The sequence below is a fragment of the Ruegeria sp. CDSA033 genome (assembly GCF_059612305.1).
Genome location: NZ_JBXWQI010000011.1, coordinates 57,672 through 115,342, shown reverse-complemented (window position 1 = coordinate 115,342; position 57,671 = coordinate 57,672). Strand labels below are relative to the sequence as shown.

Below are 57,671 nucleotides of genomic sequence, written 5' to 3'. Positions count from 1 at the left end.
CGGACGGTAAATTCAAATCGAACCGCCCATTGCTGTCTGCACGAGCACTGATTGTGGCTCCGCCATTTGGGGTGAAGCTGATTTCAGCGTCACTGAGGCTGGGGTTGGCGGTTTCTGAATTGATTGAGACATCCCCTAAAACCCCATCGGAACTGCCCGGCTCAAGCCCCCCGAAATCGCCGAAATCGACGGGAATGTGATCGGGGCCGCCAAAACCCGCGCCAAATACCTGAGCACTGGTCAGCGGACCACCAGTGGCGGAATTCACGTTTATCGTCTCGTTGAAGTATTCAATCCGAGCGCCTTGTGCCGTCACGGTAAAAGTCAACTGTCCGGGCGTTCTGAGCAGCGGATAGTCGAATGTGTCCAACCGGTCGATACCGGCCTGAAAGTCCGTGATTGTGGTGGTTTCCGCTCCGTATTGCATGACAAAGATGTCGGCACCGGACCCGCCCGTCATTGTGGTCGCGGCCGAACCCGCAATCAATATGTCATCCCCGGCCCCACCAATAAGGGTCGTCGGAAGGATATTGCCGCTGAGTATATCGTTACCGACGGTCCCGTTAACGGTTTCCAGGCCACTACGCACGACGCCCAGATCCGCGACATCCACCGTAAGTTGGGTCAGCCCCGCATCCTGTTGCGACGCGACCAGAATCTGCAACTCATCACCGACCTGCGCGACGCTGAACGACTCCACATTCTGCAAACCGCTTTGGAGCGTATCGGCAAAACTGTCCAAATGCACCAATTGTCCGCCGGGCGTCATGGCGAACAAGGTTATTCCATCATCGCCACCGCCCGCGACAACAAACACATGCCCATTGACCTCAACCACTGAAAGACCCTGAACCGACTCGAACCGTGTGTGCAGCGAATCCAGGACATGATCGGTTGGGATTAGACGGCCATCGGCGGCCAATTCCATCACACTGAGAGAGTTGCTTTCAGCCCCCGCGACCACCACCCAGGACTTGCCATATGCCTGTATCACTTCGACCGCCGTGGGCGCAGCAATTCCCAAAGTCGTCAGGACCTCTCTGTTGTCTACCACTGCTATGGCTGCAGTTCCCCCATCAACCCTGTAGGTCGAGACAGTGTTGCTGGCCCCGTCGGCCGCAATAACAAAGTTGTCTGCGCCAAGGCTCAATGACTGCATCGAATCAGATCGTGCCACGATCACGCCCGAGGACGTCAACGTGCCGTCCCCGTTCACGGTATAGGTGACAATCCGCCCGGTATCTTCATGCGCCATCATCAGCAGATCGCCGGACCCGGTCGACAGTTTCACCAGGGCCGAAATGTCACCGCCGCCAGTCAATGTCCCGGTTTCCCGCAAGGATCCAACGGTCCCATCCGCGTTCAAATCATATCCCACAAGCCCATTTGCAGTGTCGATATCCAAAACGAGCTGATTACCACCACCAAATGAGACCGGTGTTCCGATGCTGCCCACCTGAAACGTGATCGAACCACTGAAATACTCGGTATCGACCAGTTGCGGCACAGCGCCATCAACAAGCTTCCAGACCGCAACACCGCCTCCGGGGCCGGTCAAACTGTACAGATACGTGGCCCCGTTAAGCGTTTTTAAAGCCGTATCACGGATACCTGAATCGAGCGCTGCGCTCCCTGTTGCAACCACGCTTTCGAACTGAAGCATCATACCAAATCACCCCACGCCAAACTTGGCAATGACTGCAGGATGATCCGATGCCCAGCCCGATACCAAAGCGGAATTGTGGTGAAAACGAGGAGTTCGGTTTCAGTTTAACACAATTTTTCCTGGTCCGACCGCATGAGTCACAAACGCGAAAGACTGATGAACAAAACCTGGCCCACCCAGGCGGACGCAGACATCACATGTGAGGGTAAGATGACCAAAGAACATGATCCCAAAGCCAAAACTGCAGAACCCGGATCAGACAATGGTCGCAAGGACCACATTCGCCGGTGGATTGATGGCAAAATGCGACGCTGGGTTGGGCGCGGTATTGCCGGCGGGCTTGGTTCGACGCTCATGGCGCTACCCGCCTTGGCGCAGGCGACTATAGAAGAGCTTTACGCCTATCAGTTTGCAGAAACGATTCCCGGCGTTCAGTCAGTGAAGCTGCTGAAAAACGGGGATGTTCTGCTGAAGATGATTGATGGCAGTTCGATGATTGTCGCCGCGGAAAACGTTCAGGTTCTGGACAGTGGCGCAATCATGATCGCCGAAAATGTCGTGAGTGAAATTGCGCAATTCAGCCTGGCTGCCGAAGCAGGTGGTGCCGCCGCGGCGGGCGGCGGCATTAGTGGCGTCGGGGCTGCATTGGGCGGATTGGGACTGGCTGGCGCCGCCGCGGCGGGGGCCGGCGGTGGCGGCGGTGGAGACGATGGTGATTTTCAACCCGCGCCGCCTGCACCGCCTCAGGTTTTGAACCTCGCGCAGGCACAATCCACGGCGCTCAGCAGCACAGAGGCTAATATCAGGGTCCCGGATGGAACCGAAACAGTGGAACTTACGATCGGGTCTTTGGTCAAGTCCGTGCCACTCAATCCCGATGGAAGTTGGAGTATTTCACTGACAGCCGTCGAAGCGGCCAGTCTGCCACAAGGTGTTCAAAACGTCACGGTTCGCCACCTGGACGGCGGCGGGCAAGAACTTTCGGCCGAGACCGTGTCCTACAGCATCGACACAATCCCCCCTACTTTGACAATTTCCGGTTTGTCGGACGGTGCGGTCATAAATGCGGCAGAGAGTGCAACGGATCTGACCATCTCCGGGACGACAAACGCGGAAAACGGTCAGACCGTGACGGTTACTTTGAACGGCGGAACATACTCTAGTACTGTGACCGACGGTCAATGGGCCGTCACTGTTCCTGCCAGCGATCTTGCCGCGTTGCCGGATGGCGAAACCATCGTGTTGAACGCAGATGTTTCAGATATGGCGGGGAACCCGGCAGCACAGATCAGTGACAGCATTGAGACAGACTTTACGGCGCCGACTGTTACCTTGGATCCTCTCCCCGTCGACAAAATCGAATTGGTTGACGTTCAGAACGATATGGCGCTGAGCGGATCGACAACCGCAGCTGATGGCCGGACAGTTATGGTCGAATTCGGCGGGCAGACCTATTTGACAACCGTCTCCGACGGTAGTTGGAGCGTCACTGTTCCATCCGCTGATCTTGCAAATCTGCCCTCAGGTACTCCGGTGTCGGTAACGGTCGTTGTCAGCGATGAAGCAGGAAACACTTCGGTTCCGGCAACAGCCTCGGTTCCGGTGGATCTGACTGGCCCCGCAATTTCCATATCGCCGCTATCGGTTGGGTCCGCTGTGAACGCGGCAGATGTCGGTTCGGATTTGATGGTTTCGGGAATTGCCGGGAACGTGGAAGACGGGCAGCAAGTAACAGTCATGCTGGACGGCCAGAGTTACACCGGCGCAGTATCCGGCAACAGCTGGTCAGTGACCATCCCAGCGGCCGACCTAGGAGCATTGGCAGATGGGGGCGCGTTCACCATCACCGCAGATGTATCCAATGCGGACGGCTTCACAGCCAGTCAGGCGAGTGCACCCGTATCCAAGGACGTCACTGCCCCGACCCTGACCATCGACGGATTCTCTGATGGTGCCGTCCTGAATGCCGCTGAGCGTGATACGGACCTGACAATCACCGGGTCAACTAATGCAGAGGACGGGCAGACCGTAACCGTATCGTTAAACAGTCAGGACTATACGGGCACCGTCTCTGGCGGAGTCTGGAGCGCGACTGTGCCCGCAGCAGATTTGGCGGCACTGTCCGATGGCGCAACAATCCCGGTAACTGCAGACGTGATAGATGCAGCCGGAAACCCGGCGCTGCAGGCAACCGGCAGCTTTGACACTGACTTCTCACCTCATGCCATCACCATCACCAATTTGTCCGACGGCCCGGTCATGAACTTGGCGGAACGCGGCACGGATCTGACGGTCTCAGGCACATCGGATGCCCCGGACGGCACCACCATCACCGTGGAAATCGTCAGGGCAGATGGCACTGTAGACCTGAGCAATACCACTACGGTCAGTGGCGGCACCTGGACGTTGGTTTCGCCGGCGGCCGGCTTAAATGCCCTGCAAGACGACGAAATTTACAGTGTGAATGCGACGGTTTCAGACACGGCTGGTAACAACGCGAGCGCGAGTGATGGATTTAGAACAGACTTCACAGCACCAACCGTGACGATCAACCCTCTGGCTGTCGGATCGGTTCTGGACGTCTCCGAAAGGGGTAGCGATCTGTCCATTTCCGGGGCGACATCGGCGGAAGAAGGGCAAATAGTCACCGTCATGCTGGATGGTCAACCATATACCGGTGTCGCCACTGGTGGCACTTGGTCGGTCACTGTACCTGCAGCGGATCTTTCCGGGTTGGCGGACAGTACAAATTTCCCCGTTTCGGCAACGGTCAGTGACCAGGCCGGCAACAGCGCCAGCCCGGCGACCACAACGCTCGCTACGGATTTCCGACCGCTGTTAGATCTGAATTCTGTAGGGACGAACAGCTCAGTTTCACTCGGCGACGCGCAGAATTCCGGTGTTGTTGTGTCTGGAACATCCGTTGGCCTCACCGCTGGCCAAGCGGTGAACGTAACACTCAACAGTAACTCGGTCGGCACCGCCACTGTCGCAGCCGATGGCACCTGGTCGCTTACGGTTCCAGCGTCGGATTTTACAGGGATTTCAGCAGGTGATGATCTGAACTTTCAGGCTCAGGCCACGGTTTCAGGCGGTCCTGATCCGTTACCGGCAACTGGTGAGGCAACGGCGCATGTACCTGGCGCATATGTCATTGCAGAAGCGGGTCGGAGCGGTTCGACGGTCACGTACCAAATCTTCGCAGACGCTGACCGCGACGTTTCCAGCGGGCTAGCGATGACGATTGAGTTGGGATTTGATCCGTCAGTTGTGACATTCGACGCAGGATCCGATGTTGGGAATGGGGCTTTCGGTCTGTATCTGTCCAACCCAGTTGGGGGCTCTGTGGTCAACTTTGCGGGTGTCGCGACCAGCTTTACGGATCTGAACCAACCTCTGGTGACATTCACCATGACCGTTCAGGACCCCAGCAAACAGGTTGAATTTTCGCTTACCACCCCGGATGGGGGTCCGACGACCGTCATAATTGGCACTGATGGAAATGACACTCTGGTTGCCAGCGATGTGGACAGCTTTGTTCGTGGTCAGGACGGCGACGACGCCATCAATGTCTCGGACGCGGGTCGAGACGTAGTTGTGTTCGAAGCCGCCCCAGCGGCCAACGGTGTGGACACGATCACCGGCTTCTCACTCGGCGCGGCAGCGGATGTGGCAGATGCGTTGATGTTCAGTGGCCTCGATCACTCTACTTTGCGCGGCGATGGCACGGACGTTGAGACATTAAATGTAGGCAGCGCGGTTGGTGCAAACACAGGCGTCATCGGCTTGACCACAGTTCTGGCCGACCTGTCGACCAATACAATTGAAACTGCCGTCGAAAGTTTGACGGGGCTTCAGGCGGGTGACGAAATCTACGTACTCGCGACAGATGGAGACGACAGCGTTCTTGTCAAAGTGGACTATTCAGCACCGACTGCAGCCACTGTTGAAACCATGGCGCATTTCTCAGGGTTAGACGATCTGAGCGGTCTGAGCGCGGACAATATCCTGATCGCCGACCCGACCGGAGCAACGGCCTGATCAAAACACGGACTGCCGGTTTTTCGACCGGCAGCCACTCCATACACCAAAGGATCAAACATGGCAGAGAACGGCCTGTTTCCAGTCACATATGAGCGGCACGGTGACAAATACTGGAAGCGTTTTTCATCTTACCACTTTGCGGAAACCCAGCAGGCTTGCTCGATTGTCGAGAAAGAGATCCTCCTCGTCGCGGCCTCGTATCCGATAATGTTTCGCGAAACCAAGGGGAAAATTGTACCTGTAGCACTGCTGTCATTGAACGCCGACGCGCCAACCCCCTTTGTGTCCGACGATGGCCGATGGTTGGCCGCCTACATTCCGTCCGCGTTGCGGTGCCCGCCCTTTGAAGCGGGTTTGTCGAGTAATACGGATTGTGAGCCGCAACTTCTGGTCGATGAATCTTCTGGTCTGGTCACCGACACTCCGGAGGACGAACCGTTCTTTACCGATGCTGGTGAGTTGACCGATGAACTTTCAAACATCCTCGGATTTATCCAAGCACGAGAGGCATCGGCCAAGGACATTCGGTCCGTGTGTAACGTCATTCAGGGGATGGGTCTTTTCGAACAAATGACAAGCTACGAAAACGTCGCGCTGCCGAAGGGGTATCTGGTCCTGGATGTCCGACGCCTGAAGGCTCTTTCGCAGACAGAGAAACTTGCATTGTTCGATGTCGGTGCAATTCAAGTGCTGCACGCCCATCAGGTGTCACTTTCACACATTTCTTGGCTGTCGCAGGCACAAGAGCAGCTGGCGAAGCCAAAACTTCAAAACCAATATACCGAAAATTCAGACATTTCGCGTTTCCTTACCGCCATGGCACACGCGCATAATGACGAACTTTTAGTGACCGGTGAGGTGTGAATATGCCTCTGATCTGCTGCAACTCTGGCCTGAAGTACCTTGCCTGTCTGTGTATTCCATTAATGGTGGCTTGCGCACCTCCGCCTGACCTTACGGGCGTAGAAGTTTCACTGTCAGCAGGTTCTGTTGGGGCTGGCGCGCAGCCCCCCATTCCACGCCTGACGCAAAGCGAATTTGGTCAACGGGTGCGTGCAGCTGTCGAAACCAACCCAAACCTCGCGCAAAGCGCGACACGACTGGAAATCGCAGGCGCCAACGAAAATGCGGCCAAAGGTGCTTTCCTTCCTCGCGTATCAATGGGCATCAATGCGCGATCCCAGCGTGTGAATTCCGATATTGCAGATTTCACCCCGTATCTGCGCGTTTCGCAACTCGTCTATGACGGAGGTGCTGCGTCGGGCGAACTGGCTGCGGCTCAGGCTCGCGTCCTCGAAAGCCGGGGCGGTCAGTTGCAAACCGCAGCGGCGCTGGCCCTTGCCGCGATCGAAGCGTATGTTGTGGTCCTTGATCGGCGAAAGATCCTGGAAATCTCGGCCCAGAACGTTGAGGTACACGCCGAGATCTTGCGCCAGATCACTGAACGCAGCGCACAGGGCGTGGGGTCAAGTGCCGACGTTTTGACTGCTCGCTCGCGTATGGCAGACGCGCGTACGCAGCTTGCCGATGCAGAAGCTCGGACAGACAGGGCAGAGGCACAGTACCAGGAAGTCTTCGGACGCCCACCGGGGGCACTTACCGCTCCAGTCGCGGCACCCAAGCTGACCAGAACGGATTCGGAAATCGTTTTGGACAGCCCACAAGTACGACGCGCGAATGCCGCCTTGGTCGTCGCAAAGGCCGAGCAAACCGCAGCCATTGCGCGACGGCAGCCAGGTGTAGAGATCGCGGCTTTTGCAGATCGCGATGACAGCAATGACGCCAATTTCGGTGTCGACCTGTCCGTTAACTATGAACTGGACAGCACCGGTCAACGTAGGGCCGCCATTGCTGCTGCCCAAGCTCAGGTAAAAGAGGCCGAATTCGCCCGCGAGACGTTAATTCGAGAAATCCGCCGCGAGTTAGAGTTCATCCGATCAGATCAGGACGCAGGTGCGGTTCGCCTGCAAGCGGCTCGTTTGGCTGCCCAGGCCAACGCCGAAAGCGTGGAAGCTGCACGGGCCCAATTCACCATCGGTCGACGCAGCCTGGTCGAGATACTGGATGCCCAGCGAGATTATGTGAACGCACAGCAAAGGCTGATTTTGGCGGAACAAAGCTTCTTCCTCACAAACTACGCAGCCCTCAGTTTGACCGGGGACATCCTGGATTATCTCGGTATTTCAATTGCAAACACAGGTGAAGATTCATGGCCGCGTTGAAACCTTTGACACCTAAGCAAGAGCTTTCTCCGTTGGAAACCTGCCTGCTGCACGTCGCCGCGCATCTTGATCGCTCACTCACGGTCGGGGCATTTCACGCTGCGCAATCCGGTACAACAGGCCATTTGACCCAGCGCGATGCAATTGAAGTGGCCCGCCATGCCGGGTTGCAGGCAGGGTTTGGGTCGCGAAGAGTTGTGGATTTCGATGACTCACTGGTCCCAGCAATTTTTCTGTTGGAGGACGAAAAAGCAGTTGTGTTTCATGGTCGTACCAAGAGTGGCCTTCTTCTGATTTTTGACCCTGAGATGGGTGAAGGCATCGGAGAGGTTGAAGAAACAGTTATAGGGAATCGCTACACCGGTTACGCACTATTGTTTCGGCGCAGCCACAATGAGGAAACGCAGGGTCGAAACAAGTCCGCTTCCGGGCATTGGTTTTGGTCGGCCATGTTGGCAAACCGCTGGTCCTATGCGCAAGTGGTGCTTGCCGCGGCGGTAGCAAATTTCCTGGGCCTTTCCACATCCGTTTTCATCATGGTCGTCTATGACAGGGTCCTTCCGAATGAAGCGACGGAATCCCTTATCGCACTAACCGCAGGGGTTGGTCTTGCCCTTTCTTTCGATTTCGCCCTCAAACTCTTACGCGCCGGCTTTATTGATCGGGCCGGGCAAAAGGCCGACATGTTTATGGGGCGGCGCGTTTTTGACCAGGTTTTGAACATCAAAATGAAATCGCGGACCGGATCGACCGGTGCAATGGCCAGCACGATCCGAGAATTTGAAACTCTGCGCGAGTTTTTTACGTCGGCAACTCTGGTCGCCCTCGTGGACCTGCCCTTCATCGCCCTCTTTATATTGGTCATTCACCTCGTTGGTGGACCCCTGGCGCTGATACCTGCCCTCGCCGTTCCGATTGTTTTGATTGCGGGCCTGGCAGTGCAACCAATGTTATCGCGTTTGGCCGAAAAAAGTTTTGCGGACGGTCAGTCAAAACAATCCGTTCTAGTCGAGACGGTTTCTGGCCTTGAGACCATCAAAACAACTGCAGCGGCAAAACAAATGCGGGCGCGATGGGAAGATGCTATCGAGCGGCAGTCCTCGCATGGAGTCCGCAGCCGAACAGTTACCCAGTTCGCATTGAATCTGACGGGCTTCACGCAACAGGCGGCGCAAGTCCTGATTGTTTTCTTCGGCGTTTTCCTGATCACTGAAGGGCAGGCAAGTATGGGTGCGTTAATCGCGTCGGTAATGCTGACTGGACGCGCGCTGGCGCCATTGGGGCAGCTTGCCCAGACACTCACACGTGTGAACCAGGCGCGCAGCGCGTATCGAAATCTGAACGCATTGATGCAGGCAGAAAATGAGCGGCCCGAAGGGCGCAACTGGATCAGTCGACCGCATGTTAGAGGCCGCATTTCATTCAAAGATGTGCATTTTGCCTATCCCGAACAAGCCGATGATGCCCTTTCAGGTGTCTCTTTCGACATAAACCCGGGTGAAAAAGTTGCCATTCTGGGCGCGATCGGATCTGGGAAAAGCACCATCGCGCGTTTGATGCTCGGTTTATTCGAACCGAGAACCGGTTCGGTAATGCTGGATGGGGTCGATATCCGTCAGATTGACCCTGGCGACCTACGTCACAATGTCGGTTCAGTTTTGCAGGACGTTTGGCTTTTTTCCGGCTCAATTCGCGAAAACATTGCCAGCGGCGCGATCCGGCCCAGGGATCAAGATTTGATCAGAGCGGGCCAGGTGGCCGGGGTTGAAGATTTTATCGCGCAATGCCCCAACGGCTATGACCAACAACTGGCAGAACGTGGCGAAGGAATATCGGGCGGCCAGCGTCAAGCCATCGCTCTTGCCCGCGCGTTGATTGGACGCCCACCAGTGTTGCTGTTGGATGAGCCGACCAGTGCAATGGACGTGAAGACCGAAGCCGAAGTTATCAAGCGTCTGAAGCAAGAAACCAATGACGCCACAATGGTTATCGTCACACATCGGACCAGCCTGCTTGATCTGGTCGACAGGGTCATTGTGATCGAACGCGGCCGGGTCGGCGCAGACGGCCCAAAAAGCATGCTGACCCAGCACGCGCGCGCAACAGGGAGGCATCTGAATGTCGCGGCATCCTGACCTTGCCATGATGGCAAGAGAAATGCGGGGGAAATCTCCGTTGGGGGGATCTCTCCTGTTGCTTGTTATCATTGCCTGTCTCGTCTCCGCCGGGCTTTGGGCTTATATGACGGAACTGGACGACGTGACGCGCGTGGATGGCCGGATTGTGCCGTCGGCGGACGTCCAGTTGATCGAGGCAACAGAACCCGGAGTTTTGCAATCCTTGCACGTCGCGGAAGGGTTGGTTGTCGACAAGGGAACACTGTTGATGGAGTTCGACACAACGCAAATCGACAGTCAGTTGAGCCAGGAACAACAGCGCGCGTATGGATTAATGGCTCGTGCCCAACGATTGCAGGCAGAGATTGACGGCACCCAGCTTACCTTCTCAGGAAAGCTGATTGAAGGCGCGCCAGAAGTCGTCAGATCCGAAACTGCTTTGTATCAGGGTCGTCAGGCGGAACTGGCTGCTGAAGTTGCCATTCTGGAGCGGCAGCGTCAGCAGCGCCACCGCGAGTATGAGGAAGGATTAGTAGACCAGGTAACAGCCGAAGAGACGCTTGGGATTCTGGCCGAAGAACGTGCCATCATGACCCCCTTGGTGGAAAAACGGATGGAGCCTGCGACAACGCTTTTGTCGCTGCGCCGCAGTTCTGTTGAATGGGAGGGACGCAAGGTTCGTGCAGTTGCAGTGACCAACAGGTTGAAAACCGGACTGGAAGAAATCGACGATCGTATTCAAGCCGCACATAGCAGGTTCCGGAGCGCAGCTCTGACCGACCTTGCGGTCTCGACAGCCGAACTCTCAGCACTTCGGCCGTCCTTGCCGGCCTTGCAAGACCGCGCAGATCGCGCACAGATCAGATCACCGGTGCGGGGAATCGTAAATCGCGTTCACCGGACAACAATTGGCGGTTTGGCGCGCAGCGGTGAAGAGCTGATCGAGATTGTTCCACTAGACGACAGGCTTCTGGTCGAGGCCTATGTTCGCCCAGAAAATATCGCGTTTTTGCACGCAGGCCAGCCCGTTAAGGTGAAAATTACGGCCTATGACTTTGCGCGTTACGGCGCGCTGGATGGTGAGATCACCCGCATAGGCGCGAACACGGTGACAAGGCCCGAACGTAATGATGAAGAAGTATTCGTCATCGAAATCCAGACACGTCACGCTATTCTGGACGCAAGCGGCGTTGCCGTCGAGATCATCCCCGGGATGATTGCCGAAGTGGATATCTTATCAGGCAAGAAAACGGTTATGGACTACCTTTTGCAACCCGTGATCAAGATCAAGGATCGCGCTCTGCGCGAATAATAAAGCGCAGCGTCAAACGACAGACTGGTGCCTCAAGTATTAACGCGGCAGGGCGTCGTTTTGACCCGTGCTTACCATTCAACATCACCCAAAAATATATATCCGGCGCCATAAATTGTCTTGATCAGGCGAGGGTTTTTTGGGTCTTCGCCCAATTTGGTCCGCAACCTGGAAATTCTGACATCCATCGCACGATCAAAACTGTCGCCGGCAGCGCCACCCAGGGTATCTTGCATCTGAGAGCGGCTGATCAATCGCTTGGGACTTTCCAGAAACAGCCTCAGAACTTCTCCCTCTGCATGACTGAACGGGGTCTCGGCGCCGGATCCGTCTTCTAGGATGTAGCGATCAAAATAAGCCGTCCAACCGTTGAAACGCGCCACGTCAGACTGTGCGGTCTGCGCCTTGGGGGACCGCAACCGCGCCCGAATGCGCGCCACAACTTCGGCCGGGTCGAATGGCTTGGTAATATAGTCATCCGCCCCCAGTTCCAAACCGGTGACACGATCCTGAACCTGAGCACGACCGGATATGATGATGACCGAAGCCCCCTGCTCCAGCGCCAGCCGATGGACCAGTGCCAACCCGTCCGTATCCGGCAGTGACAAATCAACCAGACATACGTCCGGCGTGACCCGCTTGAGCGACGCTTCGAATTCCCGCGCGCGCGCAAAGCTCTGGGTGCGAAAGCCTGCTTCTTCAAGCGCGTCGGTCAGAATGCGCCGTATCTCGGGCTCATCATCGACGATGGTCACCAGCGGTTGGGTCATCAGGCAGCCTCGTCACGGATCAGGGCGGACAGTTGCGCCCGGGTGAAAGGTTTCCGCAGCACCGGCGCACGTTTCAGCGCCTCGCGATACAACGGATCGGAATAAGGCAAGGATGTCATAAGGATACGGGGCAAGGCGGGCTCCAGTTTTGCCAAAAGATCCAAACCCGTCTCCTGTCCTTCAAGGCGAATATCGGACAGCACCAAAGCAATGTCTTTGACATCTTTTGCCAGGGCGATGGCTTCGTCACAAGACGTCGCCTCAATCACTGCAAACCCGATGTCGACCAACATTTCGCGGAACTGACTGCGCAGATCGTTGCTGTCTTCGACCAACAGAACCAACCCCTCCTGTACCGGCGGGGCCGCACGGTAAGGCAATCGCAAAATGACCGACGCACCAGACGGGGTGTTGCGCAGACTCAGGTCGCCCCCGGCCAGCTTGACGGTGTCGTAGACCATCGGCAGACCAAGACCCGACCCTTTGTCGCCTTTGGTTGTGAAAAACGGGTTCAACGCCTTTTCCAACGCATCTTTCGAAAACCCGGGGCCAGTGTCTGACACTGCTATTTCCGTCCATATCTCACCGATTGTGTGGGCGCTGATTGTAATCTGACCGGTTTCACCACAAGCATCGCGCGCATTCAAAACCAGGTTCAGCAAGGCGTCCTGAACCATCCCAGGATCCAGCATAAGGGCTTTGTCCGGCAACGCATTGACCACCGACAAGCCAACTCCGCGCGGCAAGGATGGAGAGGCCAGAATGCGCAAATCCTCGAGCAACCCGCGCATGTCCGTCGCTTTGGGTTGAGGTGTCCTGTTGCCCGTCATGTCGGCGATCCGGTTCAGCAATTGTCCGCCTCTGCGCGCTGTCTGCTTGGTCGCGTCGATCAGCTCACGGGCGTCTTCCGGCAAATCCATCTTTTCCAGCCGAGACTGCATGCCCAAGATAATGGTCAACAAATTCGAGAAATCATGTGCCAACCCACTCGTCATCTGTGCGGCCATCGCGCGACGGCGGGTCTGTTGCAGCGCGACACGCGCCTGCGTTTCCTCGGTGATGTCGACGGACATGATGTAAACACCACCTTCGCCATCAGGTGTGAAGGATACGCGAATGCGCCTGGAATCCTGATCTTCGGTAAATTCAAAAACAGAGGTTTCCCCGGCGTAGGCCTTTTTCAGATGCGCCTGGACGCGTGTGAAAGCGGCAGATCCCAATGCCTGAGAAATATGCATACCCAAAATCTCGGACGGGCGACCTGGCATGACCGAGTTTAGCCGCCGGTTGGAGTAATCGTAACGGCCTTCGGCATCCAGATGTGCAATATGGGCCGGCATCATCTCGGTCGTCATGCGGGTGCGCGCTTCGATCTCGGTCAATTGGCGCTTGGCTTCTTCCAGCGCCGAATTTGTTGCCGCCAGTTTTCTGTTCGCTGCTGACAGCTCCTCTGCCCGGTCAAGCAATTGACCAGACAGCTCCTCGGAACGGGCGCGCAACAGCGCCTCAGCCTGTTTGGTATTGGTGATGTCTGTGTAGACCGCCACCCATCCGCCTTTGGGCAGAGGGGCCCCTTCGACCGATATGACCTGGCCATTGGCCCGAACACGTTCGATATAGTGAGATTCGAAGGTCAGAGCTTGATTGACACGCAGATCGACAGCCGCTTCGACATCATCGACATCGCCGTATTCGCCACTGGATGCGAGGTGTCGGATTGTGTCACTGAACAACGCGCCGGGCTGGACAAGATGGTCCGGCAAATCGAACATCGTCTGAAACGGTCGATTGCTGACCACCAGCCGAAGCTGGCTGTCATAAATTGACAGGGCCTGGCCGATCAGATTCAGACCAGCCGTCGTCATGGATTTTATCTGTTGCTCGGTTATTTCCAAATCCATCCTCCCCGCGGCACATGCGTAACACTGGATCTGTTACAGGTGTAGAGGGCAACAGCGCGACAGGTTGGAAAAACGGGTCGCACAAATTTTGCGTTCAATACCTGGATTTGGTCTTGGGACCATCCGCAGTAATGGAATCTAGGGACAGTGTATGATCCATATTTTGCATGCGATGGCGCAACATTTGTCTGGATAGGCGCATCAAGACCGGCATATATTCGGGGTCATTTGCTTTGTTCCGCAATTCTCCACCATCCTGCTGATCAAACAGCATGGGCGGAAGGTCTGCGGCGAACTCGACCAGCGTGAAACGCTCATCTCTCAGGATGCCAAGGCACGAATCGCTGTTACCCGTCCCCAAAACCTGCTGCCAGATTGTTGGCTGCTCGGGTTCGGCAAAATCCAATTCGCTGAAGGAATATGTGCGCCAATCGTCGGGGATTTGCCCTTGCAACAGCGGCAGCAACGACCGGCCGTCCATGGAATTCGGAATCGGCTGGCCGACCCAATCCAAAATCGTCGGCGTTATGTCGATGGATTCCGTCGGTACCGAGACCACCGAACCGGCTTGCGGTTGATTGTCCGGCAACCTGATCATCAATGGTGTTTTGTAGGCGGCGTCAAAGACCGCCATCTTGCCCCAGCTGTGTCGGTCGCCCAGCATCTCTCCGTGATCCGCAGTGATGACAACCATGGTGTTGTCGTATTGGCCACTATCCTTCAGGAACTGGACGACACGCCCGATGTGATGGTCAACCTCGGTCGCAAGGCCCAGATAAACTGCGCGCAGCGTTTGGATGTTTTCAAGCGTCGTCTCAACCCCGTCAAAGCCCAGAACAAAATCACCGGCTGACGTATTGTCGATTGTCGGGCCAATAAACGGGTGCATCGCCCGTTCATCCAACGGATCAGAGAACCCTTCGGGTCGGGGCAAGGTCGCTGGGTCATACATATCGTTGTAGGGTGCCGGGGCGACCAAAGGCGGATGAGGTCGAATATAGGTCAGATGGGCAAACCAGTTTTTGCCAACATAAGGCGCCATGCTGTTCAGAAACACATCCGTCAGAAAGGCTGTATCACTGTCTTCAGCCCGATACATCGCCGGGTCATTCAACCGGGGATCAACCCCATCCGGCGCGACCGGCTTGTGAACATCCCAGTAGTCTTCGAACGCATAACCCTTTTGCATCAGATGTCCGCGCCAAGGATAGGATTCCTCCAACCGCATTTCGAGGACCTCATGAAACCCAGCCATTGGGTGTTCATAGGATTTCAGGATCGGATCGTTGTGGTCATGAACCCTAGGGTCGGCGGATGTATCCGTGTATCCAAACAGCATGGGCAGATAGCCGGCTTTGCGCATTTCGGTCGCGATGTTCGGGGTATCATGCCGCAACGGGGTTCCATTGCGAACAGACCGGTGGTTCATCGCATATTGCCCGGTCAGGATTGACACACGCGAAGGGCCACAGGGGTTGGTCACCGAAAAATGCCGGTCAAACGTCACCGCCTCGTCCATGAATGCACGCAGGTTTGGCAGATCGACATGGGCCGCTAAAGTGCCGTTCAGACAGTCGGCGCGCAACTGATCTATGATGATGAACAAAACATTCTTAGCGTGCCGCATTTCGCTCTCCCTGATTCCACGTCAGTGGCGCCAGAGCGAACTCTGCCGTGGTTCGCAGAGCCCGGCAACACCTGAGTCACGAGCCTTCGGACTTTCTCTCTGCACGCCCTACCACTGGAAACAAAAGAATAAATTGAAACGTCCTTGCAGCAGCAGGTCCAATTGAGAGCCACCCCGCAGACAACTGCTGTTTTAGTGCCTGCCAATGTCACCTCGACGCAATTGAACGGCAAGAAATACAAGGCAGTTCGCAAAAATCCGTTGCAGGTCAATGTCCTTTGCCATCACATACGCTCATGACGCAGCCAGTGATACAGTCGGACCGTGACGCCAACGGCGTTTACCTGCGTGTTTCGGGTGATCTGGTGACTCAATCCCTGGACACGGTCGAAAAGGCGTTTGAAGGGTTTCGCGCTGACAGTAACGAACTAACTGTCGATCTTTCGAAGGTCGGAGCACTGGATACCGGTGGCGCATGGCTGATTGCCGATGTTGCACGGCGCGCAAAGGCAAGTGGCGCGACCGTACATTATGAAGGGCTAAAGCCCGCCCATTCCGCGCTTTTGGAAACCGTGGCGGAAAACATACCGGATGACCCCGGCGTGGCGGCAGAACGCCGCAGCTTCACTGATTGGGTCGCCAGCGTCGGGGAACGCACAGCGCAAGCTGGTAAAGACATGCTTTCCCTGCTGGGCTTCCTGGGTCTGACGCTGCATCGCCTTGTCCGTACAATTCTAATGCCGCGCCGTCTGCGCAAAGCGGCCTTGGTCTCGCAAATGGAAGAGACCGGACTCAAGGCCATCCCGATCGTTGCCCTTATGGGGTTCCTGATCGGCGTCGTACTGGCCTTTCAGGGCGCGACCCAGCTAAAGCAGTTCGGCGCCGAGATTTTCGTGGTCGAACTGATTTCGATCTCAGTTTTGCGTGAGCTCGGCATTTTGCTGACAGCGATCATCGTTGCTGGGCGTTCAGGCTCGGCTTTTACCGCCTCGATTGGCTCGATGAAGGTTCAGGAAGAGATCGACGCAATGCGCACATTGGGTTTGGACCCAATCGAGGTGTTGGTGATCCCGCGTGTTGTTGCCCTGTTGATCATGCTGCCGATCCTTGGCTTCATCGCCGACCTTGCCGCCCTGATCGGCGGCGGATTGATGAGTTGGATTGATCTGGGTGTCAGCCCCGGTATGTTCGTCACACGCCTGAAAGAGAACACCGGTATTTGGCAATTCGCAATTGGCATGATCAAGGCCCCCTTCTTTGCTTTGGTCATCGGCGTAATTGCTTGTTGGCAGGCCATGCAGGTCAAGGGGTCTGCCCAATCCGTCGGGCAACGAACCACGGCTTCGGTTGTGCAATCCATCTTTCTGGTGATCGCTTTGGATGCTTTGTTCTCGATCTTCTTTTCGGTGATGGAGGTCTGAGGTGGACGGCACGATGCTTGAACAGACATCTAATACCGACGCTCAACGCGAAGCGGTTATCCGCGTTCGCAATCTTACAAACCAGTTCGGGCCTCAAGTTGTACATCAGAATCTGAATCTGGATGTGTGGCGTGGTGAAGTTCTGGGGATCGTCGGTGGATCGGGAACCGGCAAATCGGTTCTGCTGCGCACGATTGTCGGCCTGAACAGACCCGCGGCGGGCAGCATTGAGGTGCTGGGTGTCGACGTATTGAATGGCCCGGAACAGGAACGCCGCCGGATTGAGCGTCGCTGGGGCGTTGCCTTTCAGGATGGGGCATTGTTTTCCTCGCTGACGGTCTTGCAGAACGTGATGGCTCCGCTGCGCGAACATACAGGGCTGAGCGAAAGCCTGATGTGCGCACTTGGTAACCTGAAGATCAGCCTTGTCGGTTTGCCGCAACTGAGTTGCGGGAAATTGCCTTCCGAATTGTCCGGCGGGATGCGCAAACGCGCCGCCCTTGCCCGCGCCTTGGCTTTGGACCCCGAGATCGTATTTCTGGACGAGCCAACCGCCGGCCTCGACCCGATCGGCGCAGCTGCGTATGACGAGTTGATCGGTGAATTGCAGCATGCTTTAGGCTTGACCGTCTTTATGGTCACACATGACCTGGATAGTCTTTATGCCATTTGCGATAGGGTCGCAGTGCTCGCAGAAAAACGGGTTCTGGTTGAAGGTCCGATTGAAGAAATGACCAAAGTCGACCATCCTTGGGTTCAAGAGTATTTCACCGGCCCCCGGGCCCGCGCGGCGCAAGAGAAGGGGCAGGACAGGTAAAGGCTATGGAAACCCGGGCAAACTATATCCTGATTGGCGCGTTCACAATCGCGGGCATCCTTGGTGCCTTCGGGTTTTTCCTATGGCTCGCGAAATTTGAGGTGTCGCGCCAATACGCATATTACGACGTATTGTTCGAAAACGTATCGGGCCTCTCCTCCGCAGGTGGCGTAAGTTTCAATGGCTTGCCCGTTGGTCAAGTGATCTCGTTGAACCTGGACGAGGACGATCCGTCAAAGGTGCGCGTTAAGCTTGAAGTAGATGCCGACATACCCGTCACCGAAGATACCATCGCGCAGCTACAATCTCTGGGTGTCACAGGCGTAAGTTATGTTGAGCTGACGGGTGGCAAGAGCGGTGACAAACCCTTGCCGGAAAACAGCGTAATCAAAAGCAAGCGCAGCGCGATTCAATCCTTGTTCGAAGGTGCCCCGAAAGTTTTGGATGAGGCGGTTACCCTGCTTGAGAGTCTGAATTCGGTCGTTGACGACAAGAACCGCAAATCCGTCAGCGAAATATTGGACAACCTGGCTTCTGCATCCGGTAGGCTGGACAAAACGCTGACAGATTTCGAAAGCTTGTCCACCGACCTTGGCGGCGCAGCCAAGCAACTGGGCAACTTTACAACGCGGCTTGATAAATTGGCCGACACAGCCGAAACCACTCTGACGACAGGGACAGACACACTCAAAAGCGTAAAAACTGCATCCGAGTCCGCAACGGAAACACTGAACAGCGCCAAGACAACAATTGAATCGGCCGATCGCATAATACAGGACGACGTGAAACCATTTATCGATCGAGCCTCAACATTGGCAGAACGCCTGACCGGCCTGTCCGACGAAGGCAGCGTTGCCTTGGCGACCGCGACCGAGACCTTTGTGAATGCAAACAAAACACTGGGGTCGATCACGGCAGCGATGGATACAGCAAACACCACATTAGCTTCTGCAGAACGCGCTTTTGACTCGGCCAATGAGGTCATCAACAAGGACGTTGGCGCAGTCATGGATGATATCCGCAATGCGGCCAATCAGGTCGCCTCGACAGTGTCTAATGTCACAAGCAAGCTGGACGAGATTTCGGCCGATATCCTCAACGCATCGCGATCGGCGTCCGAGTTGCTGGGCACCATCGACGGTATCGTCCAGGACAATCGACGGCAATTGTCCGACTTCCTCCGCGTCGGCCTGCCGCAATTCACACGTTTCATAGAAGAGTCGCAACGACTGGTGATCAGCCTGGATCGGCTGGTGGACAAAGTCGAACGTGACCCGGCACGCTTCTTACTGGGAACCCAAGCTTCGGAGTTTCGCCAATGATCAGGCTGTTTCTTTTAGTTCTGGTGTTGACGTCGCTGGGCGCGTGCACCGGGTTGGACACGCTGAGGCAGGCATCCAAGCCAAACGACCTGTATCTTTTAACGCCGAAAAGCACCTTTTCGTCTTCGTTGCCGCGCGTCCAGAAACAAATCGTTGTACAGGAACCGACAGCAACGGCGGCGGTTAATACCGATCAGATCGCTATTCAGCCAACACCATTGCAGGTGCAATACCTACCGCGTGCCAGATGGGTCGACCGTGCACCGCTTATCGTACAGGCGCTGTTGGTCGAAAGCTATGAAAACAGCGGCAAGGTGGCCGCTGTTGGTCGCTCAACCGTGGGCCTGCGCGCCGATTATGTCATCGTTCCGGACCTGCGCGAATTTCAGGGGTTCGTCGTCAGTGATGTCGAAGGGACAAAAACCATCCGCGTCGAAGTGCGCATGAACATCAAGATCATCGATGAGTTCGAAGACAAGATCATCGCGTCCAGTTCATTTCGGGAAGTTGTTGCCTCTACCAGCGATGCGACGCCTGATCTTGTAAGAGCCTTTGATGATGCTTTGGGCAAGACCATGCGCGACGCCGTAGAGTGGAGCGTGCGCCGGATCAACACACATGCGGCCAACAACCAAAGATCGTATTGACGGGACACGGGCGCTGCCCAACGCAGCGCCCCATTGCCCGCTGTTACCGTGACAACGTTTGCGCAAGCCGCATGAGCGTGGCAGCTTCGGCCCTGTACCCAAAGGGATCTTCACCACGCGCAGCGTTTGCCAATCCGATCGCATCGTCGTAAGACCAGTTCCCCAGATACTCTGCACCGCGCAATAACTGCCCGAATCCGGCGATGGCATAGGAAAAGCGGACATCGTCTGTAGCATCGCCCTGCGTCGCCGCAATGGCCTGTTCGATCAACTGACTCTGGTCAGATCCCGGCATTTTGTAACGCAGCTTGAAAAACCCGATCTCATCCGAACCATCGCGCACCGCTTGGGCACCATAGCGCAACGGGTCGTTCAGGATGGCGTCTGAACCAACGGGCGTGACCTCGTAAATCGCCGTGACCGAGTGGCCTGCTCCAATATCACCGGCGTCAACTTTGTCATTGGTGAAATCTTCCCGACGCAACGCGCGCGTCTCGTATCCGATAAGGCGATATTCGGCGATTTGTGACGGGTTGAACTCAACCTGGATTTTGACGTCGTTTGCGATTGGGAACAATGCGCCGGTCAACTGGTCGACCAGGACTTTTTGCGCCTCGCTCAGCGTGTCGATATACGCGGCCTGTCCGTTTCCGTTCTGGGCAAGTGCCTGCATCGTGGCATCGTCCAGATTACCCCGACCAAAACCCAAAACACTCAGAAACGTACCGCTGTCACGTTTATTTGCTATAAAGTCTTTCAGCGCATCAGGATCAGAAAAGCCAACATTAAAGTCGCCATCCGTTGCCAGGATGACGCGCGTAACCTCGTCGTCGGCGCTCATGCTTTCGGCTACCTGATATGCCTGTTGCAACCCGGCCTGACCTGCGGTCGAACCGCCTGCCTCCAACTGGTCGAGCGCGCCGAGGATTTTGTCACGTTCCACGGCCGCGGTGGGTTCCAGAACCTGCCCTGCGCTACCGGCATAAGTCACGATCGAGACCTCGTCCTCATCTCGCAGCTCCGATAACATCAAACGGAACGATTGTTTTAACAGTGGTAGTTTGTTGGCATCATGCATCGATCCCGAGGTATCGATCAGAAAGACCAGATTAAGCGGCGGTCGGTCCTCAATCTGCGGCAATGCCCCTTGGATACCGACATGCACAAGCTGAGTACCCTCATTCCAAGGCGTCGGTGTTACTGTGATCGTCGGCCGGAACGGCGCGTCCCCTTCTGGTGCGGGATACGAGTAAGGAAAATAATTTACCATCTCTTCGACACGGACGGCATCCTTGGGTGGAAGCTGACCGCGCATAAGAGAGGACCGGACGATCGAATAGGAGGCCGTATCGACGTCAATTGAAAAGGTGGAAACAGGCTCTTCATTGGTGACTTTCAGAGGATTGGCTTCAGCGTTTGAAAACGCCTCGGTATCCGGGAAGGGCAGAATTCCCACCTCTGGTTCAACCATCATATGAGTGGCATCGCCCGAAGTGATGCCAAGTCGCGCAGTGTTTTCAGCAACCAAGCCCGAAACGCCTTGCTGAGGGGCGGCCGCTTTGGATCGCACGGGCGCGGCATACTCTTCAACTACGACCGGGGCCTCAACGACGAGATCTTCCAATGCGGCAGAATCTGCTTCGGGTGCGGGCGCAGGGCTTTCACTGCGCGATAGGGGCTGCACAACGATGTCGCGGGACTGCGGCACGAACATGATCAGCGCAACGGCGGCAATTGCGGTTGTGGCGGTCAGGGCGCCGCGATGAGACAAGGCATTCAACATGGATTTCGCTCCTTCTGTCATGCGGGCCATTGGGCCTCGCTTAACAGTCGGACGCACCGCAGCATGCGATCCTTGGCTGAGTGCAAATTTTTTCTGAGCCAATTTCAAGTTTTTCGCCCGCCGTTCGGCATCTGGTGCCGGCGTCGCGACATCCATCAAGGCTTTGAAGTCATCAAGATCATCGGTCATTGTGCCAATTCCTCTTGTCGCAGGGCGCGCAGACGTTTGCGAATGTCGGACATGCGCCAGGACACGGTGCCTTCGGACACGCCCAGAACTGCAGCAGCTTCGGCGTGTGTCATTTCATCCTCTAATGTCAGGGCCAGAGTGTCTTGCAATTCGGGTGGCAGAGACCGCATGGCGCGCTTCAACCAATCCAATGCTTGGGCCGTCTCGGTCGCTTCTGCCCGTCGCAATTGCTCCACATCACCCCACCCTGCGGCAGCGCGACTGTGACTTGCCTGGCGACGCCGGGCGTCCTCGGCCGCGTTGACGACAACGCGATAAAGCCAGGTCGTGAACTTGGCCTGCGCCCGGAAGCCCGCGATTTTGGTGGGCAACGCCGCACAGATGTCCTGTGTCAGATCCTCGGCCTGATCAGCCCGTCCGGTCAGACGAAAAGCCAGACGAAAGACCCGGTCGTAATGGCGCTGCAACAGGGTCGCAAACGCGTCAACGTCCCCGTCCGCAGCGGCCCTGGCCAAGTCTTCATCCGATGTTTTCATACGCATCACACTGAGTATGACGGATCGAAATCGTCAATCCTTGGCGAAATAGCCAAAAAAAATTAAAAGCGGTCCGCCGAGGCAAATTTCCAATCGGCCGCGTAGTCGGACGGTATTGCGTCTGTCAACAAAACGCCTTCGTCGATAAGGGTATATAGTTCGGCATAAGACCGTTCCCGCTCGTCTGCCGTGCGGCGGCGGATATCTATCGGGTGAAGGTCTGACACTTTGTCTTTGCCCATAGCGCCCAAAAGTTCGCGGAAGCTTTCCAATGTCGCATCGTGAAAGCGGTGCACGCGCTGGCGTTTTTGTGGAACATTGACCGCCCTGCCCCGTATCGGGTCCTGAGTGGCAACGCCGGACGGGCAGCGGTTCGTATTGCAATGCAGCGCCTGAATGCATCCTACGGCAAACATCATCGCGCGCGCCGCGTTGCACATATCTGCCCCCAGCGCGAATTTTTCGACCATATCGTAGCCGGTGGCTACCTTACCCGAACAGATGATCCGGATCTTGTCGCGTAAACCCACACCACGCAGGCAGTTGTTGACGAAAATCAGCGCCTCGTTCAGCGGCATGCCCAACCGGTTGGTGAATTCGACCGGGGCAGCACCGGTACCGCCTTCGGCACCGTCAATTGTGATGAAGTCCGGCAGGATTTCTGTTTCCAGCATCGCCTTGCAAATCGCCATAAACTCGGACGGTCTACCAATACACAGCTTGAACCCGATTGGTTTGCCGCCAGACATTTCCCGCAGATGCTGCACAAAATGGATCAGACCGTTCGGGCCTTCGAAGGCAGAGTGGATAGGCGGAGATATCACGTCCTGATGTTCGGGCACGCCACGGATTTCGGCGATCTCCTGATCCACCTTTGCGGCAGGCAACACACCGCCATGCGATGGTTTGGCCCCCTGCGACAGCTTGATTTCAATCGCTTTGACAACGTCCTTTTTTGCCTTTTCGGCAAACAGGTCCTTGTCAAAACCACCCTCGGGCGTGCGGCAGCCGAAATAGCCTGTTCCGATCTGCCAAATGATGTCGCCACCCTCGGCCAGATGGTGCGGGGACAGGCCGCCCTCACCCGTGTTATGCGCAAATCCGCCGTCCTTGGCCCCGCCGTTCAGTGCCCGGATCGCATTGGCGCTGAGCGCCCCAAAGCTCATGGCAGAGACGTTCAGCCGCGACGCACTATATGGCTGCGTGCATTGCGGCCCACCCAGCATGATCCGTTCTTCGCTTTCATCCACATGCTTGGGCGCAAGCGAGTGGTTGGCACGATGATATCCGACTGAGAGGACGTCGTATTGCGTACCAAATGCCTGCGTATCCACCTGTCCCTTGGCGCGCGAGTAGACCAGCGAGCGTACGATCCTGTTGAAAGGGCGACCGCTTTCGTTGGTTTCCACAAAATACTGCCGGATTTCCGGGCTGACGAATTCCAGCATGTACCGGAAATGCCCCAGGACCGGATAGTTGTTCAGCACGTTGTGTTTGGTCGTCAGCATGTCGTAAAGGCCGATCACGGCATATGGAATGAGCACCACCAGCAACCAATGGGCGGGCGGCCAGAAAAAACCCCACAACAGGGTCAGCGGCAGACACACATATGCAATGAAGTAATAGAGTCTGCGTACAATCATTCGTGCTCTCCCAAGGTCGCGTGCTTTCCAGCCTGCTGTAGCAGGCGAGGTGTTCGGCAAACGTGGGCCAAATCGCTGTTAGATTGCAAGCGATTGTGCCCGCCTTCACGTAATCGGGCGAAGATGTGAAATATGGCGCGGACATTGGTCACGGTTGATCCGGGCAACGTCAGCTATTATGCCCGAAGAAACGGGATAGAGGCAGGACGGCAGGCTGTGACACAGAAACGAACGCATGTTCGGACCACGGCATTGATGTTCGGAGCCGTGTTCATTGGTGGCGCAGTTGGGTCGCTGCTGCGCGAGTTGTTCTCGGTGAGCATGCCGCATGCCGGATTTCTGACGCAGACCTTTGGCATCAATATAGTGGCCTGCTTCATACTGGGGTGGCTGTATTCGGTGCGAAACCGCGTCCATGCCCATGTTCTGCATCTTGGCGCAGTCGGCTTTTGTGGTGGCCTGTCGACCTTTTCCTCGTTTGTTTCCGAATTGGAGCGGTTGGCCTTGTCTAACATCTGGGTTGCGGCTTCGGCCGCCGCGTTGGAAATCGCGGCGGGACTGGCAGCCGCCATTTTGGGTGAGGCTATCGGAAGGCGCTTTCATCCACCGAGGGCGACTGAATGAACGAATTGTTCCTGCACGCCATGTTCGGATTGGGCGGCGGTTTAGGGGCCGTTTTTCGCCACTGGATCGCACTGCGGATTGTTCATGACCTGCCGTTTTCGACCCTGATTGTAAACGTTCTGGGTAGCATGCTGCTGGGGTTGTGGATCGGCTATCTTGGCGGATCAATAGAGATGGGCGAAGAACAAAAACGCCTGGTCTTTGGTTTTTGCGGCGGCTTCACGACGTTTTCCAGCTTTGCCTATCAGTCGCTGGAACTCAGACGCGAACGAACCATCGCGCTGGCGGCGGCCAATGTATTGCTCAGCCTGGGTCTTTGCTGGATGGCGCTGGCATTTGGCTTGTTCCTGATGCGTTAATGTGCAGGCACTGACTCCTGCGTTCCAGGTTTAGGTGCTTTGCAAAAGAACAGCAGCGGAATGGTCGCCAAAGCCAAAAGCCCCAGATTGTTGAAGACGGTTAGATATGAAATCAGTTCAGCCTGCTGCGCGATCTCCTGCCCCAGAATGGCGGCCCCCTGCGCACTGTCCGGTGTCAGGTTCAGTGGCGCAAGATAGGCTTGGGCGGCGGGGTTATAAGGCGTCACGTTTTGGCTGAGAACTGCAGTGTTTGTTTGAAGGCCCCGAACGACCCAAGTTCCGACCAAGGAAATTCCGACTGATGATCCAAGCTGACGGGTCACATTGAACAGGCCGGATGCCTCGTCCTGCCGCGACTTGGAGATGCTTTCAAACGCCAATATCGACATCGGCACAAACACCAGCCCCATTCCCAGACCGCTTACCGCCCCTGGCCAGGCAAGCTCCCAAAATCCAGCATCCATGTTGAGCGCCCCCATCATGAAATTGCTGACAGCCGTCAAAAGCATACCCAGCCCGGCCAGAACACGCGGATCGAACCGCGTGACCAGAACAGCGCCGGTCAGGACCATCGACAGCCCGGCGGCGACCCCTCGCGGGATAAACAAATGGCCCGATGTGATGACTGGATAGTCCAGCAAGTTCTGAACGAAAGTCGGCAGGATCGCGATACCTCCGAACAGCGAAATGGCAAATCCGGCGATAACCAGATTGCACAGCGCGAAATTGCGATCCGCGAAAAACCGCAAATCGACAACCGGCTTTTCCGTGGTCAGCACGTGAATGATGAACCCAAACGCACCCAAAATCGACGCGATGAGGGCAACCTGAATGACACGCGATGACAACCAGTCCTTGGTCTCTCCCTGATCCAGAACAAATTGCAGGCAGCCTATGCCAATGGCCAGAAGGGCAAGACCTTTCCAATCGATGCGAACCTCTTCGGTTTCGTCGTCTGGCAACTCTCCGGCCAACAAAAGTAACGCCATCGCGGCTACCGGCAGGTTCACGAAAAATACCATCCGCCAAGAGAAATACTCGGTCAGGATCGCCCCCACTGTTGGTCCCAACACCGGGGCCACGACGACTCCCAAACCGAAGACCGCCATCGCCTGCCCACGTTTTTCACGGGGATAGGCGTCGAATAGAATGGATTGGGACAACGGGATCAGAAACGCCCCGAACATGCCTTGGGCCAGGCGAAAGGCTACAATGGTCTCAAGGCTCCAGGACAGGCCACACATGACTGACATCGTCGCGAACCCGGTCACAGCGGTCAGGATCAGACGTCGACGGCCGACACGGCGGGCGACAAAGCCCGTCAGTGGCATGACCACAACGGCCGACACAATATAGCTGGTCAGTATCCACGTGGCCTGATCGGTTGTTGCGCCGAACGCCGCCTGAATATGGGGCAGCGCGACATTGACGATTGTACTGTCGAGCACCTCAAGAATAGCGCTGAGAACGACAGCAACCACAATCACCGGATTGATGTGGCCTGCTGCCGAGGATATCATTTTTGGGCCTGCGGTGTGGTATCCACGGTCACCTTGCTACTGCCACCCACGCGCAATGGGGCATCCGTAGGATCAAGTTCAACCCGCACCGGAAAGCGCCTCGTCACCTTGACCCAATTGCCGCTGGCATTCTCGGACGGCAGAAGCGAGAACGTATCCCCCGACCCCCGTCCGATTGACGCAACTTTGCCCGTCAGGGTGACGCCCGGCATCATGTCGATCTTTACCGTGACCTGCTGACCCGGACGAATTCGTGGCAGTGATGTCTCTTTGAAATTGGCGTCTACCCACCAATCAGACGACTCGACGATGGAAAACTGCGGCGCGTTAGCTGAAACCGACGATCCAGGTCTGAGTGTCAGGTTTGCGATCCACCCATCTGCCGATGCGAAAATCTTGGTCCAATTCTGATTGGCCTGCGCAATTTCCACTTGGGCTTGCGATGACAGAATATCATCCTGTTTTGCCGCTAGACCGCTTTGCAAGGCCAATAGAGCGGATTGGCTTGTGGTAAGCTGCGCCGCGGCGCGCGCAAATTCCGAACTGGTTTGATCCAGTGACGCCTGCGCCAAATCACCATCTGAAAACAGCGCCTTAGCACGTTCCAGATTGCTCTGAGCCGTATTGTAGGCCGACTGCGTGCTGTCGACCACCGCTTGTGCAGCCGCGATCTGCGTACCGTAAGACTGCGCCTGCTGCACCGCGCTGTCGAGGTTGGCCTTAGCCTGATCGACCGAAGCTTTGAATTGCGTATCGTCGATTGTGAACAGCAAGTCCCCAGTTTTGACCGGCTGGTTCTCAATCACAAGCACTTCGGCAACCTGACCGGTGACCTGTGGCGCCACGTAGATGATGTTCGCCCCCACATAGGCGTCATCGGTCGAAGGGTATCGTTCCTGATGGCGCCAGTACAACAGCAGCCCGACGGCAATTGCGCCCAAGATGACCACCGCGCCAACGACCTTAAGAGATTTCATGAACCAGCCCCCTTTATTTGGCTTGGCCGAACGTCACATTGGAAACGTGTGCATCCGAACCGCCAGATTACCCATGATCCAAACAGTTCCAAGAATGATGATCAGCAGCACCATCGTGGAAAACAGGATAAGGTCCAGATCTTCGCGGCTGCTGCGACGTCGGTCGATGTGCAGGAAATAAACCAGCTGTACGATCAGCTGAGCCAATCCGAGCAGGCTGATTGCAAGGTAAACGCCCTTTGTCTCAATGCCGAAACGGTAAGCGATTCCAAATACTGCAAAGGTCAACAATAACGACCCACCATAACCGATTACATAGCGGCGACGCTCGCGGCGATGCATTTCGCTGCGCTTATCCATAGGTCAGCCCTCCGAAATAAACGATAGTGATGATGCCAATCCAGATCAGGTCCAGAAAATGCCAGAACAGCGCCAGCCGTACCACGCGAGACATCAGCAAATCGGTAAGGCCAAAAATTCGTAGCTGAATACCCAGCACGATCAACCAAATGCACCCGGCCGTGACGTGCAGACCGTGCAAAGGCACCAGCCCATAGAATGCTGACAAAAACCCACTGCGCTGTGGGTTACCCCCCTTTTCGGCCATCGCCATGAAGTCGCGCATTTCCAGAACCAGAAAACTGAGACCAAGAACCAGTGTCACGAAGAACCAGAATACGATCCGCCACCGCGGAAGGTTGTATTTGAGCGCAAGCATCGCCAGACCCACGGTAAGACTGCTGGTCAAAAGGATCAGCGTCTGGGCAAAGACGCTTTTCAGGTCGAACAATTCGTGCGGCCCCGGTCCGCCGGCCTGTGCGTCGATCATCGTGATGTAGATCGCGAACATCAGCCCGAAATAGACCAGATCGCTCATCAAAAAGACCCAGAACCCGAAGGTAACGACTTCGCTAGCTTTGTCGGCACTTGCATGCCGCCGCCCAAGGTTCAGACCGGGGTAACTGTGGGTGGGCGCGCGTTTCATGTCACGGCCTCCAGATCAGGGCGGGCCAACCCGCGATTTTCCGGGGCAGTTTCGTGATCACGGTCAACGGGCGTAGAATTGTGCACCAGATCCAACCAGGCTTCGTGCTGCTTACGCACGTCGTCTGCCGGAATGACCCGCTCTGTTTCGGCCTTGAACGTCCATGCGATAAAGGTCGCGAGCATAAAGATTGTCATCAGCGCCGCCAGCCACCAGATCCACCAGACCAGCGCAAACATCCAAACCCCGCTGAGCACGCAGAGACTGAAGCCTATGCCAGTGTTCAGCGGAACCGAGATATCCTCATAGGCATCAGGCGACGGGTACGCGTTGCCGCGCTCTTTCGCGGCAGCAAAATCGTCCCGATCGGTCACATGGGGGATGATGGCAAAATTGTAGGAAGGCGGCGGGGCCGGGATCGACCATTCCAACGTATGCGCATCCCACGGATCACCGACCGGAACTCGTGCCTTTTCCCGATCACGGATACTAACCCACAGTTGCACGATCACCGACAGCAAAGCCGCCAATATGATCAGCGCGCCGACGACGGCAACGATCATGTACGGGTGGAAGCTCGGGTCCTCCCAACTGAATGACCTGCGTGGCATTCCCATCAGGCCGACAAAATACAGCGGCAGGAATGTCAGCATGAACCCGACGGTCCACAACGCAACCGAGACGCGGCCCCAGAATTCGTTCAGGCGGAACCCGAAAGCTTTGGGGAACCAATAATTGTATCCGGCAAGCAATCCGAACAGCACACCCGGCAACAGGACATTGTGGAAGTGGGCGACAAGAAATAGCGTGTTGTGGACCTGATAGTCCACTGTTGGGTTTGCGAGGATCACACCGGATAGCCCGCCGATGACAAACAACATTAAGAAAGACAACCCATAGAGCATTGGCACCGAAAACCGGATTCGCCCGCGGAACAAGGTAGCCATCCAGTCATAGACTTTCACGCCGGTCGGGATAGCAATCAGCATTGTCGCGATGCCAAACACGGCGTTGATCAGCGCGCTTTGACCCATGGTGAAGAAGTGGTGCAGCCAGACGGTGAATGACAACACCGCAATCGACATCGTAGCGATAACCAGAGAGTTGTAGCCATACAGGCGCTTGGCCGAGAACGTTGCGAAGACCTCAGAGTAGATACCGTAGGCCGGCAGAACCAGCAGATAGACTTCGGGATGACCAAACAGCCAGAACATATTGGCATAGTTCATCATGTTGCCGCCAAGGTCGTTGGTGAAAAAATGAAAGTCCAGATACCGGTCCGCTGCCAGCATCAGTGCGGCAACGCCTAGAGGCGGCATGGCAAAGACGATCAGGATTGAGCTGCAGATGATTGTCCAGCAATACATCGGCAGCCGCATGAATTTCATGCCAGGCGCGCGCAGCTTATAGATCGTGACAGCAAAATTGATGCCCGTCAGTGTGGTTCCGACACCAGAGACGACGATCGCCCAGATCCAGTAGTCAGGGCCAACACCGGGATTGAACGCCGCACCGGTATATGGCGGATATGCTGTCCAGCCGCCGGTCGAAAACTCGCCCACCACCAACGATACCATCAGCATCATCCCGGCTGAGACGGTCAGACCAAGGCTGATCTGGTTCATCACAGGAAAGGCCACATCGCGCGCCCCGATCATCAGCGGGATCAGGAAATTCGCCAGCCCAAACACAAACGGAACGGCGACGAAGAAGATCATGATCGTGCCATGGGTACTAAATAGTTCGGCGAAATGCTCGGCCTTAAGAAATCCATCGCCCGGACCGGCTGCCTGCTGCGCCCGCATTACCACGCCTTCCAAAACGCCGCGCGCAAGCATGACGATTGCAAAGACGATGTACATGATGCCGATCTTCTTGTGATCCGCACTGGTTAGCCAATCGCGCCACAATGGTCCCCAAAGGCGAAACCACGTTAATGATCCAACGACGACGATGACACCGACGATCACTATCGCAGCGGCAGTGTTGGCGACAATCTCGTTCGTATTGGGATTCTGAATAAGCCCTGTAATCGGAAACGCGTCCCAATTCAGGCGGCCGAAGAAGCCAGAACCATTGGTGGTCATTGCTGCGCCTCCTGCCCGAATTCCACCGTCCCCGGCTGCTGGTCGGCGGTCAGAGCATTGTTGCCGTGATACCGATGCACAATTGAATGAAACAGGTTGCTGTCCTCCAGCGTGAAATACAACGCGTTATCTGGCATTTGCGCGGTTCCCAACGCGGCTTGCACCTCGTCCCGGTCCGTCCGCATGGCCAAAATGCGATAGGTCTCGTCATTCAGCGCAATGCCGTTACTGCGCACCTTGTCGACCCATTCGTTGAATTCCTCGACGGACATGGCAACGGTTTGGAACTTCTGTTTGGTGAACCCGCGCCCGTTATACTGGGTGTTCTCCCCCTGCATTGTTGCAGCCACATCCGACACAACATGCAATTCCGTAGTCATACCGGGCATTGCATAAATTTGGCCTGCCAAAGCAGGGATCATGAAGGACTGCATCACAGTATCGGTCGTCAGTGTCATTGCGACCTGCTGTTTGACGGGGATGCCAAGCTCTCCGACGCTGGCGATGCCAAGATCGGGGTAGATGAACAGCCATTTCCAATCCAATCCGACGACCTGAACGTTCAGCGCGGGCATTTCGCCAAAGCGATCCGAATATGGGTCCAATCGGTGGGTCGCCTTCCACAGATAGAAAGATAGCAGCACGACAATCAGAACCGGCACGCCCCACATAACGAACTCCAACGGACCGGAGAAATCCCACTTGGGCCGGTATATGGCTCCGCCTTCTTTGCGCCGCCGATACCGAAAGGCAATCAGCGGCACCAGAACAAGAACCGGAACAACCGCCAACAGGATCAGGACAGTTGCGCGGAAAAGATGCACTTTTTGGACAGCGGCAATCGGACCTTGTGGGTCCATGAAACTGTCACTTGCACAGGCAGCTTGCGCCGTAGCAGAGAGAGCCGCGGCGACAATCACAACCTGCATCGCCTTTGGTGACATTCGGAATAGGGCCACGCCTGATTGTCCTCCTAAAGCAATCTCTCGCGCCAACTATCGGCAGACAAATGAAATTTCTCAAGGCTTTTTCCCAAATAGGTCGGTGCTCGGCCGCCGACCCTGATCAACGGTGGGAATAGGCGCAGACAAAACCACGGGAAAACCGCTGTTGACTTGCGGCTTTGACCAAGCCAGACCTTAAGCGATGCGATGGATCATGTTCGTCCTGGGTCTTTGGTGCCTGTCCACAAGTGCAACCGCGCAAGATCGTGCTGCGGTTGAAAGACAATTCCAGTCTTGGCTGCAAGACACCATCTGGCCAAAGGCCAAAGCCAAGGGCGTTTCCAGACGCACAATGCAACAGGCCTTTGACGGTGTGACGCTGAACTGGAAATTGCCGGATCTGGTGCCGCCAGGGCAACCGATCAAAACCCCGAAACGACAAAAACAGGCGGAATTTGGCTCTCCGGGGCGATATTTCAACGCGGGTTCCGTTCAGGGCGCAACATCTGTCGGACGACAGATGGCCCGGCGACACGCCGCAACCTTGGCGCGCGTCGAGGCCGAAACAGGCGTGCCCGCCCGCATCATTCTGGCCATCTGGGGTCGTGAGAGCGGCTATGGGCAAGTTCCCATTCGGCACAACACCTTCCAGGTGCTGGGCACCAAAGGGTTCATGAGTACCCGCGCTGACTATTTTACCAAAGAGCTGATCGCGGCGCTGCAAATCGCGGAAGCGGGCGATGCACCGCCGGGCACAATGAAAAGCAGCTGGGCGGGCGCTTTGGGCCAGCCGCAATTCATGCCCTCCAATTTTCTGACCTATGCGGCCGACGGAAACGCGGACGGAAAAGCTGACATTTGGACCTCAGCCGAAGATACAATTGCTTCTATCGGAAACTATCTGGCGCAGCATAGCTGGAGGACCGGGCGAGATTGGGGGTTCGAGGTCCTAGTTCCTGACACCATATCCTGCGCACTGGAAGGCCCTGACCAAGGCAGACCCATTCGGGACTGGGCCGAAATGGGAATTGCGCGTGTGTCAGGCAAGCCGTTTCCAAAACATGAACTGGCCGGAGACGGATATTTGATGATGCCCGCAGGGCGGAACGGCCCTGCCTTTGTCGTCACACCGAACTTCTATGTCCTCAAGGAATACAACAAAAGCGATCTTTATGCCTTGTTCGTTGGACACGTCGGAGACCGCATTCAATATGGCGTTGGCGATTTCACAGGACGCTGGGGCAAGGTGGGAAACTTGTACCGGTCTGACATAGCGTCCATGCAACGCACACTGGAACAACAAGGACACGACGTGGGCGGGGCAGATGGCCTACCGGGTTTCAAAACCCGCCGCTCGATCGGACGTTGGCAAGAATCGATCGGCCAGGCTCCGACCTGCTTTCCTGACGCGGGCATGAAGGCCAGCCTGAAACAGTAGCGATTCGCCCTGATCCAGAGCCCCCTCAGCTGTTTGACCCGACGGCAACAGCCAAACGAAAATCGTCGCCTTTCACGAAAATGTCACGAAGCCTCCGAGTTTCAACATAAAATTTCCGCTGCCCCCCCGTTTCCATTCACAATCCACCTCTGGTTGCCCAATTTTCAGGCAAAGGCTTTAACCTTTTTTGAAATAATGCCACGTTCGACCTCAGTGAAAGGCGACTTTTGCAAACACGTTCCCGACTGCAAACCGAAAGACTGCGACGCGGTGTTCATTGCGATCTGAAAAAGCAAAATTCGAACCAGTCCTGGTCTCTTTCTGGGTCGGACAAACATGGTGGCCTTCAGCCATCCGGAAGGGATGCGCGTGGGTTGCCGAATAATAAACGGGAGTTGAAAAACATGAACAAGTATATTCGTACATCTCTTGCGGGGCTGTTGACCTCGACCATGATCACCGGGGCTGCATTTGCCGCCGGAACCCATCCGACTACCGGCGAAGCGTTGGCGGATGACCAGACCTTTACCTATCGTATCTTGGACGAACACAGCTCGGTTGACCCTCAGGTTGTCGAAGATGTTTCCGGCGCCGAGATCGTGCGTGACCTGTTCGAAGGCCTGATGAACCAGGACGAAGACGGCAATCTGGTCCCCGGTGTTGCCACCGGTTACACCACCAACGACACCAAAGACGTTTACACCTTTACCCTGCGCGACGATGCGAAGTGGTCGAATGGTGATCCGGTAACTGCCGGCGATTTTGTTTTCGCCTGGAAACGTGCCGTCGATCCCGCCCTTTCCTCGCCCTATGCGTGGTTCATGGAACTGATGTCGATCGAGAACGCATCTGAAATCATCGCAGGTGACAAGTCGGTTGACGACTTGGGTGTTAAAGCCATCGACGACCATACGCTTGAAGTGACGCTCAGCGCACCGCTGCCGTACTTCCCGCAAATGACCACGCATTCGACCACTTTCCCTGCCCCGCAGAAAGTTGTCGAAGAGTTTGGCGACGCCTGGACCAAGCCAGAAAACATCGTTTCGAACGGGGCATACGTCCTGACCGAGCATCTGCCGCAGGAACGTTCGGTTCGTGAGCGGAACGAAAACTACTGGGACAACGACAACACGATCATCGAAAAAGTCGTGGCACTGGTCATCAACGACGAAAACGTCGCGCTGACCCGTTACCTGGCAGGTGAGCTGGACCGCACAGAAGTTCCAGCAGGTCAGTTCCCGCGCTTGCAAAAAGAGCATCCGGAAGAAGCAATCAGCTTCCCGCGCCTGTGTAACTATTATTACACGTTCAACCTGTCCGATGGTGGCCCCGAAGCCTTCAAGGACCCGAACGTTCGTCAGGCGCTGTCCCTGGCAGTTGATCGTAAGATCATCACCGAGAACATCATGGCAGGTGGGCAGCCGCAGGCTTATACCTTTGCCCCGGCAGCAACCGCTGGCTTTGACGTTCCAGACGTAGAAATGGCGTCCATGTCCCAGGCCGAGCGCGACGAACTGGCCAAGGAACTGCTAGCCGCAGCCGGTTATGGTCCCGACAACCCACTGAGCTTTGAGATGGTGTACAACACCTCGGAAGCGCACAAAAAAGTCGCCGTGGCCCTGAGCCAGATGTGGAAGCAAAAGCTGGGCGTCAATGCCGAGCTGGCCAACATGGAATGGAAAATCTTCCTGGAAGAGCGTGGCAACCAGAACTTCGATATGGCACGCGGGGCATGGTGTGGCGACTATAACGAAGCCTCGACCTTCCTCGACCTGCTACAGTCGGATTCCGGCTATAACGACGGCAAGTACAACAACACCCGCGTTGATGAACTGCTGTCCGAAGCCAAAACATCTGACGATGCGGCACCTCTCTACACCGAGGTCGAGCGTATCATCGCGCAAGAGACGCCCGTTATCCCGATCTATCACTATGCTGGAGTCTACATGATGGACAGCGATGTCGGTAACTGGCCGGTCAAAAACGTAGAGCAGAACTGGTATTCCAAGAACCTCTACAAAACCGCCGAATAATCTTCCTTAGACCAAGCTTTGCCCCGGAGTTCTTTCCGGGGCAAAGCCAATAATGGGGGCATGAAATGCTTGCCTATATCGTCCGGCGATTGCTGATCGCCGTCCCAACGATCCTTTTGCTGATCGTTGCAAGTTTCTTTCTGATGCACTTCGCGCCAGGTGGACCATTCACCTCGGAACGGCCACTGCCGCCCGCTGTGCTGGCCAATATCGAGGCGCGGTACGGTTTGGACCAACCGCTGTGGAAACAGCTGTGGGACTATCTGTACAACATCGTCGTGCATTTTGATTTCGGCCCGTCCTTTAAGTTCAAGGACCGGGATGTAAATGACATCATCGCGCAGGGTTTCCCGATCTCGCTGACCTACGGTTCGCTGTCCTTCCTGGTCGCAACAACCGTCGGAGTCTCGCTGGGGATTGCCGCTGCGATCAAGCACAACAGCTGGATCGACTATCTTGCTGTTGGTTTGGGAATCGCAGCGCAAGCGCTGCCGAACTTCATCATGGGTCCGATCCTGATCTTGACCTTCACCTTGTGGCTGGGGTGGCTGCCGGGTGGTGGCTGGAATGGCGGCCAGTGGCCGTACCTGATCATGCCCGTTATCGCGCTTGCGACCTCATACATGGGGTCCATTGCACGGATCACGCGGTCATCGATGCTGGAAGTTCTGAACTCGAACTTCATCCGCACGGCCCGCGCCAAGGGTCTGCCGACAAGAACCGTGATCTGGCGCCACGCGCTGAAACCAACCTTGCTGCCCGTTGTGTCCTATCTAGGACCGGTCTTCGTCTACGTTCTGACCGGTTCGGTCTTTGTGGACATCTATTTTTCGACCGGCGGACTAGGGCAGGCTTATGTGGGGTCCGCGCTGTCGCGTGATTACGCGGTGCTGTTGGGGGTCACGATTCTGTATGGCGTCCTGACCGTTCTCGTAAACCTGCTGACCGACCTGGCCTATGCCTGGTTCGATCCGAAAATCCGTTACTGAGGGGCTGGCAATGCTTGGTAAATCACAAAAAGCCGCCCACCTGGCCGATAATATCACCGATTACACGGTCATTCAGGGGCGTTCACTTTGGCAGGACGCACGTATGCGTTTTGTTCGCAACAAGGCGGCCATGGCGAGCCTGTTCATTCTGGCGATGATCGTGTTGTTCACGATCATTGGCCCCTACTTTGCCGTTTGGAGCAACGAGGAAATCGACTGGAATGTCATGGGCGACGTGCGCGGCATGGGAATGCCGTCCGCAGAGACTGGACATTTCTTCGGCGTCGACGATCTTGGGCGCGATCTATACAGCCGCATCATTCAGGCGACGACAACATCGCTGCTGGTGGGTCTGATCGGTGCCGCGACCGCTCTGATCGTCGGTACATGTTACGGTATTGCTGCAGGGTATATCGGTGGCCGTACTGATGGCGTAATGATGCGCTTCGTCGATATCCTGCTGGCCATTCCGGCAACTCTGGTCATCATCCTGTTGCTGGTTGTCGCGGGTCGATCATTCGTCATGCTGTTCATCGCACTTGGTGCGGTTGGTTGGCTGACGATGGCACGAATTGTCCGGGGGCAAACCCTGACCCTGAAGAACCGAGAGTTCATCGAGGCCGCACGCGCAGCTGGGGTCAGCGAATTCACCATCATGTACCGCCATATCCTGCCCAACCTTCTTGGCGTGGTGATTGTGTATGCTTCGCTACTGGTGCCTGAGATGATCCTGACTGAAAGTTTCATCTCGTTCCTCGGCCTTGGGATTTCTGAACCCTACACTTCGCTGGGTCGACTGATCGCCGAAGGGGCCGGGACGATGGGCTATGGCACACTGTGGCAGTTGTTGTTCCCACTGACATTCTACGTCGCAATCATCATCACCATGTTCTTCATTGGTGACGGCTTACGCGACGCTCTGGACCCGAAGGATCGCTGATATGAGCCTGTTTTCCGTAAAAGACCTGAGCGTCCAGTTCAACACCGCCGACGGCGTTGTTGAGGCCGTCAAAGGCATCAGTTTTGACATCAATCCCGGCGAATGCCTGGGTATCGTGGGTGAAAGCGGGTCCGGCAAAAGCCAGACATTCATGGCCGCGATGGGCCTGCTGCCACCTGCAGGGCAGGCAACCGGTTCCGCCATGCTGAACGGTCAAGAAATTCTGAACCTGCCGGTGAACAAGCTGAACCAGATCCGTGGCGACGATGTCGGCATGATTTTTCAGGATCCCCTGACCGCCCTGACCCCGCACCTGCGGATCGGCCAGCAGATGCGCGAAGTTCTGCAGGTTCACGAAGGGCTGCAAGGATCGGCTGCTCGGGCGCGCTGTCTTGAATGGCTTGACCGTGTGCGTATCCCTGAGGCCAAACGCCGTCTGGATCAATACCCGCATGAGCTTTCCGGCGGTATGCGCCAACGGGTCATGATCGCGATGTCGATGCTGTGTAACCCAAAGCTCTTGATCGCTGATGAACCGACAACGGCGCTGGATGTAACCGTTCAGGCCGACATTCTGGACCTGATGGTACGCCTGCAAAAGGACGAAGGCACCGCAATTGCGCTGATTACCCATGACATGGGTGTCGTGGCCCGTATGTGCGACCGCGTTCAGGTCATGAGGCTGGGTCAATTCGTTGAGGCCGGCGAGACGCGTGAAATCTTCCGGGCGCCTAAACACGACTACACCAAGACTTTGCTGGCCGCGATGCCCCGCATCGACGCCGGTGACGCACCCAAGGCGCTGGAAAAAATCGATGAGCCACTGCTGAAAGTCGACGACGTCAAAGTGCACTTCCCAATCCACGTCTCGGGCGGTTTGTTCGGGCACAAAGTACCATTGAAAGCCGTCGATGGTGTCAGTTTTGACATCCGCAAGGGTGAAACATTGGGCGTCGTGGGCGAGTCGGGCTGCGGAAAGTCCACTCTGGCACGGGCTGTTCTGCAGCTGATCGAACCCAGCGCCGGCAATGTCAGCTGGCTGGGCCATCCAATTGTCGGTCTTAGAAGGGCCGAGTTGAACAAGTACCGCAAGGACTTGCAAATCGTGTTCCAGGACCCGCTGGCCAGCCTTGATCCGCGTATGACCATCTCGGCCTCAATTGCGGAACCGCTGAAGACCTATCGCCCTGACCTGACTGAGCGGGAGCGCAAGAAGCTGGTCGCCGAAATGATGGAACGGGTCGGCCTGAAGGCCAACATGATCAACCGCTATCCGCACGAGCTTTCGGGCGGTCAGAACCAGCGCGTCGGCATTGCACGGGCGATGATCAACAAGCCCAAGCTGATCATCTGCGACGAAGCAGTGTCCGCGCTGGACGTGTCAATTCAGGCGCAGATCGTGGAGTTGCTGCGCGAGTTGCAGCAGGAGTTCGGTCTGTCGATGATCTTCATCAGTCACGATCTGTCGGTTGTGCGGGCGGTATCTAACCGGATCATGGTATTGTATCTGGGCCGGATCGTGGAACTGGGCGACGGAGAAGTGATCTGTTCTGATCCGATCCACCCGTACACCAAATCGCTGATCTCGGCCGTGCCAATTCCGGACCCGGACGTGGAGCGCAGTCGCACACGCCTAAAATTGCCGGGCGAGCTGCCCTCACCGATGGATCCGAAAGCCGCGTTGCGTTTCCTGCCAAGTCGTTTGGCGGCTGGCGAGAATGACTACGTTCCGCAACTTAGCGAAGTGAAACCCAATCATTTTGTGGCCGAGCACGACCCGCTTGAGGCGATCATGGCAAAGGCATAAACCAGCCCGCCCCGAAGCAAGTAATTGCCTTCGGGGCAGGTTCGTTTTTGGTTGTTTCGGCGACTCATTTTTGTTTCGCCACCGTGTCCAATGTGTACTAATTCATCCTCTTTGCCCTAAATAATGCAACTTCCGAGCCTAAGTTATAGCCGGCATGAACACAGCATTTTGACTTCCGATTTCAACGGTGGCACGATCTCTCGGAGTTGACCGGCTTTGCCTATTTGCGTTGATTGTTTTAACCGCGCACACTATGAGGTGGCGTCGACAAAACACTTTCATACGGACAAGACTTTTTGCTGAGAGGTAGCATGGCACGTAAGGTCACAAAGGCGGTTTTTCCGGTTGCGGGTCTTGGTACTCGCTTTCTGCCCGCGACAAAATCGGTACCTAAGGAAATTATGACCCTGGTCGATCGCCCGCTGGTTCAATACGCAATCGACGAAGCTCGGGCGGCCGGGATTACCGAATTCATTTTTGTAACGTCCCGCGGAAAGTCAGCGCTTGAGGACTATTTTGACCACAACCAAATCCTTGAACAAACGCTTAAGGAAAAAGGCAAAGACGACCTGTTGGAAACGCTAAATGCGACCAACATGGAAAGCGGGGCTATCGCCTATATCCGGCAACACAAAGCTTTGGGTTTGGGTCACGCCGTGTGGTGCGCACGCCGCCTGATTGGAGACGAACCATTTGCGGTCATGCTGCCCGACGACGTCATCGCAGGGGAAAAGCCCTGCTTGCAGCAGATGATAGAAGCCTATGAGGAAACTGGCGGCAATATGGTTGCCACCATGGAAGTTCCCCCGGAAAAGACAAGCTCTTACGGCGTTTTGGATGTGGGCGATAACATCGGAACAGCGGTGCGCGCGCGCGGCATGGTCGAGAAACCGAAACCCGAGGAAGCACCGTCCAATCTGGCAGTAATCGGTCGTTACATTCTGCGCCCATCGGTTCTGTACAACCTTAATCAGAACAAGCTGGGCAGTGGCGGCGAGATTCAACTGACGGACGCAATCGCCGAAGACATCAGAAACGGTGTCCCGGTTTTCGGATACAAATTCGACGGCCAGCGGTTTGACTGCGGGTCCAAAGCGGGTTTCCTGCAGGCAACAGTCGCGTTTGCGCTGGCGCGCGATGACCTTCGAGAGGATTTGCAAAAATACCTGCACGACGTTGTCGCCACGGGTCAGGCAGCCCAGTAACCAGGGATTTTGGCCTCGAAACCGAGGTAAACGGTATCGAATTAAGGGCAAACTGCAGGCATTGCAGTTTGCCTTTTTCTTTCGGTGTAGATCAAAAGCCCTGGGGTGATTGGACAGCCCATCGCTCAGGCAAAATATTGGCACGATATTAACCGAGCGTTCGTATCGGTCAGGCGGGATTCATGTGAGGCGCGGCAGTCTGGCGCGCAACGCAATTGTCGATCCGACAACCAACGGAGAATGCCCTTTGTCCCAAAATTCGCCCAGATTGAACCTGCCATTCCTGCAACCGTCGCAAGCGCAAAAGCACGTCACGCATAATGAAGCCCTGAGACGCCTTGATCTGGTCGTCCAGCTTTGCATTGAGTCTACTGATGCCTCGACGCCGCCCGCAGTTCCGGCGCAGGGTGAGCTTTATGCCCTTGGGTCGACGCCCTCCGGCGATTGGTCGGATCATGCGGGAGAACTTGCAGCTTGGTTAGACAATGGCTGGCATTTCATAGCGCCCAAATCGGGCTGGCGCGCGTGGGACCGGGAGAATAGTCGTCTGACAATTTGGGACGGGTCGGCATGGATCGAACCCCCGACCACGACGCAGAACCTGCCAGGCGTCGGAATTGCCACCGGGCACGACACGACCAATCGTCTGTCAGTGCGCGCGCCGGCAACCTTGCTAAGCCACGAGGGTGCCGGGCATCAACTGAAGATCAATAAGGCAAATGCGGGTGAGACTGCATCCCTTTTGTTTCAATCCAACTGGACCGGACATGCGGAAATGGGTCTGTCCGGTAGCACAGGCTTTTCCATCAAGGTCTCGCCGGATGGGAATAATTGGTCCGAAGCGCTGAGCTTTGATCCAACGTCCGGGGTAGCCTCTGGCACGGCCGTGCAAAACAGCGCGGAAGATACAACTGCGGGCCGTCTGATGCGGGCTGACTATGGCTATGGGCCCGGAAATCTTTTGGGGGCGGTCACGCAAAGCGGCGGAACCCCGACCGGCGCTGTGATTGAAAGAGGAGCCACACCGAGTGGTGATTTCGTTCGGTTTGCTGATGGTACCCAGATTTGCACCGCTTCACTGGATGCAACGACCTGCACAAACACCGAAGGTGCACTGTATGCGAGCTCGTCTGCAACATGGGTTTTCCCGGCTGCCTTTGCTACTGGCACCAACCCGGCAATCAGCGGCAGTGGGGGCGCGATCAACAGGTTCATGGGCTTTGATGAACCGTCCGAAACTCAGGTCGTGTACAAAGTTCTTTCGTCTGCTTCTGACGCGACGGCTTTACCTCCAACGGCCATAGCAATTGGCCGCTGGTTCTGATCCGCCAGACTGCCCGGATCTGTGTCCGGGCGGTCACTTCGCGCGAAGTTCTGCCTCGGGTTGCTCTAGAAACCAGGCATAGGTTTCGCGAATACCGTCTTCGATCCTGATAGTCGCGCGCCATCCCATGTCGGCCAGCCGGGAAACGTCCATCAGCTTTCGCATGGTACCGTCCGGCTTGCTGACGTCTTGCGTAATCCGCCCGGTGAACCCGGTGATCTTTGCCACCATCGCCGCCAGTTCCGCGATTGAGATATCTTCACCACATCCCACATTGATATGGCTCAGCATGGGTTGGGTATTGACCTCATACGCAGCACGGGGCAGGTCCATTACGAACAAAGACGCCGCAGCCATGTCGTCAACATGCAGAAACTCGCGCCGGGGCTTGCCCGTGCCCCAGATGACAACTTCGTCCAGCCCATCCCGGCGTGCCTCGTGAAATCGGCGGATCAGGGCGGGCAGGACGTGACTGTTTTCAGGGTGAAAATTGTCACCAGGTCCATACAGGTTTGTCGGCATCACGGAACGGTAATCCACGCCGTGCTGCCGATTGTAGCTTTCACACAGCTTAATTCCGGCAATTTTTGCCACGGCATAGGGTTCGTTTGTCGGCTCTAGCACACCTGTCAGCAGGGCATCTTCGCGCATTGGCTGCGGCACAGCGCGCGGATAGATGCAGGAACTGCCCAATTGCAGCAGGTTTTTGACCCCCGCGGCAAACGCCTGATGGATCACGTTGCACTCGATCATCAGGTTTTTGTAAATGAAATCCGCCGGGTAGGTGTTGTTGGCATGGATTCCGCCGACTTTAGCCGCCGCCAGAATGACAACGTCTGGGCACTCGACCTGCATGAAATCGGCGACAGCGGCCTGATTGGTCAGATCAAGTTCCGCATGGGTCCGTGTTACAAGTTCCAGCGCCTCACCTGATGCTTGACGGTCTTGCAAGCGACGCAGGATTGCGCCGCCAACCATGCCGCGATGCCCGGCGACGTAGATCTTACGCATGCCGCCTGCCTCAGCCATTTTCCAGAGTGACCGGCAATTCGTAACCATGCTGTTTCAGCAAGGCATGACGTTTGGCTGTCTTCAGGTCCTCGGTGATCATTTCAACGCACATCTGCTGAACCGTCAGTTCCGGCTCCCAGCCCAGTTTGTTTTTGGCGTTCGAAGGATCGCCAAGCAATGTTTCCACTTCGGCCGGGCGGAAATATTGCGGGTCGATGCGCATGATCACGTCACCAGTTTTCAATGCAGGTGCACTATCGCCTTCGACGGATTTGACCGTGGCGATTTCATTGACGCCTGTGCCTGAGAATTCAAGCGTCACGCCCAGTTCAGCGGCGGACCATTCGATGAATTGCCGCACTGAATACTGTACACCCGTTGCGATAACAAAATCCTCGGGGGCGTCCTGTTGCAGCATCAACCATTGCATCCGGACGTAATCCTTGGCGTGACCCCAGTCGCGCAGGCTGTCGATGTTGCCCATGTAAAGGCAGCTCTCAAGACCTTGTGCAATGTTGGAGAGACCACGGGTGATCTTGCGCGTCACAAAGGTTTCGCCCCGGCGTGGGCTTTCGTGATTGAACAGGATGCCGTTGCACGCATACATGCCATACGCTTCGCGGTAGTTCACTGTAATCCAATAGGAATACAGCTTGGCCACCGCATAAGGCGAACGCGGATAAAACGGCGTTGTCTCGCGTTGCGGTGTTTCTTGGACCAATCCGTACAGTTCGGACGTGGACGCCTGATAAAAGCGTGTCTTTTTCTCAAGACCCAGAAAGCGGATCGCCTCGAGCAGGCGCAACGTACCGATTGCGTCGACATCAGCGGTATACTCAGGCGATTCAAAACTGACCGCCACGTGGGACTGTGCGCCAAGGTTATACACCTCGTCCGGCTGAACCTCTTGAATGATGCGCGTCAGGTTTGATGTATCGCTTAGGTCACCGTAATGCAGGTGCAGGCGCGGATTGGGCACATGCGGGTCCTGATAAATGTGGTCAATGCGCTGTGTGTTGAACGAAGATGCACGGCGCTTGATCCCATGGACTTCATATCCTTTTTCCAGCAATAGCTCAGCAAGATAAGATCCGTCCTGCCCTGTAATACCAGTCACCAATGCTGTTTTTGTCATAGCCGCGATCCGAGAATATCTGATTTGCTTTTCGCCGCCTCAGAAACAGCAATATACCCCTGAATGCAACCCTGCGCCACGGTTGGGCTCTGATTCAACTGCAGTTGACCATCGTTTGCGCAAGCGCTTCAGGACGACGCATATAACGGTACTGAGCCTTTTGCACCTTCTGCCAGCGCTGCGCTTTGATCGCTGCGAACCCTGTCGTATAGCGCGAGCGCATCAGCAGAAAACAACTCGGTTGGTGGCTCGACATGAACAAAATTGCTTTGGCCGTCCTGCCCGCGCGCCAGCATGGCATAGTCTCGCTCGGCCACCAGTTGCTTGGCATTCGGGTTAAGATAGCGGATCGCAAGACCAATACGCCGGTCACCCGATTGATTGGGACCCGAACCGTGGATCGTCAGCCCATGATGCAGAGACATCTGCCCCGGTGCCAATTCGATGCGGGTCTTGTCCTCCTCGGCGACATCCACCGCAACCTCTTGTCCGCGCGACAGAAGATTAGTGTCAGAATACGTGTCCTTATGGGGAAGGATCGGGTTCTTGTGGCTGGCGCGCACAAAATCCATACACCCACTTTCAACCGTTGCCGGCGACAGCGCAATCCAGGCGGTGACCTGATCCGGGGTTTCACCCATCCCCCAATAGGTCAAGTCCTGGTGCATCCCAACGGTGTGGGCGGTGTGGGGCTCTTTGATGAAGAACTCGGCGGACCAGACCATGATGTCCGGCCCCAGAACACCTTCGACCACATCCAGAACACGAGGATTCATCGCGACCTGTGCCGCCAGCGGCATCACCAGATGCGCATTGACCCGTTTGTAAGTGTTCAGCGGCAAGGGCAGGTCTGCGCCAAGCCAGTCCTGTTCTATCCGCTCAAGCTCAGCTCGGGTTTCGGCGGCCTCGTTTTCGGAAAAGATGGTTAGCGGGAAAAGAAACCCATCCTCCCAATATTTGTCGGATTGCGCCTGGCTAAGTACGACGTCACGCGTTGGGGTGCTTTCAGACATCTGGTATACCTTCTCGAAAACTTGCTTTCCCAGAGTTTTACCCTGCGCTGCCCGCAGGGCGCTTATCCTACCTGCGACGATAAGTTCAGCTTTGCCTTTGGGGCAAGTCACCTCGCGTTTCATTTCTGAAACGCTTTCGTGCTTTCAAAACTCCGGCTGGATCCACACGGATCAGACCCTATGATTAGATTGAGGGCACGACTAAACCCTCCCGGATCAAACGTGTCGCCCGAAAGCCAAAACCAGAGTTCACGTTTCAGCATCCCAGTTGAGCGAATGCACCTATGCTGCCTACATTCACCAGCCCGCTGCCATCGCCGCAGCGGATAACAAGGGTGTTCGGGTCTATCATCTCGGGCTGATCGCTATAGGCGATCAAGCCACTTCCCAGCACCGTATACAGCCCGCCGGGCTGGGGTTCCGAGTAATAGCCCTGAACCTGAACAACGCCGACCGCACCGGCGAACAGACCGGCTTCCAGACGCTCGGCCCTGATCCCGCCGCGTGTTGGCTGCCCGATGACCCGGACAAGATCACCCGGCGACAGATGTTGCGGCTCAAGCCCACTGACAACGCTTGCCCCGATCACTGTTTGGGCCTGAGGGTCAGACCCAAGATATGTGCCGGACAACCGCGCATCGTGCCCATTGCTTGTCAGTTTTTCGATGTGTGAAGCTCGCACTGACTGACCTTGCCACAATCCGCTGATGGCGACCCAATCGCCGACCTGAATGTCAATTGACCCTTCGTACACAACGTTCGTCCCAAGAGCCGACACCCTACCGTCCTGCACGCTGGACACTGGTCCGACCAGAGGCAGGACTTGACGGATGTGTTTTGCGTGCCACCCGCCATTTTCCTGCGCTACAATAACCGCAACGGTATGACCCGGCTTCAACTCGCCCGCAGTGATCAGTGGAACCGAGTCGGCAACCGGCATCTCGTCATCGAACAGAATATGCTGCCCATTCACATGGATGCTGCCCAGATGGGTGATCGTGCCCACGATACCGGTGCCGATAATGCCACCTTCACGATCAGTTTCACCTTTGTCTTCGGCCTGAATCGGAGCAGGCAGCCAAGACACCATGAAAAACGCCGCGAGCACACGAAGAAACACACCCATACTTACTCATCCTCTTTCGGGTTTTTACTTTGCGCTTTTTGCGGCGAGGGCAGGACAAAAGCGCCCGCTGCAAACCGACCGCTGTGATCGCCATCACTGTTTTTATCCTGCAGCTCGCGGGCCAGGGAATTGATCTCTTGCAGCAGCGCTTGCGCCCGGTCTGACGAGAATTGACGCAACTCTTCAATCGATTCTGACGACAGATGAGAATACCGCACCGCACGGTCAAAATTGCGTGGAGCATCCGGTTCTGCCAGCAGGTTCTTTGTTGCCACTGCCAAATGCGCAGACAGCGTCGCCTCGTAGGCCGCCACTTGTTCAGCGCTGCCCGCAGACGGAAGAAATGCTTGGGACAACAAGCGAAGCTCGCCTTTTCCGACCTGTTCCACATTCTTTTGATCGACCAAGGTTTCCAGAACGGTACCTGGGGCCATGTCCACACGCGCCCGCCGCACCAGATCATCAAATCCCGGGCCAGTTTCGTCGCCTTTACGGCTCAGAATCCGAGGCTCGCCCAAAGCGTCCAGAAATTCGGGCGTCGTCGACCAATAGCTGATGACCAGTGCCGCCGCATTACAATTGCGTTTCAAAGGGGCATCATCGTCGGTGTTGCGCAGCCTTTTGACGTCTTTGCGATGCAGACCCGTCATCAGACTGGCGCGACTGTCGCTCAGTTTTCCGTCCGTGCTTTGCTCAGCTGCTGTCAGCAAGGCCAGTTTTAGAGCTTCGGTCGCGGTGCCAAGCGTGACCCCATGCGCAACCATTGCCTGCGCCAGTGGGACCAGCAACGCAGACAGCGCGGTTTCAAGAGGAGGTTTGGGATCATTCGACATTTGGGAACTCGTCACGGATTGGTAGTTGATAACATTTTCCTAGAATTAACGAATTCAACGCTTTCGTGTTCAAAATGTGATCGAATGTGATCTTTAATGGGAATTTTTCCCATTATCACTAAGGTGTGACCCCTTCTTGAACTGGAGAATGCCATGCACCTTATCGCAACCGATCCCCAGACAAACTACCCCCCCCTGTCTCAGACCGATTTTACCCGCACAAAAAAACCGGGTGCGCTGGACGCGCTCAGCCCCGAAGATCAAAAGCTGTTTCTATCCTTTGGCTGGGGGCCGCAGGTTCCGCCCCGCCATGCCACCATCGCCGACGCGCTGCGCCAGACGTTGCTGATTCAGCCCGATGCCACCGCGGTGGAAATTGCGGACCATAAACTTAGCTACCGGGCGCTCAACGAGGCCTCGAACCGATTGGCGAATGTCATGCGAGCCCATGGCGTGAAACGCGGCGACGCGGTGTGCCTGTTCCTGCATCGTTCGGTCGAAATGGTCGTAGGTATCGTCGCCGCCATAAAGCTTGGGGCCGCCTATATTCCGCAGCATGTCGGTGTCGCGCCGACGGAAACCTTACGCCATGTTGCGAATGTAACTGGTGCAAAAATCATCCTCAGCCTGAGCGAACTGGCAGATCAAATCCCCGTTGGATTGGACCAGACCCTGATCACAATTGATACGACGATGTTCGACCCGATGCTGAACGCCCCGGCCCCCGGCCCTGCTTATCGGGCCAGCCCCGACGATTTGGCGATGATATTGTTCACGTCCGGCACAACCGGCGTTCCAAACGGCGTACAAGTTAGCCATCGGAACCTGGCCAATATCTTACTGACCGCCCCCGGGGATCTGGGGATGCGACCGGGCTTGCGGGTCGGACAGATCCTGTCAATCTCATTCGACATGGCCGCGTGGGAGATCCTTGGCGCTTTGTCCAATGGCGCAACTTTGGTGATCCGTGCCAAATCGATTCAGGAAACGGCCGAGAAGGTGGATGTGCTGATCGCCACGCCTTCGATCCTGAATGCGCTGGACCAGACCCGCTGCACGCAGGTCAAAGCTGTCGCCGTAGCGGGCGAACCCTGCCCCCGCCCGCTGGCAGATCGCTGGTCAACCTTTTGCACCTTTTACAATTCCTGTGGTCCGACCGAGACCACCATCATCAATACAGCCGAGCCGCATCACCCCGACAAACCGTTTCTGTCGATTGGGCGCCCAACACCGAACAACACGGTTTATGTTCTGGACGAAAACCTGCGCCCTTTGCCTATCGGCGAAAAGGGCGAGATGTGGGCTGGCGGCGATTGCGTCACAGCCGGTTACCTCGCCAACCCCAAACTGACGGCCGAGCGTTACCAACCCGACCCATTTCGGCCGGGGCATATGATGTTCCGCACCCGTGATCTGGGACGCTGGACGAGGACCGGTGAGCTTGAGCATTTCGGGCGCGTTGACGACTTAGTCAAGGTGCGCGGATTCCGGGTAGAGCTGGACGGTGTTACATCCGCGCTTGAGGCCTCGCCCTGCTGTCAGCAGGCGGTGACTTTGCAATATGACAGCCGCAATCTGGTCAGCTTTATCTCACCGTTGTCGGCCTGCCCCAAGCAGGCGGCGCAATCCGTCTCGGATCGTTTGCCATACTACTGCAGCCCCGCCGTTGTGGTCCCGATGGACACGCTGCCCCGCACTCCGCGCGGCAAGCTGGACAAGCGTCTATTGCTGGATCTGGCGCGCACCCATATCGCGAAAACTGGTGCGGAGTTGAACTGATGACGACGCAGACGACAAATCTTGACACAGGCGGCCTGAATTGGCGGCGGGTGACCCGCCACCCGGCCCTGATGGAATACCGCCGCCTGGTAATGCTTGTTGCATTGCTGAATCTGGCCGTCTTCGTGGTTGGATTGCGCGATGGGACTTGGTTCGCAGATAACGCGTTCACGCTCGGCCCGATTGCGGATATGGCGCTGATCAACCTCAGCCTCGGCATCCTGATCCGGCAACAGCGGGTGGTCAACGCCCTGTTCTGGCTGGCCACCCGCATTCCCACGTCGTGGCCACTTTGGATCCGTTGGGGGGCCGGAAAGGTGTTCCACTTTGGCGGGTTGCATTCCGGCGGCACCGTCATTGGGACCATCTGGTTCGGCTTTCTTCTGTTTGCGATAATTTGGAACCGCTCCAACGGAGACGCCGTGCCCTCAGACCTGACACTGGGCCTGAGCACGACAATGGTCGTCTTGATGACATTGATGGTGATATCGGCCCTCGGCCCGATCCGCGCGCGGTTTCACAATGCGTTCGAGAAAACGCACCGCTTTGTCGGCTGGACGGTTTTAGGATTGTTTTGGGCGCAGACGATCTCGATCACAAATGACATGGGGGGCATGTTGTTGCACAGCCCGGCCTTCTGGATGCTCTGCCTGATCACCTTGTCGATCCTGTCGCCATGGCTGACACTGAAACGCGTCGATGTCAGGATTGAAAAGCCGTCAAACCATGCGGTAATTGCGCATTTCGACTATGGGGATACGCCATTCCCCGGCAGCTCGAACGCGATCAGCCACACCCCGTTTGGCGAGTATCACTCATTCGCCAATATCCCGTCCCCGAACCAGCCGGGTTACCGATTGGCCATCAGCCGCGCCGGGGACTGGACCGGACGTTTTATCGACAACCCGCCAGACAAGGTTTGGGTCAAGGGTATCACAACATCAGGTGTGGCGCGGATCGAGGTGCTTTTCAAAAAAGTGGTGTATGTGGGCACCGGTTCGGGCATTGGGCCGATCCTGCCGCATCTGTTGGCCAAAGAGGTGCCGAACCGCCTGATATGGTCCACCCGAAGCCCGCGCAAAACCTATGGTGACGCGTTAGTTGACGAGATCGAAGCAAATACCGAGCAGCCTTTGATCTGGGACACCGACGAAGACGGCAAACCGAACCTTTCGGCCCTTGCCTTGCAAGCTGTTCGCGAAAGTGGGGCAGAGGCGGTTATCGTGATCTCGAACCAAAAGCTGACCCGCAAGGTTGTGCATGACTTGGAAAGCCTTGGCATTCCCGCCTATGGCGCAATTTGGGATAGCTGATCATGTTTGAGACAATCGAAACCGAAACACGGGGGCGGGTCGCAACGATCCGCCTCAATCGGCCCGATCAGCTGAACGCATTGAATACACAACTCATGCATGAGGTGCTGACCGCCGCCACCGAATTCGACAAGGACGCCGGCATCGGCTGCCTGATCCTTATGGGCAATGATCGTGCTTTTGCCGCCGGGGCAGATATCGGCGAGCTTGCGGTGCAAAACTACGCGACCATGCAGGCAAGTGACTACTTTGCCGAATGGGACAGGTTTGCGGCGCTTCGCCTGCCCAAGGTGGCAGCGGTCAGTGGCTATGCCCTGGGCGGCGGGTGTGAAGTTGCGCTGATGTGTGACGTCATTCTGGCCTCGGACACTGCCAAATTCGGTCAGCCCGAAATCAAAATCGGCTGCATTCCCGGGATTGGCGGCACACAGCGGCTTACGCGGTTGATCGGCCGTGCCAGAGCTATGGACATGATCCTGACCGGGCGCATGATCGACGCGTCAGAGGCGCTGCAGATGGGCCTGGTCAGTCGGGTTGTCACGCAGAATACCCTTTTGGACACCGCGCAAGAGGTGGCCGAAACCATTGCAGATTACGCTGATGATGTCGTCAGTATGGCGCGTACTTGCGTAAACATGGCCGACCAGAGCACACTTGAATCGGGTGTGCGGTTCGAGCGGCAGATGTATCACGCGCTTTATGGATTGCCGGCCCAACAAGAAGGCATGAATGCCTTTCTGGAAAAGCGAAAGCCCCAATTCAGGCGCAGGACCCAGTGATCATATCCCGCATCGTCAATCACCGCTCGAGAAATGAGCGGTGATATGACCAGTCTTATCGCTTCAGTGCGATTTCCCAGCCGTACTATACTCAAAGTCGTTAACCTTGCGGGCCATGGATTCAGAATCCACAACCAGGTTCGCAAAGATCGTTTCGACCCATGACAAAGCGCCCGACGTCAGCAAGAACGTCTCGGGAATAACGATCCATTCGCCAATCCACATACCACCCGAACGTTCGTGTTGATGGGTGGTGAATTCGCCGATTTGCTCGGCCCGCTGTCGTCCAAGCCGGGCTACGGCCTCTCCGAATTCTGACGCGCGCTGGTTCTGTTTGTGCGCCATGGCCGAAGACGCACCTTTACCGGCTTCATGCACCTCGGACCATTCGGAAATATCCGATGAGGACAACAGATTGACGTTATGCGAGATCTTGCACAGCGTCGCACACAACCCACCCAGCGCAGTTACAACATCGGCAAGCCCGTCACGGGCGTTTTGCCAATGGGGTTCCACCATGTTCAGACCCAAGGTGGCTGCAACACCTTCCTTGATGCGATGCCCGGTCCCGTTTTCGTAACCGCGCAGATCGCCAACGGGGCCACCAATCTGGACATTCAGGCCGCGAACGCCTGCTTCTTCCAACGCTTGTGCCCGCCGCTGCAGTTCAACTTTCCAGACGGTCAGTTTGGTTTCGGCCCGAATAGGCAAGGCATGCTGGCCATTCGTGCGACCGATCATGACAGTGTCACCAAGCTGATCGATGTGTTGCTCAATAGCGGTGGTCAGTCTTTGCAGTCCGGTCTGGATGTGCTCCAGACCGATCTTCATTTGCAGGGCCAGTGCAGTGTCCATAATGTCCTGCGTTGTCGCCCTGTAGTGGACTTTTGTCGCGTGCTCGCCGACCTGCCTTCGCAATTGTTCGACCAGACCAACGATCGGGCGCCCGACAAGCATCATGTCTTCGTGCAACCGCTCGGTATCCAGATTGCAGACCGACACCGCATCCAACGCATCTGCAGCCTCTTGCGGGATCAGGTTTTCCAGCGCCTGGTGACGGGCCAGCGTCTGTTCAACCTTCAACCAGGCCGAGATCGTGGCGTGTTCCGACCAGACAGACCGCATATCGGCGCTGGAAAAGCAGTCGCGATAGAGGGAGTGCTCAAGCATCTTCCAACGCTCCCTTCGCGATCTTGCGCTCTTTCATGATCCCGCGGACGCGGAATGCAATTGCCCCTGCGCCGATGACCAGGAAGGCCAGAGCGATCGGACGTTCAACGAAGATCAGGGCACCACCTTCCGACATTAGCAACGACTGACGGAATGTCTCTTCAGCACCTTTGGCCAGCACGAACGAAATGACAAATGCCGCAACGTTGAAGTCGTATTTGCGCATCAACCAGCCGGCAAAGCCCGCACAGGTCATGACCGTGACGTCAAACATTGATCCACGTGCAGAATACGCTGCGACAAACGCGGTCAGGAAGATCAGCGGGTACAGGACATTGGTCGGGATCTTCAGGATAATTCGTGCAACCTGAGTGGCACCGAAATAACCGATCAGACCATAGGCCACGATGCCCAGCATCCCGCAGGCGAACAGCTTATAGACCAGCTCTTTGTCGGTCAGGAACAGGGTTGGTCCAACCTGGATGCCGTGGATCAGGAAAACACCCAAAAGGATTGCACCAATTGTCGAACCCGGGATGCCCAGCGTCAGCAGCGGGGCCATCGACGGACCGGACACCGCGTTGTTTGCGGCTTCGGGTGCTGCGACACCTTCCAGCGCGCCCTTGCCCCACTTCTCGGGGTTTTTGGCGCGGCGTTTACCTTCACCGTAAGAAATGAAGGCCGCAATAGCCGAACCCAGACCTGGCAGCACACCGATGCCTGCACCGATGAAGCCACCACGGAACGCATGGGGCAAGCAAGGTTTGTACTCTTCCCATGTCAGGCTGTTGCCGTCTTCCGTGCTTTCATTTTCTTTAGTTTCACCGGTTGCTTTGCGGCGCGTTTCCAACTGGGCAAAAACCTCGCCCAAAACGAATACGCCGATCATCAGGGGCACAAGTCCAATCCCGTTGGACAGGTCAAACGAGCCAAAGGTATAGCGCTCTTCGCTTGAGATTGGGTCCAATCCGACCATGGCGATCAAAATACCCATCAGGGCAGATGCCAATCCTTTGACGATTGAGCTGCCGATGACCGAGCCGATGACCACGAAGGCTGCAAAGTAGATCGCAAAGGTTTCGGGCGGGCCAAGCTTTAGGGCAATAGATGCAATGAAACCGACACCGACGACCAGCAGGATATCCCCCATAAGGTCACCGATGACTGATGATATGGTCGCGACCTTCATCGCCTTGCCGGCCTGACCGGCGCGTGCAAGGGGATAACCGTCAATCTGTGTCGCGGCACTGGCTGCAGTGCCCGGCGTGTTGAACAAAATTGCCGCGATCGAGCCGCCATAGCGACCGGACTTACCGATCACATACAGAAAGGCGAGCGCGAATAGTGGCGACATGTAAAAGGTGATGGGCAGCAGCATCGCAATCGCTGCCGATGCGGTCAGACCGGGCGTGGCCCCAACGACCATGCCCACAGCTGCGGCCAGCACGATGGCAAACAGCAAACTGGGGTCGGTTATGACCGAAAGAAGTGCGGGAAAAATTTCCATGACGATTTACCCCTGTATCCAGCTGAGCAGGTCAAAGACCTCGCCATAAGGCGGGTACACACCAAGCAGCACAAAAAAGATGAGGTGGAAGATCGACGGGCACAGAACGACGGAAACCGCCAGACCGATCCAGCTGCGAACTCCGAAGAAGTACAAAACAACCGGCGCAGCGATCGCCGTTGGCAAAAGATAGCCAAACCAGCGGAATGACTGCTGATAGATCAGGGCGATGACGAACAGGCCGATGATCTGCAGGGTTGCTCCGCTATCCTGTTCCTGACCGGTATCGCCTGCCGTTTGCCGAGTGGCACCTAGCAGTAACAGGCCGGAAAGAAACAGCAGTGCGATGGATGCTGAAAATGGTACGATGCCAGCCCAGGTATCCCCCGGCGAGGCTGCTGGCACTTGCCAGGCGCCCCAAATGGCAACGATGGAAATAAGGGCAAGCACAAGGCCTTCTGCATAGGCGCGCATATCGTTCCTCCCTGATTGCGTTAGATACAAAAAGGCCGGGGGAAGAATATCCACCCGGCCCCGAGGACTTTAGTTGGTCAGACTTTCGACCAGGGGAGCGGCGTCCTCTTTCATGGCAGACAGCGTTGCTTTAGCGTCCGCACCATTCTGATAGACCGGGCCTGTTCCGCGCGAGGCCAGCAGTTCGGCAAATTCGGGTTTCGCGGCGATTTGCTCCAGCGCAGTTTCCATCGCGGCAACGACCTCGGCCGGTGTGCCTTTCGGGGCGAAAACGATCACTGGCGAAGAAACAGCGGCAAACGAAATGCCCAGTTCGCCAAACGCAGGCACGTCTTTCATGATGCCATCACGTTCTTGGCTGTTAACCGCCAAGGCGCGAAGCTGCTCTTCAAACCCTGCCAGCTGCTGAACACCCAGGAAACCAAAGTCAGCCTGTTCACCGATCAGAGCAGCACGGGTCGGCCCGCCACCTTTGAACGGTACGTCCTGAGCTTCGATGCCGTTACTGGCCAGGAAGCCCATGCCACCAACGTGGTGGAAGCCTCCGCGACCCGAATGGGCCCAACGCAGTTGACCGGGGTTGGCTTTGGCCGCGTCGATCACGTCCTGAACGGACTCGAACGGGCTGTTCAGCGGCACCATCAGCGACGTTTGCAGCTGACCGACCTGAGCAACAAACTCAAAGCTGTCCAGAGCATCGATATCGGTGTCACGTGTCATGGTCGACAACAGGAACGAACCGCCCGACGTCATCATCAAAGTATAGCCGTCGGGGCGTGCACCCACGACCGAGTTCGCACCATTCAGACCACCCGAGCCGGGTTTATTCACGACGACAACTGGAACGTCCAGAATCCCTTCGGCTGCTGCCGAAATAGCGCGGGCATAAGCGTCTGTACCGCCGCCGGCTTTGTATGGAACAACCAGGTTGATCGGACGTTTCGGCCAGTCGGCTGCGAAACTTGCTGTTGCTGTTGCAGTCACGGTTACTGCCGCCAGAACAGCAGTGAGAATTGTTCTACGCTTCATAGCATCCTCCCTAAGATGCGATCTAATCTAGTTTAAATTTAGTGTTAATAAAAATGCAAAGATGTTATCTTATCTTGCAAAATAGTAAAGAGTCTGCCTGATGAATATAAAAGCCCTTCGCGCCTTTCGTGCCACCCTTTCAGAAGGAACGCTGGTTGCCGCGTCTGAAATCCTGCACCTGAGCCAGCCTGCAATCAGCCGACTGATCTCTGGGCTTGAGGCAGAATTGGGCCTGACCCTGTTTGACCGCAGCGGCCGCAACTTGACGCCAACGCGTGAAGGTTTGGCGTTCTACCGCGAAGCGGGGCGTATCCTGGACAACCTTGATGAAGTGCCTCGCATCGCCGCAGAGATCAAAGCCGGACGTACGGAAACACTGCGCGTGGTCACGATGCCGCGTATCGCAAGGGCCATTTCGGCACCGGCGCTTGCGATGTTTTTACAAGCCCACCCTGATACAAACGTAACTCTGGATATCCGGGCGCGGCGCGAGGCCAGCAAATGGCTTGCCGGTCGTGAATATGACATCGGCATCGGGGCATTGCCGGTCGAGCATCCGGGCGTCAGAACAAAACCCCTGCTGCGGGTGCGGGCGCAGGCCGTTTTGCCTGTTGCGCATGCATTGTCTGATCGCAAGTCGGTAACCGCCACTGATCTCGCCCGCGAGCCGGTCATTCGGCTGATGAACGGGCTTCTATTACGCGAACAGCTTGATGACATCTTCCGGTCTGCGGGCGTCAATCCCAGACATACCTGCGAAGTCGCGGCGTCCCAGCTTGCCTGTTCGCTTGTCGCCGAAGGTGCTGGCATCACGATTGCCGACGAACTGGTCGCAGCACAGGAAACAAAAGAACGTCTGGCCCTGGTTCCGATCGCACCAGAGCGGTGGATGACCTTTGGCCTGCTGTACCCCGCGACGCAGGAGAAATCACAGGCGCTTCAGGATTTTGAGGATGTTCTGTTTTGGCAGGCGTCCGAGCTATGCAAGAACAGCCCAACTTTGTCTCTTGCCTGACAGTCCATGTCAGGCGGATTCAGGTCCATGTCCCAAGCCCCGCCTAGGCCAAAGCAACGATTGCAACAGAGCCAATGCTCAAGCATCTTGAAACCCCTGATCCACAATCATTCATCGGCTGCGCGAATTGCGTGGCGCAGCTGACGGACACCAAAATGAAAAAGTTGAGCGCAATCGCCGCAGACTGCCGGGTAATCAATTTACCCGATAACAATAGCAGACGGCTTCATATGACCAACTTGATGAACAAGCACGGCATCAGTTTTTCATTTTCAGAAGGCAACGCCGGACAAAGCCATGCCTTAAACTGCGCTCGCGCCCACCTTGCAGCGCTTGAGTCACTCAAAACGCTCCCGGCATTGGTTCTGGAGGATGATGTCTCCGCGTTGACCGAAGACCTGACCATTCCTGAAATCCCAAAAGATGCGGACGTCGTTTATTTGGGGGTTTCGCCCTTCGGCTGCTTTCCCTGGATGCGTCGCTATGTTCAACGTTTCGGCCACCGCGCGCATTACAACCTTGCACTCGCTTCGACTGAGAACAGTAATTGGCTGAGGCTGCATTCTATGGTCGGTGCAATAGCTATTCTCTATGTGTCACCAGCAGGTCTGGATGCGTGGCGGTATTCTATGCGGGCGACCATAAAACGGAGTAAGCCGTTTGATGAGTTCACCGCGTACAAGATGACGTCCCTGAACGTTTATGCGCCCCACTGCCCCGTTTTTTACGAAGAACCCAGTCTGCAGCGCCCACTTAAGCATGTTACCCCTGAACAAAGACTGCGATGGACGACAACACCCTTGTCACCAGTCAAAGAAGGAGCAAACGCCACTGCGCCCACCAAAAGCGGGGCAATACGTGTTCAGGCTGATATGTGCGGAGATAACCGCTTTGAATGGTCATTGCTTCAATGAGGTCGGAAAAGGGGTATTCTCAAGTTGCTGGCCACGCAATGTCAGGGTTGTTAAATGCGATGCGCCTGCCGAAACCCCCTTCGATACAGCGCCTAGACTTACAGATTGCATCCAAGTCGGAATGTCTGAGATTTGGCATGCCCTTCTGCAAGGAACCCAACGTCTTTTCAGCTCAGCGTTGCAACCGATTGCAAACCCGGCGCAATAGCGCGTAGTATTTTCCCATGAATTTGACTGCAAGCCATCCCCGAACCCATCGGTGCCAGCCATGAGTGTGACCCTAAAAGAAGTGGCCGCACTGGCCGGTGTATCTCGCTCTGCCGTATCGCGGACCTTTACCGAAGGCGCATCCGTCTCGCCAAAGACACGGAACAAGGTGGAAAAGGCTGCGGCCGAACTGGGGTACAGCCCAAACGCCTTGGCTTCATCCCTCACCACCGGCAGGACCAAATTGATCGGGCTGATTTCCAACAACTTCCACAACCCCATTTTTCTTGAAGTCTTTGACCAGTTCACCCGCGCCCTGCAGGAACGCGGCCTACGTCCGCTGATCGTGAACCTGACCGATGAAACCGAGCCGACAAATTCGGTCCGAATGCTGCGGCAGTATTCTGTGGATGCTGCCATCGTCGCCTCATCTACCTTGCCGCCCAGCTTTGCCAAAGCGTTCCACGATGCAGGCGTTCCGGTAGTGCACACTTTCGGTCGATCAGCGACGTCACCTGAAGTGCATGTTGTAGGCATAGACAACGTCGAATGCGGGCGCATGGCCGCGCGCGAGCTGTCGTCGCGGGGGTATCGCCGTATCGGCTATCTGGGCGGCCCGAAAGATGCGACATCAGCGATGGATCGGTATCGCGGCTTCATGGAAGAAGTTGAAAAGCACCCGGAACTCGAAGTGACGCATTGCTTCGCAGGCGCCTATTCATTTGAAGCCGGGCGAGAAGAAATGCTTCAGCAACTGGCGGAAGGCCCTGCAGAAGGGTACTTTTGCGGCGACGATATTCTGTCCATAGGTGCCCTGTCCGCATTGTCCGATCACGGGCTGAAACCGGGCAAAGACATCGGCATCATCGGCCTGAACGACATGGAAATGTCGCGCTGGGAAAGCGTGGACCTGACGACGATTCATCAGCCGATCAAACAAATCATTACCGCATCCGTCGATCTGGTCGAAGAGATGCTGAAAGACCCCGAGCGTTACCCCGAGGCCCGTATTTTCCCCTGCCGTGTGATCGAGCGGGGCACATTGCGGCCCCGACCCTGATCAGCGAAACATCGGTGGGCGCGCGTCCGTCCATGCCCCGTCATTTTTCGCAGACGC

The 57,671-nt window shown here is 56.2% G+C and carries 47 protein-coding genes (2 of these 47 cut by a window edge); 24 read left to right on the top strand and 23 right to left on the bottom strand.

The window, feature by feature from the left end; genetic code table 11:
- Positions 1 to 1,666, bottom strand: partial view of a dockerin type I domain-containing protein gene (locus AC2FLA_RS14945; RefSeq protein ID WP_496723196.1) — the 5' portion only. The gene continues 386 nt to the left of window position 1, outside the view; 1,666 of the gene's 2,052 nt are visible here — the first part of the coding sequence; the start codon lies at positions 1,664 to 1,666; the stop codon falls past the left edge of the window.
- Between the two features lie 156 nt (positions 1,667 to 1,822).
- Here AC2FLA_RS14945 and AC2FLA_RS14940 point away from each other — a divergent pair, with 156 nt between their 5' ends.
- Genes AC2FLA_RS14940 through AC2FLA_RS14920 form a run of 5 tightly spaced genes read left to right on the top strand, consistent with a single transcriptional unit; the run spans position 1,823 to position 11,361 of the window.
- Positions 1,823 to 5,707, top strand: a complete 3,885-nt coding sequence (locus AC2FLA_RS14940) for an Ig-like domain-containing protein (protein ID WP_496723194.1) — start codon at positions 1,823 to 1,825, stop codon at positions 5,705 to 5,707.
- A 60-nt stretch (positions 5,708 to 5,767) separates the two neighbouring features.
- Positions 5,768 to 6,574 (top strand): SapC family protein, encoded by an 807-nt coding sequence (locus AC2FLA_RS14935; RefSeq protein ID WP_496723192.1) that lies wholly within the window; start codon positions 5,768 to 5,770, stop codon positions 6,572 to 6,574.
- 2 nt (positions 6,575 to 6,576) lie between these two features.
- Positions 6,577 to 7,932 carry a TolC family protein gene (locus AC2FLA_RS14930; protein ID WP_496723190.1) on the top strand — a complete coding sequence of 452 codons (1,356 nt, stop codon included), beginning with the start codon at positions 6,577 to 6,579 and terminating at the stop codon, positions 7,930 to 7,932.
- The gene (locus AC2FLA_RS14925) at positions 7,920 to 10,067 is read left to right on the top strand and encodes a type I secretion system permease/ATPase (protein WP_496723188.1); all 2,148 of its coding nucleotides are present in this window, start codon (positions 7,920 to 7,922) and stop codon (positions 10,065 to 10,067) included. Before AC2FLA_RS14930 ends, AC2FLA_RS14925 begins: the two co-directional genes overlap by 13 nt.
- Entirely contained in the window at positions 10,051 to 11,361 is a 1,311-nt protein-coding gene (locus tag AC2FLA_RS14920) for an HlyD family type I secretion periplasmic adaptor subunit (protein WP_496723186.1), read from the top strand. Before AC2FLA_RS14925 ends, AC2FLA_RS14920 begins: the two co-directional genes overlap by 17 nt.
- Positions 11,362 to 11,432: 71 nt before the next feature.
- Here the strand turns inward: AC2FLA_RS14920 and AC2FLA_RS14915 are convergent, their stop codons facing one another.
- The 3 genes from AC2FLA_RS14915 to AC2FLA_RS14905 all read right to left on the bottom strand — a co-directional run bounded on the left by AC2FLA_RS14915 (position 11,433) and on the right by AC2FLA_RS14905 (position 15,659).
- On the bottom strand, positions 11,433 to 12,131 hold the full coding sequence (locus AC2FLA_RS14915; protein WP_496723184.1) for a response regulator transcription factor: 699 nt from the start codon (positions 12,129 to 12,131) through the stop codon (positions 11,433 to 11,435).
- On the bottom strand, positions 12,131 to 13,996 hold the full coding sequence (locus AC2FLA_RS14910) for a PAS-domain containing protein (protein WP_496723183.1): 1,866 nt from the start codon (positions 13,994 to 13,996) through the stop codon (positions 12,131 to 12,133). Before AC2FLA_RS14910 ends, AC2FLA_RS14915 begins: the two co-directional genes overlap by 1 nt.
- 130 nt (positions 13,997 to 14,126) lie before the next feature.
- The gene (locus AC2FLA_RS14905; RefSeq protein WP_496723181.1) at positions 14,127 to 15,659 is read right to left on the bottom strand and encodes a sulfatase-like hydrolase/transferase; all 1,533 of its coding nucleotides are present in this window, start codon (positions 15,657 to 15,659) and stop codon (positions 14,127 to 14,129) included.
- A gap of 296 nt (positions 15,660 to 15,955) precedes the next feature.
- On the opposite strand from AC2FLA_RS14905, the gene AC2FLA_RS14900 reads away from it, so the two are divergent.
- Genes AC2FLA_RS14900 through AC2FLA_RS14885 form a run of 4 tightly spaced genes read left to right on the top strand, consistent with a single transcriptional unit; the run spans position 15,956 to position 19,866 of the window.
- Entirely contained in the window at positions 15,956 to 17,080 is a 1,125-nt protein-coding gene (locus AC2FLA_RS14900; RefSeq protein ID WP_496723179.1) for an MlaE family lipid ABC transporter permease subunit, read from the top strand.
- Positions 17,081 to 17,093: 13 nt separating this feature from the next.
- Positions 17,094 to 17,897, top strand: a complete 804-nt coding sequence (locus AC2FLA_RS14895) for an ABC transporter ATP-binding protein (protein ID WP_496723177.1) — start codon at positions 17,094 to 17,096, stop codon at positions 17,895 to 17,897.
- 5 nt (positions 17,898 to 17,902) lie between these two features.
- Complete coding sequence (locus AC2FLA_RS14890; protein ID WP_496723175.1) at positions 17,903 to 19,219, top strand: MlaD family protein; 1,317 nt, start codon at positions 17,903 to 17,905, stop codon at positions 19,217 to 19,219.
- Positions 19,216 to 19,866, top strand: coding sequence for an ABC-type transport auxiliary lipoprotein family protein (locus tag AC2FLA_RS14885; protein WP_496723173.1), 651 nt, complete (start codon positions 19,216 to 19,218; stop codon positions 19,864 to 19,866). The genes AC2FLA_RS14890 and AC2FLA_RS14885 overlap by 4 nt, the downstream gene beginning before the upstream one ends.
- A gap of 43 nt (positions 19,867 to 19,909) precedes the next feature.
- On the opposite strand, the gene AC2FLA_RS14880 is transcribed toward AC2FLA_RS14885, so the two are convergent.
- From AC2FLA_RS14880 to AC2FLA_RS14870, 3 genes are all read right to left on the bottom strand, one after another.
- Positions 19,910 to 21,838, bottom strand: coding sequence for a vWA domain-containing protein (locus AC2FLA_RS14880; protein WP_496723171.1), 1,929 nt, complete (start codon positions 21,836 to 21,838; stop codon positions 19,910 to 19,912).
- Positions 21,835 to 22,374, bottom strand: coding sequence for an RNA polymerase sigma factor (locus AC2FLA_RS14875; RefSeq protein ID WP_496723223.1), 540 nt, complete (start codon positions 22,372 to 22,374; stop codon positions 21,835 to 21,837). The genes AC2FLA_RS14880 and AC2FLA_RS14875 overlap by 4 nt, the downstream gene beginning before the upstream one ends.
- 62 nt (positions 22,375 to 22,436) lie before the next feature.
- Positions 22,437 to 24,017 (bottom strand): FMN-binding glutamate synthase family protein, encoded by a 1,581-nt coding sequence (locus AC2FLA_RS14870; RefSeq protein ID WP_496723168.1) that lies wholly within the window; start codon positions 24,015 to 24,017, stop codon positions 22,437 to 22,439.
- Positions 24,018 to 24,149: 132 nt separating this feature from the next.
- Here AC2FLA_RS14870 and AC2FLA_RS14865 point away from each other — a divergent pair, with 132 nt between their 5' ends.
- Together AC2FLA_RS14865 and AC2FLA_RS14860 are read left to right on the top strand one after the other, a co-directional pair.
- The gene (locus AC2FLA_RS14865) at positions 24,150 to 24,641 is read left to right on the top strand and encodes a FluC/FEX family fluoride channel (RefSeq protein WP_496723167.1); all 492 of its coding nucleotides are present in this window, start codon (positions 24,150 to 24,152) and stop codon (positions 24,639 to 24,641) included.
- Entirely contained in the window at positions 24,638 to 25,000 is a 363-nt protein-coding gene (locus tag AC2FLA_RS14860) for a fluoride efflux transporter FluC (RefSeq protein ID WP_496723165.1), read from the top strand. The genes AC2FLA_RS14865 and AC2FLA_RS14860 overlap by 4 nt, the downstream gene beginning before the upstream one ends.
- Here AC2FLA_RS14860 and AC2FLA_RS14855 read toward each other — a convergent pair.
- From AC2FLA_RS14855 to AC2FLA_RS14830, 6 genes are read right to left on the bottom strand one after another with little or no spacing between them, the layout of a single operon-like run.
- Positions 24,997 to 26,520: a DHA2 family efflux MFS transporter permease subunit gene (locus tag AC2FLA_RS14855; RefSeq protein WP_496723164.1), complete on the bottom strand. Its 1,524-nt coding sequence runs from the start codon at positions 26,518 to 26,520 to the stop codon at positions 24,997 to 24,999. The genes AC2FLA_RS14860 and AC2FLA_RS14855 overlap by 4 nt on opposite strands.
- Positions 26,517 to 27,497, bottom strand: coding sequence for an HlyD family secretion protein (locus tag AC2FLA_RS14850; protein WP_496723163.1), 981 nt, complete (start codon positions 27,495 to 27,497; stop codon positions 26,517 to 26,519). The genes AC2FLA_RS14855 and AC2FLA_RS14850 overlap by 4 nt, the downstream gene beginning before the upstream one ends.
- A gap of 33 nt (positions 27,498 to 27,530) precedes the next feature.
- The gene (locus AC2FLA_RS14845) at positions 27,531 to 27,857 is read right to left on the bottom strand and encodes a cytochrome o ubiquinol oxidase subunit IV (RefSeq protein WP_058277205.1); all 327 of its coding nucleotides are present in this window, start codon (positions 27,855 to 27,857) and stop codon (positions 27,531 to 27,533) included.
- Positions 27,850 to 28,482, bottom strand: a complete 633-nt coding sequence (locus AC2FLA_RS14840) for a cytochrome c oxidase subunit 3 (protein WP_496723161.1) — start codon at positions 28,480 to 28,482, stop codon at positions 27,850 to 27,852. Before AC2FLA_RS14840 ends, AC2FLA_RS14845 begins: the two co-directional genes overlap by 8 nt.
- The gene (locus AC2FLA_RS14835; protein WP_496723159.1) at positions 28,479 to 30,569 is read right to left on the bottom strand and encodes a cbb3-type cytochrome c oxidase subunit I; all 2,091 of its coding nucleotides are present in this window, start codon (positions 30,567 to 30,569) and stop codon (positions 28,479 to 28,481) included. The genes AC2FLA_RS14840 and AC2FLA_RS14835 overlap by 4 nt, the downstream gene beginning before the upstream one ends.
- A complete protein-coding gene (locus AC2FLA_RS14830; protein WP_496723157.1) occupies positions 30,566 to 31,528 on the bottom strand; it encodes a cytochrome ubiquinol oxidase subunit II in 963 nt (320 codons plus the stop codon). Before AC2FLA_RS14830 ends, AC2FLA_RS14835 begins: the two co-directional genes overlap by 4 nt.
- A 199-nt stretch (positions 31,529 to 31,727) precedes the next feature.
- On the opposite strand from AC2FLA_RS14830, the gene AC2FLA_RS14825 reads away from it, so the two are divergent.
- The 7 genes from AC2FLA_RS14825 to AC2FLA_RS14795 all read left to right on the top strand — a co-directional run bounded on the left by AC2FLA_RS14825 (position 31,728) and on the right by AC2FLA_RS14795 (position 41,249).
- The gene (locus tag AC2FLA_RS14825) at positions 31,728 to 32,951 is read left to right on the top strand and encodes a lytic murein transglycosylase (RefSeq protein ID WP_496723155.1); all 1,224 of its coding nucleotides are present in this window, start codon (positions 31,728 to 31,730) and stop codon (positions 32,949 to 32,951) included.
- Positions 32,952 to 33,355: 404 nt separating this feature from the next.
- Positions 33,356 to 34,984 (top strand): peptide ABC transporter substrate-binding protein, encoded by a 1,629-nt coding sequence (locus AC2FLA_RS14820; protein WP_496723153.1) that lies wholly within the window; start codon positions 33,356 to 33,358, stop codon positions 34,982 to 34,984.
- Between the two features lie 65 nt (positions 34,985 to 35,049).
- Positions 35,050 to 35,973, top strand: a complete 924-nt coding sequence (gene oppB / locus AC2FLA_RS14815) for an oligopeptide ABC transporter permease OppB (protein WP_113790780.1) — start codon at positions 35,050 to 35,052, stop codon at positions 35,971 to 35,973.
- Between the two features lie 10 nt (positions 35,974 to 35,983).
- The gene (locus AC2FLA_RS14810) at positions 35,984 to 36,913 is read left to right on the top strand and encodes an ABC transporter permease subunit (protein ID WP_496723151.1); all 930 of its coding nucleotides are present in this window, start codon (positions 35,984 to 35,986) and stop codon (positions 36,911 to 36,913) included.
- A gap of 1 nt (position 36,914) precedes the next feature.
- Positions 36,915 to 38,720: an ABC transporter ATP-binding protein gene (locus tag AC2FLA_RS14805; RefSeq protein ID WP_496723149.1), complete on the top strand. Its 1,806-nt coding sequence runs from the start codon at positions 36,915 to 36,917 to the stop codon at positions 38,718 to 38,720.
- 311 nt (positions 38,721 to 39,031) lie between these two features.
- A complete protein-coding gene (galU, locus tag AC2FLA_RS14800; protein WP_282169450.1) occupies positions 39,032 to 39,925 on the top strand; it encodes a UTP--glucose-1-phosphate uridylyltransferase GalU in 894 nt (297 codons plus the stop codon).
- Between the two features lie 184 nt (positions 39,926 to 40,109).
- The gene (locus AC2FLA_RS14795) at positions 40,110 to 41,249 is read left to right on the top strand and encodes a DUF2793 domain-containing protein (protein WP_496723148.1); all 1,140 of its coding nucleotides are present in this window, start codon (positions 40,110 to 40,112) and stop codon (positions 41,247 to 41,249) included.
- 33 nt (positions 41,250 to 41,282) lie between these two features.
- Here AC2FLA_RS14795 and fcl read toward each other — a convergent pair whose 3' ends face one another.
- The 5 genes from fcl to AC2FLA_RS14770 form a co-directional block, all read right to left on the bottom strand.
- Complete coding sequence (gene fcl / locus AC2FLA_RS14790; RefSeq protein WP_496723146.1) at positions 41,283 to 42,260, bottom strand: GDP-L-fucose synthase; 978 nt, start codon at positions 42,258 to 42,260, stop codon at positions 41,283 to 41,285.
- 10 nt (positions 42,261 to 42,270) lie between these two features.
- On the bottom strand, positions 42,271 to 43,395 hold the full coding sequence (gmd, locus tag AC2FLA_RS14785; protein ID WP_496723144.1) for a GDP-mannose 4,6-dehydratase: 1,125 nt from the start codon (positions 43,393 to 43,395) through the stop codon (positions 42,271 to 42,273).
- Between the two features lie 128 nt (positions 43,396 to 43,523).
- Positions 43,524 to 44,531: a phytanoyl-CoA dioxygenase family protein gene (locus tag AC2FLA_RS14780; RefSeq protein ID WP_496723142.1), complete on the bottom strand. Its 1,008-nt coding sequence runs from the start codon at positions 44,529 to 44,531 to the stop codon at positions 43,524 to 43,526.
- A gap of 133 nt (positions 44,532 to 44,664) precedes the next feature.
- Positions 44,665 to 45,534, bottom strand: coding sequence for a DUF5666 domain-containing protein (locus AC2FLA_RS14775; RefSeq protein WP_496723140.1), 870 nt, complete (start codon positions 45,532 to 45,534; stop codon positions 44,665 to 44,667).
- Between the two features lie 2 nt (positions 45,535 to 45,536).
- Positions 45,537 to 46,367 (bottom strand): DUF6502 family protein, encoded by an 831-nt coding sequence (locus tag AC2FLA_RS14770; RefSeq protein ID WP_496723138.1) that lies wholly within the window; start codon positions 46,365 to 46,367, stop codon positions 45,537 to 45,539.
- Positions 46,368 to 46,520: 153 nt separating this feature from the next.
- On the opposite strand from AC2FLA_RS14770, the gene AC2FLA_RS14765 reads away from it, so the two are divergent.
- The 3 genes from AC2FLA_RS14765 to AC2FLA_RS14755 are packed head-to-tail and all read left to right on the top strand — an operon-like array spanning position 46,521 to position 50,238.
- Complete coding sequence (locus AC2FLA_RS14765; protein ID WP_496723137.1) at positions 46,521 to 48,146, top strand: amino acid adenylation domain-containing protein; 1,626 nt, start codon at positions 46,521 to 46,523, stop codon at positions 48,144 to 48,146.
- Entirely contained in the window at positions 48,146 to 49,459 is a 1,314-nt protein-coding gene (locus AC2FLA_RS14760) for a ferric reductase-like transmembrane domain-containing protein (protein WP_496723135.1), read from the top strand. Before AC2FLA_RS14765 ends, AC2FLA_RS14760 begins: the two co-directional genes overlap by 1 nt.
- 2 nt (positions 49,460 to 49,461) lie before the next feature.
- Positions 49,462 to 50,238: an enoyl-CoA hydratase-related protein gene (locus AC2FLA_RS14755; RefSeq protein WP_496723133.1), complete on the top strand. Its 777-nt coding sequence runs from the start codon at positions 49,462 to 49,464 to the stop codon at positions 50,236 to 50,238.
- Between the two features lie 63 nt (positions 50,239 to 50,301).
- On the opposite strand, the gene AC2FLA_RS14750 is transcribed toward AC2FLA_RS14755, so the two are convergent.
- The 4 genes from AC2FLA_RS14750 to AC2FLA_RS14735 all read right to left on the bottom strand — a co-directional run bounded on the left by AC2FLA_RS14750 (position 50,302) and on the right by AC2FLA_RS14735 (position 54,418).
- The gene (locus AC2FLA_RS14750; RefSeq protein WP_496723132.1) at positions 50,302 to 51,408 is read right to left on the bottom strand and encodes a lyase family protein; all 1,107 of its coding nucleotides are present in this window, start codon (positions 51,406 to 51,408) and stop codon (positions 50,302 to 50,304) included.
- The gene (locus AC2FLA_RS14745; protein ID WP_496723130.1) at positions 51,401 to 52,915 is read right to left on the bottom strand and encodes a tripartite tricarboxylate transporter permease; all 1,515 of its coding nucleotides are present in this window, start codon (positions 52,913 to 52,915) and stop codon (positions 51,401 to 51,403) included. Before AC2FLA_RS14745 ends, AC2FLA_RS14750 begins: the two co-directional genes overlap by 8 nt.
- Before the next feature lie 6 nt (positions 52,916 to 52,921).
- Complete coding sequence (locus AC2FLA_RS14740; RefSeq protein WP_496723128.1) at positions 52,922 to 53,389, bottom strand: tripartite tricarboxylate transporter TctB family protein; 468 nt, start codon at positions 53,387 to 53,389, stop codon at positions 52,922 to 52,924.
- A gap of 69 nt (positions 53,390 to 53,458) precedes the next feature.
- Positions 53,459 to 54,418 carry a tripartite tricarboxylate transporter substrate binding protein gene (locus tag AC2FLA_RS14735; protein WP_496723126.1) on the bottom strand — a complete coding sequence of 320 codons (960 nt, stop codon included), beginning with the start codon at positions 54,416 to 54,418 and terminating at the stop codon, positions 53,459 to 53,461.
- A gap of 100 nt (positions 54,419 to 54,518) precedes the next feature.
- Between AC2FLA_RS14735 and AC2FLA_RS14730 the strand changes: the two genes are divergently transcribed.
- The 3 genes from AC2FLA_RS14730 (at position 54,519) to AC2FLA_RS14720 (ending at position 57,614) form a co-directional block, all read left to right on the top strand.
- Positions 54,519 to 55,433, top strand: coding sequence for a LysR family transcriptional regulator (locus AC2FLA_RS14730; RefSeq protein ID WP_282152132.1), 915 nt, complete (start codon positions 54,519 to 54,521; stop codon positions 55,431 to 55,433).
- A 74-nt stretch (positions 55,434 to 55,507) separates the two neighbouring features.
- The gene (locus AC2FLA_RS14725) at positions 55,508 to 56,347 is read left to right on the top strand and encodes a hypothetical protein (RefSeq protein WP_496723124.1); all 840 of its coding nucleotides are present in this window, start codon (positions 55,508 to 55,510) and stop codon (positions 56,345 to 56,347) included.
- A 268-nt stretch (positions 56,348 to 56,615) separates the two neighbouring features.
- Positions 56,616 to 57,614 (top strand): LacI family DNA-binding transcriptional regulator, encoded by a 999-nt coding sequence (locus AC2FLA_RS14720; RefSeq protein ID WP_496723123.1) that lies wholly within the window; start codon positions 56,616 to 56,618, stop codon positions 57,612 to 57,614.
- Here AC2FLA_RS14720 and AC2FLA_RS14715 read toward each other — a convergent pair whose 3' ends face one another.
- On the bottom strand, positions 57,615 to 57,671 hold the final stretch of the coding sequence (locus AC2FLA_RS14715; protein ID WP_496723121.1) for a Gfo/Idh/MocA family protein. Its footprint extends 1,077 nt past the window's final position; 57 of the gene's 1,134 nt are visible here — the last part of the coding sequence; its start codon lies beyond the right edge, outside the window; the stop codon is at positions 57,615 to 57,617. It abuts the gene before it with no gap.

What these genes read in the sequence shown, in the direction of transcription:
- AC2FLA_RS14750 (WP_496723132.1), bottom strand. Translation starts at nt 51,408, where the DNA reads ATGCTTGAGCACTCCCTCTATCGCGACTGCTTTTCCAGCGCCGATATG.
- AC2FLA_RS14820 (WP_496723153.1), top strand. Translation starts at nt 33,356, where the DNA reads ATGAACAAGTATATTCGTACATCTCTTGCGGGGCTGTTGACCTCGACC.
- AC2FLA_RS14745 (WP_496723130.1), bottom strand. Translation starts at nt 52,915, where the DNA reads ATGGAAATTTTTCCCGCACTTCTTTCGGTCATAACCGACCCCAGTTTG.
- AC2FLA_RS14845 (WP_058277205.1), bottom strand. Translation starts at nt 27,857, where the DNA reads ATGGATAAGCGCAGCGAAATGCATCGCCGCGAGCGTCGCCGCTATGTA.
- galU (WP_282169450.1), top strand. Translation starts at nt 39,032, where the DNA reads ATGGCACGTAAGGTCACAAAGGCGGTTTTTCCGGTTGCGGGTCTTGGT.
- gmd (WP_496723144.1), bottom strand. Translation starts at nt 43,395, where the DNA reads ATGACAAAAACAGCATTGGTGACTGGTATTACAGGGCAGGACGGATCT.
- AC2FLA_RS14810 (WP_496723151.1), top strand. Translation starts at nt 35,984, where the DNA reads ATGCTTGGTAAATCACAAAAAGCCGCCCACCTGGCCGATAATATCACC.
- fcl (WP_496723146.1), bottom strand. Translation starts at nt 42,260, where the DNA reads ATGCGTAAGATCTACGTCGCCGGGCATCGCGGCATGGTTGGCGGCGCA.
- AC2FLA_RS14880 (WP_496723171.1), bottom strand. Translation starts at nt 21,838, where the DNA reads ATGACCGATGATCTTGATGACTTCAAAGCCTTGATGGATGTCGCGACG.
- AC2FLA_RS14740 (WP_496723128.1), bottom strand. Translation starts at nt 53,389, where the DNA reads ATGCGCGCCTATGCAGAAGGCCTTGTGCTTGCCCTTATTTCCATCGTT.
- AC2FLA_RS14860 (WP_496723165.1), top strand. Translation starts at nt 24,638, where the DNA reads ATGAACGAATTGTTCCTGCACGCCATGTTCGGATTGGGCGGCGGTTTA.
- AC2FLA_RS14735 (WP_496723126.1), bottom strand. Translation starts at nt 54,418, where the DNA reads ATGAAGCGTAGAACAATTCTCACTGCTGTTCTGGCGGCAGTAACCGTG.
- AC2FLA_RS14885 (WP_496723173.1), top strand. Translation starts at nt 19,216, where the DNA reads ATGATCAGGCTGTTTCTTTTAGTTCTGGTGTTGACGTCGCTGGGCGCG.
- AC2FLA_RS14940 (WP_496723194.1), top strand. Translation starts at nt 1,823, where the DNA reads ATGAACAAAACCTGGCCCACCCAGGCGGACGCAGACATCACATGTGAG.
- AC2FLA_RS14805 (WP_496723149.1), top strand. Translation starts at nt 36,915, where the DNA reads ATGAGCCTGTTTTCCGTAAAAGACCTGAGCGTCCAGTTCAACACCGCC.
- AC2FLA_RS14895 (WP_496723177.1), top strand. Translation starts at nt 17,094, where the DNA reads ATGCTTGAACAGACATCTAATACCGACGCTCAACGCGAAGCGGTTATC.
- AC2FLA_RS14835 (WP_496723159.1), bottom strand. Translation starts at nt 30,569, where the DNA reads ATGACCACCAATGGTTCTGGCTTCTTCGGCCGCCTGAATTGGGACGCG.
- AC2FLA_RS14755 (WP_496723133.1), top strand. Translation starts at nt 49,462, where the DNA reads ATGTTTGAGACAATCGAAACCGAAACACGGGGGCGGGTCGCAACGATC.
- AC2FLA_RS14720 (WP_496723123.1), top strand. Translation starts at nt 56,616, where the DNA reads ATGAGTGTGACCCTAAAAGAAGTGGCCGCACTGGCCGGTGTATCTCGC.
- AC2FLA_RS14850 (WP_496723163.1), bottom strand. Translation starts at nt 27,497, where the DNA reads ATGAAATCTCTTAAGGTCGTTGGCGCGGTGGTCATCTTGGGCGCAATT.
- AC2FLA_RS14910 (WP_496723183.1), bottom strand. Translation starts at nt 13,996, where the DNA reads ATGACGACGGCTGGTCTGAATCTGATCGGCCAGGCCCTGTCAATTTAT.
- AC2FLA_RS14865 (WP_496723167.1), top strand. Translation starts at nt 24,150, where the DNA reads ATGGCGCGGACATTGGTCACGGTTGATCCGGGCAACGTCAGCTATTAT.
- AC2FLA_RS14870 (WP_496723168.1), bottom strand. Translation starts at nt 24,017, where the DNA reads ATGATTGTACGCAGACTCTATTACTTCATTGCATATGTGTGTCTGCCG.
- AC2FLA_RS14875 (WP_496723223.1), bottom strand. Translation starts at nt 22,374, where the DNA reads ATGAAAACATCGGATGAAGACTTGGCCAGGGCCGCTGCGGACGGGGAC.
- AC2FLA_RS14770 (WP_496723138.1), bottom strand. Translation starts at nt 46,367, where the DNA reads ATGTCGAATGATCCCAAACCTCCTCTTGAAACCGCGCTGTCTGCGTTG.
- AC2FLA_RS14775 (WP_496723140.1), bottom strand. Translation starts at nt 45,534, where the DNA reads ATGGGTGTGTTTCTTCGTGTGCTCGCGGCGTTTTTCATGGTGTCTTGG.
- AC2FLA_RS14905 (WP_496723181.1), bottom strand. Translation starts at nt 15,659, where the DNA reads ATGCGGCACGCTAAGAATGTTTTGTTCATCATCATAGATCAGTTGCGC.
- AC2FLA_RS14920 (WP_496723186.1), top strand. Translation starts at nt 10,051, where the DNA reads ATGTCGCGGCATCCTGACCTTGCCATGATGGCAAGAGAAATGCGGGGG.
- AC2FLA_RS14915 (WP_496723184.1), bottom strand. Translation starts at nt 12,131, where the DNA reads ATGACCCAACCGCTGGTGACCATCGTCGATGATGAGCCCGAGATACGG.
- AC2FLA_RS14900 (WP_496723179.1), top strand. Translation starts at nt 15,956, where the DNA reads ATGACGCAGCCAGTGATACAGTCGGACCGTGACGCCAACGGCGTTTAC.
- AC2FLA_RS14930 (WP_496723190.1), top strand. Translation starts at nt 6,577, where the DNA reads ATGCCTCTGATCTGCTGCAACTCTGGCCTGAAGTACCTTGCCTGTCTG.
- oppB (WP_113790780.1), top strand. Translation starts at nt 35,050, where the DNA reads ATGCTTGCCTATATCGTCCGGCGATTGCTGATCGCCGTCCCAACGATC.
- AC2FLA_RS14730 (WP_282152132.1), top strand. Translation starts at nt 54,519, where the DNA reads ATGAATATAAAAGCCCTTCGCGCCTTTCGTGCCACCCTTTCAGAAGGA.
- AC2FLA_RS14925 (WP_496723188.1), top strand. Translation starts at nt 7,920, where the DNA reads ATGGCCGCGTTGAAACCTTTGACACCTAAGCAAGAGCTTTCTCCGTTG.
- AC2FLA_RS14935 (WP_496723192.1), top strand. Translation starts at nt 5,768, where the DNA reads ATGGCAGAGAACGGCCTGTTTCCAGTCACATATGAGCGGCACGGTGAC.
- AC2FLA_RS14760 (WP_496723135.1), top strand. Translation starts at nt 48,146, where the DNA reads ATGACGACGCAGACGACAAATCTTGACACAGGCGGCCTGAATTGGCGG.
- AC2FLA_RS14855 (WP_496723164.1), bottom strand. Translation starts at nt 26,520, where the DNA reads ATGATATCCTCGGCAGCAGGCCACATCAATCCGGTGATTGTGGTTGCT.
- AC2FLA_RS14890 (WP_496723175.1), top strand. Translation starts at nt 17,903, where the DNA reads ATGGAAACCCGGGCAAACTATATCCTGATTGGCGCGTTCACAATCGCG.
- AC2FLA_RS14765 (WP_496723137.1), top strand. Translation starts at nt 46,521, where the DNA reads ATGCACCTTATCGCAACCGATCCCCAGACAAACTACCCCCCCCTGTCT.
- AC2FLA_RS14825 (WP_496723155.1), top strand. Translation starts at nt 31,728, where the DNA reads ATGTTCGTCCTGGGTCTTTGGTGCCTGTCCACAAGTGCAACCGCGCAA.
- AC2FLA_RS14840 (WP_496723161.1), bottom strand. Translation starts at nt 28,482, where the DNA reads ATGAAACGCGCGCCCACCCACAGTTACCCCGGTCTGAACCTTGGGCGG.
- AC2FLA_RS14780 (WP_496723142.1), bottom strand. Translation starts at nt 44,531, where the DNA reads ATGAAACGCGAGGTGACTTGCCCCAAAGGCAAAGCTGAACTTATCGTC.
- AC2FLA_RS14725 (WP_496723124.1), top strand. Translation starts at nt 55,508, where the DNA reads ATGCTCAAGCATCTTGAAACCCCTGATCCACAATCATTCATCGGCTGC.